The sequence below is a fragment of the Mesorhizobium sp. WSM4809 genome, assembly GCF_055811655.1.
In genome coordinates this window covers 1-55929 of sequence record NZ_JBVVQW010000013.1, presented here as the reverse complement: position 1 = coordinate 55929, position 55929 = coordinate 1, and the positions used below count along the sequence as shown (strand labels likewise).

General features: G+C 64.0%; 54 protein-coding genes and 1 pseudogene (1 of these 55 only partly in view). 31 read left to right on the top strand and 24 right to left on the bottom strand.

Going from position 1 to position 55929, the window contains the following annotated elements; all coding sequences use genetic code 11:
* The 4 genes from uxuA to AC0L24_RS25310 all read left to right on the top strand — a co-directional run.
* Positions 1 to 764, top strand: the 3' portion of a protein-coding gene (gene uxuA, locus AC0L24_RS25325) for a mannonate dehydratase (protein WP_127807791.1). Its footprint begins 421 nt before the window's first position; the window shows 764 of its 1185 coding nt (coding positions 422–1185); its start codon lies off the left edge, out of view; it ends in the stop codon at positions 762 to 764.
* Between the two features lie 316 nt (positions 765 to 1080).
* The gene (locus AC0L24_RS25320) at positions 1081 to 2100 is read left to right on the top strand and encodes an isopenicillin N synthase family dioxygenase (RefSeq protein WP_127807790.1); all 1020 of its coding nucleotides are present in this window, start codon (positions 1081 to 1083) and stop codon (positions 2098 to 2100) included.
* 342 nt (positions 2101 to 2442) lie between these two features.
* A complete protein-coding gene (locus tag AC0L24_RS25315; RefSeq protein ID WP_127807789.1) occupies positions 2443 to 3765 on the top strand; it encodes an LLM class flavin-dependent oxidoreductase in 1323 nt (440 codons plus the stop codon).
* Between the two features lie 25 nt (positions 3766 to 3790).
* Positions 3791 to 4810, top strand: a complete 1020-nt coding sequence (locus tag AC0L24_RS25310; protein WP_127807788.1) for an NADP-dependent oxidoreductase — start codon at positions 3791 to 3793, stop codon at positions 4808 to 4810.
* A 70-nt stretch (positions 4811 to 4880) separates the two neighbouring features.
* Here the strand turns inward: AC0L24_RS25310 and AC0L24_RS25305 are convergent, their stop codons facing one another.
* Genes AC0L24_RS25305 through AC0L24_RS25285 form a run of 5 tightly spaced genes read right to left on the bottom strand, consistent with a single transcriptional unit; the run spans position 4881 to position 9862 of the window.
* A complete protein-coding gene (locus AC0L24_RS25305; RefSeq protein WP_127807787.1) occupies positions 4881 to 6197 on the bottom strand; it encodes an aspartate aminotransferase family protein in 1317 nt (438 codons plus the stop codon).
* The gene (locus AC0L24_RS25300) at positions 6194 to 6961 is read right to left on the bottom strand and encodes an N-formylglutamate amidohydrolase (RefSeq protein ID WP_127807786.1); all 768 of its coding nucleotides are present in this window, start codon (positions 6959 to 6961) and stop codon (positions 6194 to 6196) included. Before AC0L24_RS25300 ends, AC0L24_RS25305 begins: the two co-directional genes overlap by 4 nt.
* The gene (locus tag AC0L24_RS25295) at positions 6961 to 8283 is read right to left on the bottom strand and encodes a type I glutamate--ammonia ligase (protein ID WP_127807785.1); all 1323 of its coding nucleotides are present in this window, start codon (positions 8281 to 8283) and stop codon (positions 6961 to 6963) included. The genes AC0L24_RS25300 and AC0L24_RS25295 overlap by 1 nt, the downstream gene beginning before the upstream one ends.
* Entirely contained in the window at positions 8280 to 8927 is a 648-nt protein-coding gene (locus AC0L24_RS25290) for a cysteine hydrolase family protein (protein ID WP_127398956.1), read from the bottom strand. The genes AC0L24_RS25295 and AC0L24_RS25290 overlap by 4 nt, the downstream gene beginning before the upstream one ends.
* Positions 8924 to 9862, bottom strand: coding sequence for a MurR/RpiR family transcriptional regulator (locus tag AC0L24_RS25285; protein ID WP_127807784.1), 939 nt, complete (start codon positions 9860 to 9862; stop codon positions 8924 to 8926). Before AC0L24_RS25285 ends, AC0L24_RS25290 begins: the two co-directional genes overlap by 4 nt.
* A 145-nt stretch (positions 9863 to 10007) precedes the next feature.
* Here AC0L24_RS25285 and AC0L24_RS25280 point away from each other — a divergent pair, with 145 nt between their 5' ends.
* From AC0L24_RS25280 to AC0L24_RS25250, 7 genes are read left to right on the top strand one after another with little or no spacing between them, the layout of a single operon-like run.
* Positions 10008 to 11174: an NAD(P)/FAD-dependent oxidoreductase gene (locus AC0L24_RS25280; protein WP_128362875.1), complete on the top strand. Its 1167-nt coding sequence runs from the start codon at positions 10008 to 10010 to the stop codon at positions 11172 to 11174.
* Between the two features lie 14 nt (positions 11175 to 11188).
* The gene (locus AC0L24_RS25275) at positions 11189 to 13030 is read left to right on the top strand and encodes a branched-chain amino acid ABC transporter ATP-binding protein/permease (protein WP_245481781.1); all 1842 of its coding nucleotides are present in this window, start codon (positions 11189 to 11191) and stop codon (positions 13028 to 13030) included.
* A gap of 45 nt (positions 13031 to 13075) precedes the next feature.
* Complete coding sequence (locus tag AC0L24_RS25270; RefSeq protein WP_127397965.1) at positions 13076 to 14242, top strand: ABC transporter substrate-binding protein; 1167 nt, start codon at positions 13076 to 13078, stop codon at positions 14240 to 14242.
* 4 nt (positions 14243 to 14246) lie between these two features.
* The gene (locus AC0L24_RS25265) at positions 14247 to 14951 is read left to right on the top strand and encodes an ABC transporter ATP-binding protein (protein WP_473564251.1); all 705 of its coding nucleotides are present in this window, start codon (positions 14247 to 14249) and stop codon (positions 14949 to 14951) included.
* Positions 14952 to 14956: 5 nt separating this feature from the next.
* A complete protein-coding gene (locus AC0L24_RS25260; RefSeq protein ID WP_127807781.1) occupies positions 14957 to 15838 on the top strand; it encodes a branched-chain amino acid ABC transporter permease in 882 nt (293 codons plus the stop codon).
* Positions 15839 to 15841: 3 nt separating this feature from the next.
* A complete protein-coding gene (locus AC0L24_RS25255) occupies positions 15842 to 16471 on the top strand; it encodes an FMN-binding negative transcriptional regulator (RefSeq protein WP_127807780.1) in 630 nt (209 codons plus the stop codon).
* A 29-nt stretch (positions 16472 to 16500) separates the two neighbouring features.
* Entirely contained in the window at positions 16501 to 17547 is a 1047-nt protein-coding gene (locus AC0L24_RS25250) for an ornithine cyclodeaminase (protein WP_127398933.1), read from the top strand.
* A 12-nt stretch (positions 17548 to 17559) separates the two neighbouring features.
* Here AC0L24_RS25250 and AC0L24_RS25245 read toward each other — a convergent pair whose 3' ends face one another.
* The 4 genes from AC0L24_RS25245 to AC0L24_RS25230 all read right to left on the bottom strand — a co-directional run bounded on the left by AC0L24_RS25245 (position 17560) and on the right by AC0L24_RS25230 (position 22205).
* Entirely contained in the window at positions 17560 to 18663 is a 1104-nt protein-coding gene (locus AC0L24_RS25245; RefSeq protein ID WP_128289919.1) for an alcohol dehydrogenase family protein, read from the bottom strand.
* Positions 18664 to 18671: 8 nt separating this feature from the next.
* Positions 18672 to 20051: an aspartate aminotransferase family protein gene (locus AC0L24_RS25240; protein ID WP_128363882.1), complete on the bottom strand. Its 1380-nt coding sequence runs from the start codon at positions 20049 to 20051 to the stop codon at positions 18672 to 18674.
* 38 nt (positions 20052 to 20089) lie between these two features.
* Positions 20090 to 21583, bottom strand: a complete 1494-nt coding sequence (locus AC0L24_RS25235) for an NAD-dependent succinate-semialdehyde dehydrogenase (protein WP_473564249.1) — start codon at positions 21581 to 21583, stop codon at positions 20090 to 20092.
* A 130-nt stretch (positions 21584 to 21713) separates the two neighbouring features.
* Positions 21714 to 22205, bottom strand: a complete 492-nt coding sequence (locus tag AC0L24_RS25230) for an Lrp/AsnC family transcriptional regulator (protein ID WP_127807776.1) — start codon at positions 22203 to 22205, stop codon at positions 21714 to 21716.
* An 81-nt stretch (positions 22206 to 22286) separates the two neighbouring features.
* Between AC0L24_RS25230 and ehuR the strand changes: the two genes are divergently transcribed.
* From ehuR to AC0L24_RS25175, 11 genes are all read left to right on the top strand, one after another.
* Complete coding sequence (gene ehuR / locus AC0L24_RS25225; protein WP_127272428.1) at positions 22287 to 23672, top strand: MocR-like ectoine utilization transcription factor EhuR; 1386 nt, start codon at positions 22287 to 22289, stop codon at positions 23670 to 23672.
* 272 nt (positions 23673 to 23944) lie between these two features.
* On the top strand, positions 23945 to 24736 hold the full coding sequence (gene ehuA / locus AC0L24_RS25220) for an ectoine/hydroxyectoine ABC transporter ATP-binding protein EhuA (protein ID WP_127807775.1): 792 nt from the start codon (positions 23945 to 23947) through the stop codon (positions 24734 to 24736).
* Positions 24737 to 24823: 87 nt separating this feature from the next.
* Positions 24824 to 25675 (top strand): ectoine/hydroxyectoine ABC transporter substrate-binding protein EhuB, encoded by an 852-nt coding sequence (gene ehuB, locus AC0L24_RS25215; RefSeq protein WP_127272429.1) that lies wholly within the window; start codon positions 24824 to 24826, stop codon positions 25673 to 25675.
* Between the two features lie 157 nt (positions 25676 to 25832).
* Entirely contained in the window at positions 25833 to 26492 is a 660-nt protein-coding gene (ehuC, locus tag AC0L24_RS25210) for an ectoine/hydroxyectoine ABC transporter permease subunit EhuC (RefSeq protein ID WP_473564248.1), read from the top strand.
* Positions 26492 to 27151, top strand: coding sequence for an ectoine/hydroxyectoine ABC transporter permease subunit EhuD (ehuD, locus tag AC0L24_RS25205; protein WP_473564247.1), 660 nt, complete (start codon positions 26492 to 26494; stop codon positions 27149 to 27151). Before ehuC ends, ehuD begins: the two co-directional genes overlap by 1 nt.
* Before the next feature lie 3 nt (positions 27152 to 27154).
* Positions 27155 to 27931 (top strand): ectoine utilization protein EutA, encoded by a 777-nt coding sequence (eutA, locus tag AC0L24_RS25200; protein ID WP_473564246.1) that lies wholly within the window; start codon positions 27155 to 27157, stop codon positions 27929 to 27931.
* 186 nt (positions 27932 to 28117) lie between these two features.
* Positions 28118 to 29110, top strand: a complete 993-nt coding sequence (eutB, locus tag AC0L24_RS25195) for a hydroxyectoine utilization dehydratase EutB (protein ID WP_292659884.1) — start codon at positions 28118 to 28120, stop codon at positions 29108 to 29110.
* Positions 29107 to 30099 (top strand): ectoine utilization protein EutC, encoded by a 993-nt coding sequence (gene eutC, locus AC0L24_RS25190; protein WP_127396497.1) that lies wholly within the window; start codon positions 29107 to 29109, stop codon positions 30097 to 30099. The genes eutB and eutC overlap by 4 nt, the downstream gene beginning before the upstream one ends.
* A 151-nt stretch (positions 30100 to 30250) precedes the next feature.
* Positions 30251 to 31429, top strand: a complete 1179-nt coding sequence (gene doeA / locus AC0L24_RS25185; protein ID WP_127396496.1) for an ectoine hydrolase DoeA — start codon at positions 30251 to 30253, stop codon at positions 31427 to 31429.
* A complete protein-coding gene (gene doeB, locus AC0L24_RS25180; RefSeq protein WP_473564245.1) occupies positions 31429 to 32433 on the top strand; it encodes a N(2)-acetyl-L-2,4-diaminobutanoate deacetylase DoeB in 1005 nt (334 codons plus the stop codon). The genes doeA and doeB overlap by 1 nt, the downstream gene beginning before the upstream one ends.
* Before the next feature lie 470 nt (positions 32434 to 32903).
* Positions 32904 to 33158, top strand: coding sequence for a DUF768 domain-containing protein (locus AC0L24_RS25175; RefSeq protein ID WP_127271474.1), 255 nt, complete (start codon positions 32904 to 32906; stop codon positions 33156 to 33158).
* A gap of 70 nt (positions 33159 to 33228) precedes the next feature.
* On the opposite strand, the gene AC0L24_RS25170 is transcribed toward AC0L24_RS25175, so the two are convergent.
* The 3 genes from AC0L24_RS25170 to AC0L24_RS25160 all read right to left on the bottom strand — a co-directional run bounded on the left by AC0L24_RS25170 (position 33229) and on the right by AC0L24_RS25160 (position 37023).
* Positions 33229 to 34347 (bottom strand): DmpA family aminopeptidase, encoded by a 1119-nt coding sequence (locus AC0L24_RS25170; protein ID WP_127396494.1) that lies wholly within the window; start codon positions 34345 to 34347, stop codon positions 33229 to 33231.
* 4 nt (positions 34348 to 34351) lie between these two features.
* On the bottom strand, positions 34352 to 35983 hold the full coding sequence (gene xseA / locus AC0L24_RS25165; protein ID WP_473564244.1) for an exodeoxyribonuclease VII large subunit: 1632 nt from the start codon (positions 35981 to 35983) through the stop codon (positions 34352 to 34354).
* An 83-nt stretch (positions 35984 to 36066) separates the two neighbouring features.
* Entirely contained in the window at positions 36067 to 37023 is a 957-nt protein-coding gene (locus tag AC0L24_RS25160; RefSeq protein ID WP_063170125.1) for a LysR substrate-binding domain-containing protein, read from the bottom strand.
* Between the two features lie 177 nt (positions 37024 to 37200).
* Between AC0L24_RS25160 and AC0L24_RS25155 the strand changes: the two genes are divergently transcribed.
* Complete coding sequence (locus AC0L24_RS25155; protein WP_127382518.1) at positions 37201 to 37491, top strand: DUF1127 domain-containing protein; 291 nt, start codon at positions 37201 to 37203, stop codon at positions 37489 to 37491.
* Between the two features lie 145 nt (positions 37492 to 37636).
* On the opposite strand, the gene AC0L24_RS25150 is transcribed toward AC0L24_RS25155, so the two are convergent.
* From AC0L24_RS25150 to AC0L24_RS25125, 6 genes and pseudogenes are all read right to left on the bottom strand, one after another.
* On the bottom strand, positions 37637 to 37858 hold the full coding sequence (locus tag AC0L24_RS25150; protein ID WP_050589468.1) for a type II toxin-antitoxin system HicB family antitoxin: 222 nt from the start codon (positions 37856 to 37858) through the stop codon (positions 37637 to 37639).
* Positions 37845 to 38075 carry a type II toxin-antitoxin system HicA family toxin gene (locus AC0L24_RS25145; RefSeq protein ID WP_127807769.1) on the bottom strand — a complete coding sequence of 77 codons (231 nt, stop codon included), beginning with the start codon at positions 38073 to 38075 and terminating at the stop codon, positions 37845 to 37847. Before AC0L24_RS25145 ends, AC0L24_RS25150 begins: the two co-directional genes overlap by 14 nt.
* A gap of 29 nt (positions 38076 to 38104) precedes the next feature.
* Positions 38105 to 39148: a DUF937 domain-containing protein gene (locus AC0L24_RS25140; RefSeq protein WP_127807768.1), complete on the bottom strand. Its 1044-nt coding sequence runs from the start codon at positions 39146 to 39148 to the stop codon at positions 38105 to 38107.
* Between the two features lie 100 nt (positions 39149 to 39248).
* Positions 39249 to 40622 carry a glutamate--cysteine ligase gene (locus tag AC0L24_RS25135; protein WP_127330045.1) on the bottom strand — a complete coding sequence of 458 codons (1374 nt, stop codon included), beginning with the start codon at positions 40620 to 40622 and terminating at the stop codon, positions 39249 to 39251.
* Between the two features lie 144 nt (positions 40623 to 40766).
* Entirely contained in the window at positions 40767 to 41501 is a 735-nt protein-coding gene (locus AC0L24_RS25130; protein WP_127382521.1) for a 16S rRNA (uracil(1498)-N(3))-methyltransferase, read from the bottom strand.
* A gap of 37 nt (positions 41502 to 41538) precedes the next feature.
* Positions 41539 to 42179: pseudogene (locus tag AC0L24_RS25125) on the bottom strand (hypothetical protein).
* A gap of 88 nt (positions 42180 to 42267) precedes the next feature.
* On the opposite strand from AC0L24_RS25125, the gene AC0L24_RS25120 reads away from it, so the two are divergent.
* Both AC0L24_RS25120 and AC0L24_RS25115 read left to right on the top strand, forming a co-directional pair.
* A complete protein-coding gene (locus tag AC0L24_RS25120) occupies positions 42268 to 42966 on the top strand; it encodes a type 1 glutamine amidotransferase (RefSeq protein WP_127807766.1) in 699 nt (232 codons plus the stop codon).
* Between the two features lie 292 nt (positions 42967 to 43258).
* The gene (locus tag AC0L24_RS25115; protein ID WP_013893872.1) at positions 43259 to 43390 is read left to right on the top strand and encodes a hypothetical protein; all 132 of its coding nucleotides are present in this window, start codon (positions 43259 to 43261) and stop codon (positions 43388 to 43390) included.
* Positions 43391 to 43429: 39 nt separating this feature from the next.
* Here the strand turns inward: AC0L24_RS25115 and AC0L24_RS25110 are convergent, their stop codons facing one another.
* From AC0L24_RS25110 to AC0L24_RS25100, 3 genes are read right to left on the bottom strand one after another with little or no spacing between them, the layout of a single operon-like run.
* On the bottom strand, positions 43430 to 44203 hold the full coding sequence (locus AC0L24_RS25110; protein WP_127807765.1) for a metallophosphoesterase: 774 nt from the start codon (positions 44201 to 44203) through the stop codon (positions 43430 to 43432).
* Between the two features lie 35 nt (positions 44204 to 44238).
* Positions 44239 to 45375 carry an alpha-hydroxy acid oxidase gene (locus AC0L24_RS25105; protein WP_127397228.1) on the bottom strand — a complete coding sequence of 379 codons (1137 nt, stop codon included), beginning with the start codon at positions 45373 to 45375 and terminating at the stop codon, positions 44239 to 44241.
* Positions 45376 to 45394: 19 nt separating this feature from the next.
* Positions 45395 to 46198 (bottom strand): FadR/GntR family transcriptional regulator, encoded by an 804-nt coding sequence (locus tag AC0L24_RS25100; RefSeq protein ID WP_127397229.1) that lies wholly within the window; start codon positions 46196 to 46198, stop codon positions 45395 to 45397.
* 202 nt (positions 46199 to 46400) lie between these two features.
* Between AC0L24_RS25100 and AC0L24_RS25095 the strand changes: the two genes are divergently transcribed.
* The 5 genes from AC0L24_RS25095 (at position 46401) to glcF (ending at position 52482) form a co-directional block, all read left to right on the top strand.
* Positions 46401 to 47723, top strand: coding sequence for a DUF3422 family protein (locus tag AC0L24_RS25095; protein WP_127807764.1), 1323 nt, complete (start codon positions 46401 to 46403; stop codon positions 47721 to 47723).
* Between the two features lie 127 nt (positions 47724 to 47850).
* The gene (locus AC0L24_RS25090; RefSeq protein WP_023809027.1) at positions 47851 to 49347 is read left to right on the top strand and encodes an FAD-linked oxidase C-terminal domain-containing protein; all 1497 of its coding nucleotides are present in this window, start codon (positions 47851 to 47853) and stop codon (positions 49345 to 49347) included.
* 52 nt (positions 49348 to 49399) lie between these two features.
* Positions 49400 to 49864, top strand: coding sequence for an endonuclease domain-containing protein (locus AC0L24_RS25085; protein WP_245481780.1), 465 nt, complete (start codon positions 49400 to 49402; stop codon positions 49862 to 49864).
* Between the two features lie 76 nt (positions 49865 to 49940).
* Positions 49941 to 51146, top strand: coding sequence for a glycolate oxidase subunit GlcE (gene glcE, locus AC0L24_RS25080; protein WP_127807762.1), 1206 nt, complete (start codon positions 49941 to 49943; stop codon positions 51144 to 51146).
* Positions 51147 to 51156: 10 nt separating this feature from the next.
* The gene (gene glcF / locus AC0L24_RS25075; protein WP_127807761.1) at positions 51157 to 52482 is read left to right on the top strand and encodes a glycolate oxidase subunit GlcF; all 1326 of its coding nucleotides are present in this window, start codon (positions 51157 to 51159) and stop codon (positions 52480 to 52482) included.
* Between the two features lie 176 nt (positions 52483 to 52658).
* Here glcF and AC0L24_RS25070 read toward each other — a convergent pair whose 3' ends face one another.
* The gene (locus AC0L24_RS25070; protein WP_127807760.1) at positions 52659 to 53579 is read right to left on the bottom strand and encodes a bifunctional 5,10-methylenetetrahydrofolate dehydrogenase/5,10-methenyltetrahydrofolate cyclohydrolase; all 921 of its coding nucleotides are present in this window, start codon (positions 53577 to 53579) and stop codon (positions 52659 to 52661) included.
* A 257-nt stretch (positions 53580 to 53836) separates the two neighbouring features.
* Positions 53837 to 54586, bottom strand: a complete 750-nt coding sequence (locus AC0L24_RS25065; protein ID WP_127807759.1) for a L,D-transpeptidase — start codon at positions 54584 to 54586, stop codon at positions 53837 to 53839.
* Positions 54587 to 54801: 215 nt separating this feature from the next.
* Here AC0L24_RS25065 and AC0L24_RS25060 point away from each other — a divergent pair, with 215 nt between their 5' ends.
* Positions 54802 to 55440, top strand: a complete 639-nt coding sequence (locus tag AC0L24_RS25060; RefSeq protein ID WP_127268832.1) for a DNA-3-methyladenine glycosylase I — start codon at positions 54802 to 54804, stop codon at positions 55438 to 55440.
* A 2-nt stretch (positions 55441 to 55442) separates the two neighbouring features.
* Here the strand turns inward: AC0L24_RS25060 and AC0L24_RS25055 are convergent, their stop codons facing one another.
* On the bottom strand, positions 55443 to 55694 hold the full coding sequence (locus AC0L24_RS25055; protein ID WP_127268833.1) for a hypothetical protein: 252 nt from the start codon (positions 55692 to 55694) through the stop codon (positions 55443 to 55445).
* Positions 55695 to 55929: the final 235 nt, after the last annotated feature.

The following is a 55929-nucleotide window of genomic DNA, read 5'->3' as shown; positions in this document are numbered from 1 at the left end:
TGAAGCGCGTCAATGCCGAGGCCGGCTATACCCCCGCCCGCATTGCCGAGGCGGAAGCGCGGCTGAAGGAATTGAGCAGCGAAGCGATCGACAGGATCGAGCGCAACCTGATCGCCGGCCTGCCTGCGACCGAGCGCAGCTATGACAGGGACAGTTTTCGCGAGGCCCTGGCGGACTATGATGCGATCGGACCGAAGGAGCTGCGCGACAACCTTGCCTGGTTCCTGCGCGAGATCATTCCGGTGGCCGAAGAGGAGGGGGTGCGCATGTGCATCCATCCCGACGACCCGCCCTTCTCGCTCTATGGCCTGCCGCGCATCGTTTCGACCGCCGAGGATGCGCGTTTCATCCTCAACGCCGTCGACAGCCCCGCCAACGGCCTGACGTTCTGCACCGGCTCCTATGGCACGCGCGCCGACAACGACATCGTCGCCATGATCAAGGAGTTCGCCGACCGCATCCATTTCGCCCATCTGCGCAACATCACCATCGAGGATGACGGCTCGTTCCACGAGGCCGAGCATCTCGAGGGCGGCACCGACATGGCGCATGTTATCCTGGCTCTGATGCAGGAAGAGGCGCGCCGCCGTCGGGAAGGCCGCGCCGACTGGCGCATTCCTATGCGGCCCGACCATGGCCATCTGCTCGCCGACGATATCGGCAAGACCAGGCTCAATCCTGGCTATTCGCTGATCGGCCGGCTGAAAGGCCTCGCCGAGCTGCGTGGCATCATGCGCGCCATCGAGCGGTTCGAGCTGGCTTGAATGCGCTCCGGCCGGTCGGCTGGCGGATTTACAGGCGATCACGCGCGGTTGCGCTTCCGCTGTGACTTATACGATGTCGCACTGGAAAGTGCGGCCTACGAGAGGCATGGCGGGTAAAGCACGTGTCGGGAAATTATTTGCCGGCAGTTCACAATATGCAGCGCTGACGTTCTTCCATTCGGGCCAGATTGGACTTCTTGTTGCTTTGATCGGCACGCCTTGCGTGTCACTTTGAGATGCATTCATTCTCGAAGCTCTTGCCGGTGGTCGCTTCTACTTCTCCTAAGCCAAGGCAGAGAAAAGAAGGAACCTGACCATGCCCAGAATTGTGCCGGTGCTCGATCTGAGCCGTCTCGAACAAGGTGCGTCCGAATATCGTACCTTTCTCCTGGACCTGCGCACGGCGGCGCGGGACGTCGGCTTCTTCTACCTCAGCGGCCACGGAATTTCGACCTCGGAGATCAACGACGTGCTCGATGCCTCACGCCGGTTCTTCGCGCTGCCTCAGTCCGACAAGCTGGCGATCGAAATGGTCAAATCCCAGCAGTTCCGCGGCTACACCCGCGCTGGTGGCGAACTGACAAAGGGCGCGGCCGACTGGCGTGAGCAACTCGACATTGGTGTCGAGCGCCAGCCCATAGCGCAAGGGCCTGGAATTGCACCGTGGACACGGCTGCAAGGGCCGAACCAGTGGCCGTCTGCACTGCCTGAACTCAAGCCGGCGTTGCTTGCATGGCAGACCAAGGCGACAGCGGTGGCGATCCGGCTGCTGAAGGCCTTCGCGCTGTCGCTCGATCAACCCGAGGATGCCTTCGACGCGATCTACCGCGACTCGCCCAACCATCGCATGAAGATCGTGCGTTATCCCGGCCGTGACGCGACCGAAGGCGACCAGGGCGTCGGCGCGCACAAGGATGGCGGTTTCCTGACCCTGCTGCTGCAGGACGACAACAAGGGGCTGCAGGTCGAATATGACGGAAGCTGGGTGAATGTGGATCCGCTGCCTGGAACGCTGGTCGTCAACATCGGCGAACTGCTCGAACTGGCATCGAATGGATATCTGCGCGCCACCGTGCACCGCGTCGTGACGCCGCCTGCCGGCGTTGAGCGGATTTCCGTTCCCTTCTTCTTCAGCGCCCGGCTCGATGCGACCATTCCGCTTCTCGGCCTTTCCGAGGAACTGGCGGCGCAGGCACGGGGACCGGCAAGCGATCCCGACAACCCATTGTTCCGCGATGTCGGCACCAATGTGCTCAAAAGTCGGCTGCGTTCCCATCCCGACGTGGCACGCCGCCACTACGCCGATCTTCTCGAGACCGGAGCCGCGGGCTCGTAAGGATTCTACAATATGGCGCACGAATTTTTGCCGTTTTGGGTGTTTTTTGGAATGCCATTCGTCGCCAAGGCTTCGAAATAAGCCCAAACAGGTAAAATCGTTCGGTGGTTTCCTCCCATTCCGCCGAGCGGTGTTCCCCTCTGAAGGTTTTAACCTTCTTTTGGCCGGGCCGTATTCGAGCCCGGCCATTTTTTATCTCGGGTCTCGGGCACAAAACTGAAATGCTGCAAAAGCCCGGCATTGCGGAACAGAATACCTTCCCGAGTTGGGCGGACCGTCCGATCCTGAGGTAAGGATTCGAGCACTGCTGCTCGACTGTATCGATCGCTCGGAACGACTTTCATGACACGGAAACAATTGCGCCTCGGCGCCTTCATGCGCCCCGTCAGCCTGCACACCGGCGCCTGGCGTTACCCGGGCGCTTATCTCGATGCCAATTTCAATTTCGCGCATCTGAAGCGCTTCGCTCAGACCCTGGAGGCGGCGAAGTTCGACGCCTTCTTCATGGCCGACCATCTGGCCGTCCTCAACATGCCGATCGAGGCGCTGCGGCGCAGTCACACGGTCACCTCGTTCGAGCCGTTCACGCTTTTGTCGGCGCTCGCCGCCGTCACCGACCACATCGGTCTGGTCGCCACCGCATCGACCACCTTCGATGCGCCCTATCATATCGCCCGCCGCTTCGCCTCGCTCGATCATATCAGCGGCGGGCGCGCCGGCTGGAACATCGTCACCACGTCCAATCCGGATGCCGCGCTCAACTTCGGCCTCGACGAGCATGTCGAACATGACGAGCGCTACCGGCGGGCGCGGGAATTCTACGATGTCGTCACCGGCTTGTGGGACAGCTTTGCCGACGATGCCTTCATCCGCGATGCCGAAAGCGGGCTCTATTTCGATCCGGCCAGGCTGCATGTGCTCGATCACAAGGGCGAGCATCTCTCGGTGCGCGGTCCTCTCAACATCGCGCGCCCGGTGCAGGGTTGGCCGGTCATCGTCCAGGCCGGCGCCTCGGAGGCAGGCCGCCAGCTGGCGGCCGAAACAGCTGAGGTCATTTTTGCCGCCCATGCCGATCTCGCCTCGGGGCAGCGCTTCTTCCCCGACGTCAAAGGCCGTGCGGAGAGACTTGGCCGGTCACGCGACGACATCAAGATCCTGCCGGGCGCCTTTGTCGTTGTCGGCGACAGCGTCGAGGACGCGCAGGCCAGGCGGGCGAAGCTCGACAGCCTCGTCTATTACGAGAGCGGCATTGCCTCGCTGTCGATCACGATCGGGCATGACGCATCCGGTTTTGACCTGGATGCGCCCTTGCCGGAAATCCCCGAGACCAATGCGAGCAAGAGCAGCCGCGAGCGCGTCATCGAATTGGCGCGCCAAGAAAACCTGACGGTTAGGCAGCTCGCGCAAAGGCTGGGCGGCTATTCCGGCCTTGCCTTTGTCGGCACACCTGAAACAATCGCCGACGAGATGGAGGAATGGCTGGTCGGCGAGGGTTCCGACGGGTTCAACATCATGTTTCCCTATCTGCCCGCCGGGCTCGATGATTTTGCCGAGAAAGTCGTGCCCGAACTGCAGCGGCGAGGGATCTTCCGGCGACAGTATGAGGGATCGACGCTGCGCGAGAATCTCGGCCTGAAGCGGCCGCCCAACCGGTTTTTCGATTAGAGCGTTCTTCGCAGAGAGGTCTCCAATGTCGACCCAGACCAACACCCGCATCGTGCTCGCGGCGCGACCGCAAGGCCGGCCGAAGCCAAGCGATTTCCGCATCGAAACAGTGGACCTTGTCCAGCCGGGAGAGGGCGAACTGCTGTTGCAGATCCTTTATCTGTCGCTCGATCCCTATATGCGCGGTCGTATGAACGCCACCAAATCCTATGCCAAGCCGGTCGATGTCGACGGCGTGATGGAAGGCGGCACCGTCGCGCGTGTGATGATCTCTCGCCATCCGGAATTTGCTGAAGGCGACATCGTCCTGTCCCACTCCGGATGGCAGAGTTTCGCCCTGTCCGACGGTGCCGGGCTGCGCAAGCTCGATCCCGCGGCTGCACCCATAACAACCGCGCTCGGCGTGCTCGGCATGCCGGGCTTCACGGCCTATGCCGGTCTGCTCACCATCGGGCAGCCGAAGCCTGGCGAGACGGTCGTCGTCGCGGCCGCCAGCGGCGCGGTCGGGTCGGCCGTTGGCCAGATCGCGCGCATCAAGGGTGCGCGTGCCGTCGGCATTGCCGGCGGTGCCGAAAAGTGCGCCTTCGTGCGAGAAGAGCTCGGTTTTGACGCGGTCGTCGATCACCGGGCCGACGATTTTGCAGAGCAGTTGAAGGCAGCTTGCCCCGGCGGCATCGACATCTATTTCGAAAATGTCGGCGGTCCTGTCTGGGACGCGGTGTTTCCGCTGCTGAACGAATTTGCGCGTGTGCCGGTCTGCGGGCTGATCGCGCAGTACAACGTCATCGCGGATGCCGGCACCGACCGGTTGCCGACATTGATGCAGCAAGTGCTGCACCGCAGCCTGACGATCAGGGGTTTTATCCAGCGCGAATTTGTCGACCAGCGCCCGGCCTTCTATCGTGAGATGGCCGAATGGATAGCGTCCGGCCGCGTCCGCTACAGGGAAGATATCGTGGATGGCATCGAAAATGCGCCTCAGGCCTTTCTCGGCCTTCTCGAAGGCAGGAATTTCGGCAAGCTGATCGTGCGTATCGCGGAATAATTGTTGCACAACGATGAGCCGGGGCTGCCGAGACAATCGCTGTCGCAGCCCGGCGCGGCGCCTTTTTTGTTCACCACATCATGAAGGAGGCGACGTCCGCATCCGAGACCTTGCCGGCATTCACGTCAGCGATTGCCTGGTCGACGATCGCGACGCCCTCGGTCATCTCGTCTTCCGTCAGCGTCAGCGATGGCATGAACTCCAGCACATTGGCCTTCAACCCGACATAGGTGAAGGCTGCACCCAACTCATAGCCGCGATAGATGATCTTGGCCGTGGTCGCCGCCGCAACCGGCTCACGTGTCGTGCGGTCCTTGACCAGGTCGACGCCGATGGCAAGGCCGCGCCCGCGCACGTCGCCGATGATCTCGTGTCTGGCGGCAAGGGCTCGCAGCGCGTCGGAAAACAGCATGCCGATTCGCGCCGAGCGCTCGACCAGGCCGTCCGTCTCGATCGTCTTCAGCACCGCGTTGCCGGCCGATGTCGCCACCGGATTGCCCGCGGTTGTCTGCAGCGCGAAGGCCGGCGCATGGTCCATGATCTCCTTAGGGCCGATCACGGCCGACAACGGCAAGCCACCGCCGATGCCTTTGCCAAAGACGACGAGGTCGGGCGTCAGTCCTTCATGCTGGAAGCAGTGCATCATGCCGCTGCGGGCGAGCCCGACCTTGACCTCGTCAACGACAATCTTGATGCCGTGCTTGCGGCAACGCTGCTGCAATGCCTTGAGAAAGCCGGGCGGCGGCACGATCAGCCCGCCATCCGACATCAACGGCTCGATGAACACCGCCGCGACCTGATGGGGCGGGCAGGTGGTCTCGAACTGGTAGTCGAGCAGGGCCAGCACGTCCTCGCTGCTGAAATTCGGTCGGAACGGATCGGGATAGGGCAGCAGAAGCACGCCCGGCCGGGGCAGCGTGTGGGTCATGGCGGTATGGCCGCTGATGCCCATCGAGCCGGAGAGATTGCCGTGATAGGAACCGATGAACGAGATGAAGCGCGAGCGGCCAGTGGCTGCCTGCAGCACGCGCACCGCGCAGTCGTTGGCATCCGACCCGGAATGGCCGAACCAGACGCGCCGTTCGCCTTCTCCGGGCGTAATCGCCAGCAGCCGCTCCGCCAGCGATACAGCCGGCTCGTTCGGGTAGAGCAGCAGGCTGGCGCCCGCCATGTCGCGGATCGACGTCTCGACCGCTTCGACGATTGCCGGATGGCCGTAGCCGAGCACCGCCGGACCGGCCGATCCCGACAGGTCGAGCAAGGAGCGGCCGCCTTCCTCGATCAGCCGGTTGCCCCGGCCGCCGATGACGCTGAGCGGGGAGAAACGCAGCTTGCCGATCTGGGCGATGGTCGCGGCATCACGTTCGCGCAGGCTGAGATTGCTCACGACACGGGTTCCGTTTCGAGCGCCGGCAGTGCCGCCGCCAGCCGGTCCGCCCATTCTTCGATGCCGGACCGCGTCGACAGCAAATCCTGCCGGATCTCGACGAGGACGGCGGGGATGCCGCGATCGTCGCCATGAATGGGCACGGCGTAATCGGCGTCGCGGCTGATCACATAGGGCACGTTGGCCGCGACATTGAGCCCGGCGTCGGTGCGCAGGCCCGAAAGGATCGTTTCGGCGAGATCTCTCGCTTGGTCGTGCAACACGCCGGCATGCCAGGGTCTGCTGACACCGAGGAAGACCGGCGTGAAGGAATGGATCGTCACGATCCGCGTCTGCCGGCCTGCTTGCGCCCGGTGGTCAAGATACGCGGTCACCCGGTCATGAAACGGCGAAAAGATGATCTCGGCGCGTCGGGTCCGCTCCGTCGCATCGATGCCGACATTGCCGGGAATGTCGGTATCTTCCGACAGCACCGGAATGCTGCCTGACGTGCCCAGTGGCCGGTTGAGGTCGATCAGCAGCCGCGAGTAACCGCTGAGGAAGGCCGGTGCATCGAGCTTCGACGACAGCAGGCGGGTCACTTCGGCGGCGCCGATATCCCAGGCGATGTGGCGCTGCAGATGGCTGGCATCGAGGCCGAGCTGTCGATACTCGGCCGGCATGTGGTTGGACGCATGCTCGCACAACAGCACGATATCGGAGCGGCCGTGCTCGTTGAGGACCTCGACGGCCTCGGGCCAATCTTTTCCGGCCTGCGCGGTCATCAATAGAGCGTCCGGTAGAGATCGCAGATGGAGGCCGGATCGAGACCGGCAAGACGCTCGGCTTCATGTCGCTTGAGGCCGACGAAGGTTTCGATGAAGACAGGCGCGAACCATCCCGTCACGATGCCGTCGGCCAGCAACGCGTCCAGTGCCGCCGGCAGGGTTTCGGGCAGGCGCACCAGACCGAGACTCGCCCGCTCAGCCTCGCTCATCAGTGTCGGGTCGCCGGTGACCAAAGGCGGCGACGGCAGGCCCGCCTTCAGCCCTTCCAGCCCGGCGCGGATGATCGCCGCCAGCGACAGATAGGGATTGCCGGTGGCGTCAGCGGCCCGGTATTCGATGTTGTATTGCCGCGCCGGATCGCGTCCGCCGATCGTCACAGTCGGGCAGATGCGCAGCGACGCCTCGCGGTCGCGGTCGGCAAGCCAGGTATAGGACGAACTCCAGCTGTGCGGCTTCAGCCGGTAGAAGGACGACACGCTCGACGCCGTCATCGCGGTCATTCCAGGCAGATGGCGCAGCACGCCGGCACAGAAGGCGCCGGCTTTGGCGGAAAGACCTCCGGGCTGCGTTGGATCGTATGTCACCGGCTTGCCGGCCTCGTCGACGAAGCTGAAATGGATGTGGACGCCGTTGCCGACGGCAGTTGGCGCGGTTTTGGGCGCGAAGCTCGCACGCCAGCCGGCATTGCGCGCCAATTCGCGCGTGATTTCGCGGATGGCGACGGCGCGGTCCGCCGCCCTCAGCGCGTCCGCCGGCTCGTGTGTCACCTCGAACTGCTCGTCGCCGAATTCGGCGATGATCACTTCGGGTGCAACGCCGGCCTCCTCCAGCGCCGCCATCAGGTTGGGCGCGAAGGGGTCCGTGCGGCGCAATGCGGCGAAAGACATCGAATGCGCCGGCGCGAAGCCGCCGTCGGCGACATTGAATTCATGCTCGAAGGCGGCGATGACCGACAGGCCGGTTGCGGCTTTCAAATCGGCCAACGCCTCTTTCAGCATCGTGCGGGTGCAGCCGAGCCATGGGCTGCCATCGAGCTCGACGATGTCGCCGGCGACCATGTCGAACGGCGTCGCCGATCCGGTACGTGTCGTGCGAAAGCGCGCCTTGAGATCGGGGATCAGCCGCAGGTCGCCCGACGAGCCCCAGGGGTTGGGATCGACGATCGAGTTGAACGGCGTCAGCGACAGATTGGCCTGCAGCCAACCGACGCCGGTCGTGGCGGTCTTCTGCAACTTGCTTTCGGCAACGAAGCGGCCCCGCGTGACGGCGGAGAGATCCGTGGTGACGACGGCAACCAGAGGCTCGACAGTCGATGTCATGCCGGTTTTCCCAAAGCGTTGAAGCGGCCGACGACCGTGTCGGTATCGGCCACCCAGCAGTAGCCGCCGAAGGCCTTGAGCGCGATGTCGTGGCGTTCCTGCGTAATGGTGGCGCAGGCATCCGATACGCAGGTGACAAGATAGCCGCGGTCGGCGCCGTCGCGCACCGTCATGTCGACGCATTGATCGGTCAGCACGCCGACCACGACGAGATAGCGGATGCCGAGGTTCTTGAGGAGATAGTCGACATTGGTCGAGTTGAAGATGCCCGACGACGTCTTCGGCAGCATGATCTCGTCGCCGACCGGCGCCAGCGCCGGCACCGGCAGACCCTCCGGGAGGCTGGGTGCGACATGGATCGGCGTCAGCTTGTGGTCGAGCGAGCGGTCACGGCCGTCTTCGGTCAGGCTCTGGATGATGGTGTGCAGCACCTCGACGCCATTGGCCCGCGCAGCGGCCAGCAGGCGCTCCTGGTTGGGGATCGTCTGTGACGTTGTCTGCCGGTAGAAATAGTGATCGGGCCCACGCTCCGGATGCGACGGATCTGCGCCCGGCTCCAGCCAGATGCGCTGCATGTCGACGAGCAGCAGGGCCGTTTCGCCGGCACGGAAGGCGTCGTCTCGTTTGGGTAGGGCCTGGGTCATGCTTTGTCGTCCTGCTTTGCTGATTTGGGTCCCGGCGTCTTGCGGGGTCCGGGTATCTTGCGCGCGCCGTTCTCTTGCGGGTCGCTGTCGAGTGTCACGGCATTGGCATGTCGCACCCTTTCGAGCCGCTCGATGCGGGCGCGCGCGTCGTCGCCCAGCGTCGAAACGATATGGGCGACCAGCGCCTCCATCTGGGCGATCGCCGGCGCCAGCGTGTCGTAGGGCGAGGCGACTTCGAGCGGGCTGACGATGGTGACTTCGGCGAGATCTGATATCGGCGACAGCCATTGGTCGGTGAACAGCACGATGCGCACATCGAGCGCTGCCGCTTGGCTCGCATAGGCCATCACATCGAGCTGATAGCGGCGATAGTCGAACACGACGAGCACGTCGCGGCGGTCGAGGTCGGCGAGCGTGTCGAAGGTCTGCGGAGAAAGCACGCCGAGATCGCGAACCCCGGAGCGAAACTGTACGAGATAGCCGGCCAGCATGCCGGCGATGTGACGGCTGAAACGGCCGCCTACCATGACAATCTCGCCCTTGACCTCCATCAGCAGGCGGGCCGCCCGCTCGTATGTCTGGACAGGTGTCGCGGCGGTGGCTTTCTGCAAGGCCGTGGTGACGCTGTCGAGATAGGCCAGCACGGCGCTGTCGTTGGAGCCGCTCTGCCGCTTGGCCTCCATCATCAGCAGCGGCGAGTGCAGTCTTGCCTCGACTTCGGCCAGAAGCTTCGCCTGGAAATCCGGAAACCCTTCATAGCCGAGCTTGACGACCAGTCTCACCACGGTCGGATCGCTGACGCCAGCGCGCCGGGCGAGCGATGAGGCGGTGCCGAGGCCGGAGGTCGGATAGTCCGTCAACAGCAGTCGGACGATCTTCTCTTCCGACGGCGTCAGCGCAAGATCCCCGCGCATCAGAACATCGCGTATCGCCATGGGCCTCCCCGAAATCCGTGTTCTCTTGTTTTGTCGAGTTTATTACAGAGATTTAAATCTTGGTCAACAATGAAGAGATGTTGACATTGCGTGATCGCTGGCCCTACCTTGTCGGAAAGCAGCCAAGAGACTGTGGGGAACAGCCATGCGAAACGGAAGCGACGTCATCGTCGTCGGTGCCGGCATTGTCGGATCGAGCGCCGCCTATCATCTGGCCAAGGCCGGTGTGAAGGTCACATTGGTCGAGCAGACCCATCCCGCCGGCGGCCCGTCGGGAAAATCGTCGGCGCTGCTGCACGCCTTCTACCTGATGCCGGAATTGTCGCAGCTTTCCATACGTGGCCGCGAGATCCTGGTGTCGCTGCCGGAAATCGCGGGCGAAGGCTCTTTCGTCACCGAAATCGGCATGATGTGGGTCTGCGGCAACGACAACAAGGTGAGTTGGACGGCGGCAGCCGAACGCATCCGCGGCGAGGGCGCGCGCATCGAGACATTGTCACCGCAGGCCTTTGCCGACGCGGCACCCGGCTTTGCCTTGGACAATGTCGCAATGGCGCTGTGGGAGCCGGAATATGGCTACGCCGATGCCTTCGGCGCCACCAACGCTATCGCCCGTGCCGCCCGCGCCAACGGTGCCAGGATCATGCAGAACACGTTGGTCGAGAGCCTCCAGCGGCAGGGCGACCGCATCACCGGCGTCACTCTGACTGATGGAACGGTGCTGGAAGCCGGTACCGTCGTCCTGGCCGCCGGGCCGTGGACGCGCCGCCTGCTGGCGACGGTCGGCCTCGATCTGCCGCTGCATGTCGAGCGCCATCCGATGGCCGTGCTCGACGCTGCCGGCAAGGCAAGGCAGGTCATGCCGTTCGCCTGGTGCGACGACATTTACTGCAACTATGCTCGGCCCGACAATGACGGTGTCATCCTGGCCGGCACGTGGGCCGGCGGTGGCACCGGCCTGCGCCACGAACATGCGGGCCGCCCGCGTTTTGTCGAAAATCCCGACAACTACATGGAAGGTGTCGAGGAGCAGGAATCGGTCGAGATTCTGGAGACCTTCGTTGACAGAGTCCCTGCCATGGCCGAGCTTGGCATCCGGCCCGGCTATGCCGGACTCTACGACATGAGCCCCGACGATCTGCCGGTCATCGGCGCCATGCCTGACGTCGAAGGGCTGGTCGTTTCGGCGGGATCCTCCGGCCACGGCTTCAAGACCGGGCCGGCAGTCGGCGAGGCGGTGGCCAGGCTGGTCACCGAAGGCGCGCAACCGATCCTGGCGCCGTTTTCACCCGATCGCTTCAGGGCCGCGTAATGGCGTCGGTGACGATGAGCGAGAGCAAGCCCAGTGGCTTCATGCCGGCCGCGTTTCGCAACGCCACTGCCGATGCCCTGTGCATGGTCGCGGTGCTGCTGCTGGTGGCGCTTGCCGCCTTCATCTTTGGCAGCGCCGCCATGCAACGTGTGGTCACCTATGCCGCGATCATGCTGACGGCGGTGCTCGGCCTGCAGATATTCTCTGGCAACAGCGGCATCGTCTCGTTCGGTCAGGCCGCCTTTGTCGGCCTTGGCGCCTACGCCACCGGCATCCTCACCATGCCGACCGCATTGCAGCGAACGGCGCTGCGCGACCTGCCGCAATTCCTCGCCGGGTATCAACTCTCCTTCTTCGCGGCGCTGGCCGTCGTCCTTGCTCTCGCGGTCATCGTCGGCCTGTTGACCGGCACGCCGCTGCTCAGGCTTTCCGGATCGAGCGCTTCGATCGCAACGCTTGCCATGCTGATCATCGTCTACACGCTGCTGGTGGCCGGGCGCGAGATCACGCGCGGCAGTCAGCCATTCTATGGCGTGCCGCGCGAGGTAGGGCTGTGGACGGCTGCCGCTGTCGCTTCGATGGCGCTGGTGGCGGCGAGGCTGTTTCGCGAAACCTCCTTCGGCCTTGCCGCCCGCGCCGCCGCCAATGACGAGCGCGGTGCCGCCGCCGTCGGCGTCGACCAGCGCACGGCGCGTTTGGCCGCTTGGGTGGCGGGTGTCGTCGCCGCCATGGCCGCCGGCGCCATGATGGCGCAGTTTCTGGGTGCGTTCTCGCCACGCGATTTCTATTTCGACCTCGGCTTCACCATGCTCGCCATGCTGATCGTCGGCGGCATGACCTCGTCGCTCGGCGCTTTCGCCGGCGTCATCGTCACCATCGTTTTGGTCGAAGTGGTGCGCCGCTTCGAAGGCGGCGGCGAGGTGCTCGGCCTGCATCTGCCCGTCCTGTTCGGCCTGACCCAGGGCGTGCTTGCCATCGCCATGATCCTGGTTATCTGGCGGCGGCCGACCGGTCTGTTCGGCGAGCGTGAACTGAACCTGCTGCGCCGACCCGGACGCCAGGCCGTGATGGCTTCAACGGCGCCACCGCGGCATGTCGAGAGTGACCGGCTCACCGCCGTCCATCTGTCGCGCCGCTATGCCGGCGTCGTCGCCGTCGACGACGTCAGCCTGGATTTCGAGACCGACAGCATCACCGGCATCATCGGCCCCAATGGCGCCGGCAAGACGACGCTGCTCAACATGCTGGCTGGTGATATCAAGCCGAGTGCCGGCACCGTGTCGGTGGGTGGCGTGGTCCGGCAGGCTTCGGCCTTCCGCTTCGCCCGCTCCGGCGTTGCCCGCACCTTCCAGAACATCCGCGTCTTCCCGCACATGACCGTGCTCGAAAATGTCGTCGTCGCCGCCCGCCAGGTGGAGCCGGATCTTGGCCATGCCGAGGCGGCGGCAATGGGTGAACTTGCGCGCATGGGGCTGGAGAGATTTGCCGATCAACCGGCCGCCAGGCTTGCCTACGGCCAGCGCCGTCGGCTCGAAGTGGCACGTGCACTGGCGTTGAAGCCGCGCTTCCTGCTGCTCGACGAGCCGGCCGCCGGCATGAACGCCGTCGAGACCGCCGAACTGGTTTCGATCCTCTCGACAGTCCGCACCGAGCGCCGCATCGGCGTCGTCCTGATCGAACACGACATGCGGCTGGTGATGAACCTGTGCGAGCGCATCGTCGTCATCGATCATGGCCGCGTCATCGCCGACGGCACGCCGGGCGATGTCCAGAAGAACCCCGCCGTGATCGCAGCCTATCTCGGCAGCCGCACGTCGCGCGCCAAGACCGCAACGCCTGAAAACCAGACCGCATGACCCGCAACGACAGCCAACCATAAGAAATCCAGAAGGAGAACCGACATGCCAAGCCTCTATCGCCTCCATCGCGCCGCCCTGTGCGCGGCCGTGTTCGGCATCGCCGCCATTTCGACGGCCAGCGCCGAGGAGATCATCATCGGTGCCGCGACCGCGCAGACCGGTGGCCTCGCTCCCTACGACCAGCCGGCACTTGCCGGCTTGCGCATGTCGCTCGACGAGCTCAACGCCAAGGGTGGCCTCGCTGGCAAATACACCGTCAAGCTGCTGATCAAGGACACCCGCTCCGACACCGCGCAGACCGCAACCGTCGCCCAGGAGTTGATCGACGCCGGCGCCAAGATCATGATCACGCCGTGCGATGCCGATCCCTCGATTTCCGCCGGCCAGCTGACCCAGCCGCTTGGTATTCCGACCCTGACGCTGTGCGGCTCCGCCCCCGTGCTCACCGGCGCGGTCGGCGACGTCATGTTCGGCACCTATCCGGCCGACAATGTGCAGGCGACGGCGGTCGCCGACTTCGCCGTCTCGGAAGGCAAGAAGAAGGTGTTCCTGCTGACTTCGCCGGACTCCACCTACACCGCCAATCTGCCGGAATATTTCGGCAAGGTGTTCGAGAAGAAGGGCGGCGCCATTGTCGGCCGCGGCACCTTCAGCATGGGCCAGCCCGACTTTTCCGCCGAGATCACCAACATCAAGGGCCTGGCCGACAAGCCCGACCTGATCATGACGGCGGCCTACGAGCCGGATTTCCCGGCCTTCATCCAGCAATTGCGCGGCGCCGGCGTCACCATCCCGGTCTATGGCGCCGATGCCATCGGCACGCCGACCATCAAGGCGCTCGGCAAATTGGTCGATGGCGTCGTCTACACCGCGGCCGGCTATGCCGAGCCGGGCAGCAAGCTCGAGGCCTTCAACGCAGCCTTCACCAAATATGCCGGCCACGCACCGGAATCGACCTATGAAGTCAATGGCTACGAGATCGGCCTGATCCTCGACCAGGCGGTCAAGACGGCGGGCTCCGACGACCCTAAGGCGATCCGCGACGCCATCGCCGGCCTCAAGGATTTCGAAGGCATCACCGGCAAGATCACCTATGCCGGCACGGACCGCATGCCGCTGCGGCCGGTGGCGCTGATGCGCTACGAGGGCGGCGAGGGCAAGCATGTCCAGACCCTGATCCCCGACGCTGCCGACGTTCCCGCGCCGTGATGTCATGCTGAGCGTCGAAGCCCTGAAAATCCGGTACGGCGAGGTCGAGGCGGTACGCCGCGTTGACCTCACCGTCGGCAGCGGCGAGATCATCGCGCTGGTCGGCGCCAACGGCGCCGGCAAGAGTTCGACGCTCGGCGCCGTCGCCGGGCTGGTGCCGGCGGCATCGGGCAAGGTGGTCTTCGACGGTGTCGACATCACCGGCCTGGCGCCGGAGGCGATTGCCCGCAAGGGCGTCGCGCTGGTTCCCGAAGGCCGCCGTATCTTCGCCAGCCTGACGGTGGCCGATAATCTGCGTCTCGGCGGCGCAGTGCATCAGCCGGCGGCCGAGGCAAGGCTGCGCGAAGAGGAGATGCTGGAGCTGTTCCCGATCCTGCGCCGCTACCACCGCGTCAAGGGCGGCAATCTGTCGGGCGGCGAACAGCAGATGCTGGCCATCGCCCGCGCGCTGATGGGCAAGCCGCGCATGATCCTGCTCGACGAACCTTCGCTCGGCCTTGCCCCGCAACTGATCGACACCGTCTTCGACCTGATCGCCGACCTGCGCCGCAAGGGCCTGACCATCCTGCTGGTCGAACAGAATGTGGCGCTGGCGCTCGAAATCGCCGACCGCGCCGTTGTGCTCGCCAATGGCGAGGTGGTGCTGTCGGGCACGGCAAAAGAACTCGCTTCATCGGACCTCGTCCGCCAAGCCTATCTGGGAGCTTAAGAAGCATGATCGCGCAGCAGATCATCAATGCGGTGAGCCTCGGCGGCGTCTATGCGCTGCTGGCGCTCGGGCTGGCGATCGTCTTTTCCATCGTCGGCCTCATCAACTTCGCCCATGGCGAGCTGATGACGCTGTCGGGCTATGCGCTTCTGGCCTCGCTGGTGCTGGGTTTTCCCTTCCCGGTGGCGGTGCTTGTCGCCGTCTCCTGCGGCGCGCTCGCCGCGGTCATCATGGAGCGTATCGCGTTCAGGCCGATGCGCGGCGCCAGCGTCACCAGCCTGCTGTTGACCAGCTTTGCCGTCTCCAGCCTGTTGAAAGTCGTCTTCCAGAACGGCATTTCGGCGCGGCCGCAAGCTGTCGCAATGCCCGGTTGGATGACCGGCGCCTTCTCCTTCGGCGATTTCACCATAGGCGTCGGTCCCAGCATCTCCATCGTCGTCTCCGCACTGGCGCTGATTGCGCTGGAAGTCTTCCTGCGCCGCTCGGTGACCGGCACGGCGATGCGCGCCGCGGCGGAAGATTTCGACGTCGTGCGCCTGATGGGCATTCCGGCCAGCCGCATCATCGCCACCGCCTTCCTGCTCTCCGGCCTGCTGGCCGGGCTGGCGGCTATGCTGTGGGTGGCGCAGCGCGCCTCGGTCGATCCGCTGATGGGCTTTACGCCGGTGTTGAAGGCGTTCATCGCCGCCGTCGTCGGCGGGCTCGGCAGCTTGCCAGGTGCTGTCGCCGGCGGTTTTCTGCTCGGCATCATCGAGGTGCTGTTGCAGGCGACATTGCCGGGAGCGATCGCCCCCTATCGCGACGCCATCGTGCTGTCGGGCGTCATCGCCGTGCTGCTGGTTCGCCCGCAAGGCCTGATCCCGGCGGTCCGCGCCCAGCGAAGCTGATCTATGTACAGCAAGCCTGAATTTGCGCCGCTGTCGCACGACGAGGTGTTCGGCCTGATCGAGGCCGCGGCCTTCGCCGCGGTGGTGACAGCGGGACCGCAAGGGCTCGTCGTCTCGCATCTTCCCTTCGTGCTCGATCGCGCGCGGGGTGAAAACGGAACTCTGGTCTCGCATCTCGCCAGGGCCAATCCGCACAGCACCTTGATCAGCGAAGGCAGGGAGACCGTCGCCATCTTCCACGGCCCGCATGGCTATATCTCGCCGTCCTGGTATCCGCGCAATCCGGTGCGCGACAGCGCGCCGACCTGGAATTTTGCTGTCGTGCATTGTCATGGGCATCCGGTGCCGCTCGACGAGCACGCCACCGCCCGGCATCTCCTGCAGCTTGTCGAGGTGCTGGAAAAAGATCGCGATGACCGCTGGCGCATGCGCGAGCTGGGACCTGGCGGCATGGAGCGGCGTATACCTGGTATCATGGGGTTTGACCTGCCGATCGGGCGGCTCGAAGCCAAGTTCAAGATGGGGCAGGATGAGCGCCTCTATGACACAGGCGGAGCCATCAGGGCGCTGGAGCAAAACGATCCGGCGCTGGCGGCGATGATGAAGGCGCACAACGCGTATCGCCAGGACTGACCGCCTGCATGCGGCAAGGATAAGAAAAAATGATCCCCAATCTCAACATCGTGCCCTTCGTCAGCGTCGATCATATGATGAAGCTGGTGCTGAAGATCGGCGTCGAGCGCTTCCTCGTCGAACTCGCCAGCTACATCGAGGATGATTTCCGCCGCTGGGAGCTGTTCGACAAGACCCCGCGCGTGGCCTCGCACAGCGCCGAAGGTGTCATCGAACTGATGCCGACCAGCGACGGCGAGGTCTACGGCTTCAAATACGTCAACGGCCATCCCAAGAACATGCGCGAGGGGCGCCAGACGGTGACGGCTTTCGGCATGCTCGCCGATGTCCACAATGGCTATCCTGTCTTGCTATCCGAAATGACCATCCTGACCGCGCTGCGCACGGCGGCGATGTCGGCTCTGGCCGCCAAATACCTGGCGCCGGCCGGCTCCAGCTGCATGGCGCTGATCGGCAACGGCGCCCAGGCCGAATTCCAGGCGGTGGCCTTCAAGGCGCTGCTCGGCGTCGACAGGCTGAGGCTTTACGACATCGACCGCACTGCCACCGAAAAATGCATCCGCAATCTCGCCGGTCTCGGCTTCGACATGATCGCCTGCGGCACCGCGCAGGAGGCTGTCGAGGGAGCCGACATCATCACCACCGTCACCGCCGACAAGCAGTACGCCACCATCCTCACCGACAACATGGTCGGCTCCGGCGTGCACATCAACGCGGTCGGCGGCGACTGCCCCGGTAAGACCGAACTGCACCGCGATATCCTGCTGCGCTCCGACATCTTCGTCGAATATCCGCCGCAGACCCGCATCGAGGGCGAGATCCAGCAGCTTGCACCGGATCATGGGGTGACCGAGCTGTGGCAGGTGATGTCAGGCGCCGTGCAAGGCCGGCGCGATGCCACCCAGATCACGCTGTTCGATTCGGTCGGCTTCGCCATCGAGGACTTTTCGGCACTGCGCTATGTCAGGGACCAGCTGCGCTCGACTGGCCTCTACCAGGAACTCGACATGCTGGCCGACCCCGACGAGCCGCGCGACCTGTTCGGCATGCTGTTGAGGGCGGCCCAGCATGGTTGAGATGAGCGTTGTTCAGCCAGCCGAGCCCCACATGGCATCCGGCACCACCACCAGCTTGCCGACGAAAGCCTTGGCGATGAAATCCGCCTGCGCATGGTGGAAATCGGAGAGCTTGTAGACGCCGCCAACCAGCGGCCGGATTTTCTTCGCCTCGATGTACCCAACGATGCGGCGGAAATCCGCACGCGTGCCCTGGCTCGAGCCGTGCAGCTGCAATTGCTTCAGGTACATGGTCCTGAGATCGAGCTGCACGACCGGGCCGGCAATCGCGCCTGCGGTAGTGTAACGGCCCTCGGGCCTGAGAATACGCAACAGGTCGTTGAAGATGGCGCCGCCGACGAGGTCGGCCACCACGTCGATCGGCTGGCCTCCGGTCGCCTCGTTCACGGCTTGCGGCAGGTCGGCAACACCACGGGTGATGACGGCCTCGGCGCCGATGTCGAGCACCGCCTGTTCCTTGCCCTTGCCGACGACGGCATAGGGAATGGCACCGCGCGCCCGTGCCAACTGCACGATGCCGGAACCGACACCGCCCGAAGCGCCGGTGACCAGCACGCGCTCGCCGGCCTTGAGCGCCGCGCGCTCCAGCATCTGTTCACCGGTCAGGTAGGCGCAGCAGAAGGTGGCGAGTTCGATATCGCTCATGTCGGTGTCGATGACATGAGCGTTCTCGGCCGGCACGGCCTGGTATTCGGCGTAACCGCCATCGCGGCCATGGCCCATATAATCGATGTCGGCGAGTGAATCGTCGTCGCGGTTGTAGATCGAGAAATCGACCATCACCCGTTCGCCGATACGGTCCGGCGATACGCCTTCGCCGACGGCGGCGACGATACCGACGGTGTCCGTGCCCTGGATGCGCGGGAAAACAAGCGTGTTGCCCTGGCGGCGCCATGTCGACACGGCGGCAGCGTCCTCCTCCGTGCCATAGGCGCCCTGGCGCACCCAGACATCGGTGTTGTTCATCCCGCAAGCGCTGACCTTGACCAGCACTTCACCGGGAGCGGGCCCGGGCACTTTCACATCGCTGCGGTAGACGAGTTTTTCCGGTCCGCCGTGCCCGGTGAGCAGCACGGCGGCCATGGTGGCGGGGAGGGTTCTGATCATGGCATTCATAGTCGATCTCAGAGATTGGCAAACACGCTCTTCACGGCATCGGCGGTCTTCGACACGACGATGTCGGCTTCCTCGCGGGTCAGGCAGAGCGGCGGCGCGAAGCCGAGAATATCGCCCTGCGGCATGGCGCGGCCGATGACGCCGCTTGCGGCAAGTGCCGTCGCCACCTGCGGCCCGATCTTGAGCGAGGCGTCGAAGAACACCCGGTCGTCCTTGTCGGCAACGAATTCCACCGCCGCCAGCATGCCGTCGCCGCGGACGTCCCCGACATTCGTGTGGCCGCCGACTGCCTTGGCCAACTCGGCGCGGAAATAGGCGCCGGTCTCCTTGGCATTTGTCACCAGGTCCATCTCGTCGATCAGTTCGAGATTGGCGACGCCGGCGGCGACGCAGATCGGATGCGCCGAATAGGTCCAGCCATGACCGAGCGAACCGAGCTTGTCGGAACCCTCAACCAGCACCTGCCACATCTTGTCGGCGACGATGACGCCCGACAGCGGGGCATAGGCCGAGGTCAGGCCCTTGGCGATGGTGATCAGGTCGGGCTTGATGCCGTAATGGTCGGAGCCGAACATGGTGCCCAGACGGCCGAAGCCCGTCACCACCTCGTCGGCGACCAGAAGCACGTCGTACTTCTTCAACACCGCCTGGATCTTTTCCCAGTAGAAGGCCGGCGGCGGCACGATGCCGCCGGTGCCGAGGATCGGCTCGCCGATGAAGGCCGCGACGGTTTCCGGACCCTCAGCCAGGATCATCTCCTCGAGCTTGTCGGCGCAATGCTGAGAAAATTGCTCCTCGCTCATCGAGCGGTCGGCACGGCGGAAGTAGTAGGGTGCCTCGGTGTGCAGGATCGGCGCGCGCGGCAGGTCGAAGGCGTTGTGGAACAGGTCGAGCCCGGTCAGCGATCCAGTCATCACGCCCGAGCCGTGATAGCCGCGCCAGCGCGAAATGATCTTCTTCTTCTCCGGCCGGCCGAGCACGTTGTTGTAGTACCAGATCAGCTTGATGTTGGTTTCGTTGGCATCGGAACCGGAGAGGCCGAAATAGACCCGCGACATGCCCTGCGGCGCGCGGTCGATGATCATCTTGGCCAGCGTGATCGAGGCCTCGGTGCCGTGGCCGACATAGGCGTGGTAGTAAGCGAGGTTCTTCGCCTGGTTGGCGATGGCGTCAGCGATCTTCTGGCGGCCGTAGCCGACATTGACGCAATAGAGCCCGGCAAAGGCATCGAGGCTCTTCCTGCCATTGTTGTCCCAGACGGTGACGCCTTCACCGCCGGCCATGATGCGCGTCGGGCTCTCGCCCCGTGCATGCGTGCCCATATGGGTCGAGGGGTGGAAGAAGTGGTCGCGATCCCAGGCGGCGAGTTCGTTGGACTGGTCGAGCATTCTTTTGACTCCTGACAAAACGGTGATTCCGGCGCAGCTTAAGCTACATCGAGGCAGAGATATTTGAGATCGGTGAAAGCCTCGAGTCCGTGGCGCGAGCCTTCGCGCCCGATGCCCGATTGCTTGACGCCGCCGAACGGAATCGGCGCGCCGGTGATCTTGACGCGGTTGATGGCGACCATACCGTAATCGAGGGCGCGGCCCATACGCTGCTGCCGGCCACCATTCTCGGTCACGACATAGGCAACGAGGCCATATTCGGTAGCGTTGGCGCGGGCGATCACCTCGTCCTCGCTGTCGAAAGCCGTCACGGCGGCGACCGGACCGAAAGTCTCCTCGCGCATGATCAGCGCTTCATCGGTGACATCGGCCAGCAGCGTCGGCTGATAGAACAGGGGGCCAGCCTGGTGCCGCTTGCCGCCGGTGAGGCAGCGCGCGCCATGGGTCAGCGCATCGGTGACCTGCTCTTCGACCTTCTTGATCGCGCGCTCATGCATCAGCGGGCCGATGTCGGTGCCATCTGCAAGGCCATTGCCGGTTCGCAGCGCCTCGATGCGCGCGGTGAACGCGGCGCAGAAGCGATCGTAGATCGGACGCTGAACATAGATACGGTTGGCGGCGAGGCAGTCCTGGCCCGACGTGGCGAATTTGGCGTCGATGGCGATATCAACCGCCTTGTCCAGATCGGCATCCGCAAAGACGATCAGCGGGGCATGGCCGCCAAGCTCCATCACCAGCCGTTTCATGGTCGGCGCGCTTTGCGCGGCGATCAGCCGGCCGATCTCGGTCGAGCCGGTAAAGCTCATGGCGCGAACGCGCGGGTCTTCGCACATCCGCCCGACGATGGTCGAAGCCTTGCCGGTGATGACGTTGAAGACGCCAGCGGGCAAGCCGGCGCGTTCGCCGAGCTCGGCCAGCGCCAGCGCCGACAGCGGCGTTTCCGACGACGGATGCGCAACGATGGTGCAGCCGGCGGCAAGGGCTGCCGCCGCCTTGCGGGTCAGCATCGCCGACGGAAAATTCCACGGCGTGACGACGCCGACGACACCGAGCGCCTCGCGCCGCACCATCATTTCGGCGTTCGGCAGATGGCTGGTGACGCTCTCGGCGTTCAGGCGTTTTGCTTCCTCGGCATACCATTCGATGAAGGAGGCGGCATAATCGATTTCGCCGAGCGATTCCTGCAGCGGCTTGCCCTGTTCCAGCGTCATCAGCAGAGCGAGGTCTTGCTTTGCAGCGATGATCAGCTCGAACCATTTTCTTAAGGTTTTCGAACGCTCCTGCGGCAACAGCGCCCGCCAAGCCGGAAAGGCGCTTGCGGCAGCATCGATTGCCTTCGTCGTCTGCCGGCCGTCGAGCGCGGCGACGAAAGCGACGGTGGTGCCGGTGGCCGGGTCGGTGACCTCGAAGCTCTCGGCGGCCTCGCTTGCGGTCCAGTGGCCGTCGACATAGGCGAGTTCGCGCAGCAGCCGGCGGTCGGCGAGGCGGTCGAGCGCTTCATGGCGATGCGAGCGGGCGAAATGCGCGGACATGGTCGAGACCTCCCGGTTCGGACTGATACGGGAAGACTATCCGCCCGATGCAGATAGAGAGGCTGTTTGGATGCCTTGAAGTAGAGAGACTCTCTCTATTGCGTCGCCTCGGCAGACGATCTCTCCGGCCTTAAGCCGACGCCGGCAGCAGGTCGGCTATAGGCAGCGCGATCTCGTCCTTCACCGTCTTGATGACGATGTAGGTGAAGTACCGATCGATGCCGATTTCGCGGTCGAGCAAGCCGTCGACCAGCCGCTGATAGGCGTCGATGTCGCGCGCCATCACCTTCAGCACATAGTCGACGCCGCCGCCCACCGACCAGCAGGCGACGATCTCTGGGATGTCTCGGATGACGCGCTCGAAGCGGTCGAAATCGGCCTGGCGGTGGTTGGCCAGCGTCACCTCCATCAGCACGGTGGCGACGGGTGCGACGACGCGCATGGCGATCCTGGCATGATAGCCCGAGACGATGCCGGCCTTTTCCAGCTTGCGCAGCCGCATCCAGCACGGCGTCGGCGACAGCCCGACCTGATCGGCCAGCGCCAGCTTGGTGATGCGTCCGTCGCGCTGGATGGCGTCGAGGATTTTCAGGTCGATCGGGTCGAGTTTCGCTGATGTCATCAGAGCTCACTTTTCGTCCGAGTACCATGACGGCGCATTATTTCGATTGTCAATTGCACTGATTTCGATCTCTAATAAGTCATGACATTGTGGCAACCCGATCCCGCACTCATCAGGCGGCCGGCATATCAATCGCTGGCCGACCAGTTCGCGCGCGCCATCCATGACGGGCGCCTTGCCAATGGCGCGCGGCTGCCGACCCATCGCAGGCTGGCCGACGATCTGAAACTTTCGGTGCAGACGGTCAGTCGCGCCTATGAAGAGCTAATCCGTCGCGGCCTGATTTCGGGCGAGATCGGCCGCGGCAGCTTCGTCCAGACGCAGCGCCGCGAGCCGGAGCCGCCCTACCTGCCGGAGCGGCTCGGCGAAGTCATCGACCTGTCGATCCTGAAACCGGTTTGTGAGCCGATGCATCTGGAGCGGCTAAAACAGGCACTGGGCTGGCTGGCTGAGAACCTGCCGTCGAGTTCAGCACTTTCGTTCCGGCCCAACATGGTGTTTCCCCGCCACCGCGCGGTGGCGGTCGAATGGCTGAGGCTTTGTGGCCTCGATGCATCGCCGCAGAACGTCAGCCTGACCAACGGCGCCACCGCCGGCATGACCGTGGCGCTGATGAGCGTCGCGCCGCCGGGCTCGACGGTTGCCACCGAGGCGATCGGCCACCACACGCTGGTGCCGCTGGCGCGCTATCTCGGCTTCAATCTGGAAGGCCTGCCGATCGACGATAACGGCCTGATCCCGGAAGCGCTGGACGAGGCCTGCCGGCTTTCCGACATCCGCGCGGTCTTCGTGCAGCCCTCGGTGATCAACCCGACGGCGACCCTGATGGATGCGCGGCGGCGAGAAGAGATCGCCGCGGTCGCGCGCAAGCACGACATCGCCATCATCGAGAACGATGTGCTCGGTCCGCTGGTCGAAGACCGGCCGCCGCCGGTTGCCGCGTTCGCGCCGGAGCGCACGCTCTACGTCACCTCCTTCACCAAGATCACCGTGCCCGGTCTGCGCATCGGCTATCTGGCCGCGCCCGACCGCTACGTCGCCGCCGTCGCCAACCGGCATCTGGTCTCGAACTGGATGGCGACGCCGCTGGTGGCCGAGATCGCCACCAAATGGGTGACCGACGGCACGGCGATGGAGCTTGTCCACTGGCAGCGCGCGGCTTTGCGGCGCCGGCAGGATATTGCAGCGCAAGTGCTGGCGGGGGTGGACTATCGCGCCCGGCGCGACGGGTTGCATGTCTGGCTGCAACTGCCGGCCGACCGGGCCGAGGAAAGCTTTGTCGCCCAGGCTCGCCTGCAGGGCGTGGCGATTGCACCCGGCACGTCCTTCCGTATTTCGGCTGCGCCCTGGCATCCGGCGGTACGTATCTCGCTGGGTTCGACCACCGAGGGGGAACTGCGCGCCGGCCTCGGCGTTGTCACCAAGCTTTTGCTCGGCGATCCCGAGCACCTGCTGCTCGCTATCTAGCGAGTGCGCCGCTATCCGGGTGATGCCGGCCTGCGAAAGGCAGCCTCCTGCGCTTCCGGTACTCACGTACGAAAAGTACGCTCCGTTCCGGTTCTCGGAGGCTCCCATTCTCGGCTCGGCCTGACCCGAATCCCGGCGCACTCTTCGGCACTGGTTGCTCAAGAATTGTGCGGAATGGGAAATATTGTCATGATATTATTTTCCCGATTGACATGATTTGGCGCGTTCCGCATCGTTAAGGGGCACAGGCTTCTCCAGCACGGGGAATTTATTTGTCCGCATCAGCGCCCATCATCAAGATCGACGACATCTCGAAGAGCTTCGGCAGCTTCAAGGTGCTGGACGGCCTGTCGATGCAGGTCATGCCCGGCGAGAAGCTGGCGCTGATCGGCCCGTCGGGCTCGGGCAAGACGACGATCCTGCGCATCCTGATGACGCTTGAGCGCATCGATGGCGGTCATATCCAGATCGACGGCGAGCAGCTCTACCACATGGAGCGCAATGGCCAGCTGCTGGCCGCCGATGAGCGGCATCTGACAAGGATGCGTCAGAAGATCGGCATGGTCTTCCAGCTGTTCAACCTGTTTCCGCACAAATGCGTCATGGACAATGTCACGCTGGCTCCGATGCTGACCAAGGGCACGCCACGTGCGGCCGCCGAAAAGCGGGCGATGGAACTGCTCGAAATGGTCGGCATGGCCGACAAGGCCATGTCCATGCCGGCGCAGCTGTCCGGTGGTCAGAAGCAGCGCGTGGCGATCGCCCGGGCGCTGGCGCTGTCGCCGAAGATCATGCTGTTCGACGAGGTGACGTCGGCGCTCGATCCGGAGCTGGTCGAGGAGGTGATGAACGTCATGCGCAAACTCGCCGCCGAGACCGACATGACCATGCTGCTGGTCACCCACGAGATGGGTTTCGCCCACGATTTCGCCGACCGGGTGCTGTTCTTCGATCGTGGCAGGATCGTCGAGGAAGGCAAGCCGGACGAGATTTTCCGCAATCCCAAGCAGGAGCGCACGCAAGGCTTCCTGAAGAAGATCATCGCAGCCGGACATCGCGTCTGACCGCAATGCCCAGGGCGACGAAGTCGTCCCGAGGTGGCGAGGGCCGCCTCGCAACAAAGCAAGACAAGAAACAAGGAGTTGGGAACAATGAACAAACTTGGCATTCTGGCCGGCGTTGCCGGTCTAGCACTGACGGCGGTGCTGGCCGCCTCGATCCCCGGTTCGGCCGACGACAGCAAGCTCGAACAGCTCAAGGCGCAAGGTTTCGCCCGCCTCGCCATCGCCAACGAGCCGCCCTATACGGCGGTCGCCGCCGACGGCAAGGTTTCGGGTGCCGCGCCTGATGTGGCCCGCGAGATATTCAAGCGGCTCGGCGTCGCCGACGTCGCCGCTTCGATCTCCGAATATGGCGCCATGATCCCCGGCCTGCAGGCCGGTCGCTTCGATGTCGTCACCGCCGGCCTGTTCATGAAGCCGGAACGCTGCGCCGCCGTCGTCTATTCCGAGCCGGTGCTTTGCGATGCAGAGGCGATGCTGGTGAAGAAGGGCAATCCGAAGGGCTTCAAGAGCTATGAGGATGTCGCCAAGGATACGACTGCGACCATCGGCGCGCCGGGCGGCGGCACCGAAGAGAAGCTCGCGCTCAATGCCGGCGTGCCGCGCGATCGCGTCATCGTCGTGCCGGATGGCCAGAGTGGCGTGAAGATGCTCCAGGATGGCCGCATCGACGCTTATTCGCTGCCCGTCCTGTCGATCAATGATCTGGTCAAGAAGGCCAACGATCCGAACCTCGAAGTCATCGCTCCGGTGCAGGGCGCACCGGTCTATTGCGACGGCGCCGCCTTCAAGAAGGGCGATGAGGCACTGCGCGACGCCTTCGACGTCGAACTGGCCAAGATGAAGAAATCGGGCGAGTTCGCCAAGATTATCGAACCCTACGGCTTCTCGGCGGCGGCGGCGATGTCGACCAGCCGCGACAAGCTCTGCGCGGCGAAGTGATTTTTCCTTCTCCCCGTTCAACGGGGAGAAGGTGTCACGAAGTGACGGATGAGGGGCGGCGCCAAGTTCTGAGACTCTAGTGCCGCCCCTCATCTGCCTGCCGGCATCTTCTCCCCGTAAATGGGGAGAAGGAGCTAAACCCAACGTTGGAACGTAAATGACCCAGTGGTCCGGCTATTTCGGCCTGATATTGCAGGGAGCGATTGTCACCATCGAGCTGACGCTGATGGGGTCGGTGCTTGCGCTGTTCATGGCCTTTCTTGCCGGAATGGGGCGGCTGTCGCGTTTCTTCGTGCTGCGCGCGCTGGCCACCGCCTACATCGAATTCTTCCGCGGCACCTCGATCTTCGTGCAGTTGTTCTGGGCCTATTTCGTGCTGCCCTTCATCGGCATTTCGTTGACCCCGTTGCAGGCCGGCGTGCTGGCGCTCGGCCTCAATGTCGGCGCCTACGCCGCCGAAGTCGTGCGCGGTGCCATCCAGTCGATCGGCCGCGAACAGTATGAGGCCTGCACCGCGCTCAATCTCGGGCGGTGGCAAGGCATGCGCCACATCATCCTGCCGCAGGCGCTGCTGGTGATGCTGCCGACTTTCGGCAACAACGCCATCGAATTGCTCAAGGCGACCGCCGTGGTGTCGCTGATCTCGCTCACCGACCTGACCTTCCAGGCGCAGGTGGTGCGTGCCCAGACCGGCAACACCATGGTGCCGTTCGCCACCATCCTGTTCATCTATTTCATCCTCGCCCTGCTCATCTCGTGGGGCGTGCGTTCGCTGGAACACCGCATGGCGCGCGGCCTCGATGGGGTGCGTGCCTGATGGAATGGGATTGGAATTTCGTCTGGGAAATCATGCCGACGCTGATCCAGGGGGTGAAGATCACCATCCTGGCAACGCTGCTCGGCTCGGTGCTGGCGGCGATCGTCGGGTTGGGCATCGCGCTGGCGCGCCGCTCGCCCAACAAGGCGTTGTCGCGCACGGTCGGCTTCCTCGCCGAGTTCGTTCGCGGCACGCCGCTGCTGGTGCAGCTCTATTTCATCTTCTACGTGCTGCCCGACATCGGCATCCTGTTGCCGCCGCTGGTCGCCGGTGTCATCGGGCTCGGGCTGCACTACGGCACCTACACCGCCGAGGTTTATCGCGCCGGCATCGACAATGTGCCGCGCGGCCAATGGGAGGCCGCCAAGGCCTGCAATCTAAGCGCCAGGCAGACCTGGACACACATCATCATTCCGCAGGCCATTCCGCCGATGATCCCGGCGCTGGCCAATTATTTCATCGCCATGTTCAAGGAGACGCCACTGCTGTCGGCAATCACCGTGCTGGAGCTGATGAACCAGGCGAAAAGCGTCGCCAACACCTATTATCGTTACATCGAGCCGATTACGCTGGTCGGCGCTTTCTTCCTCGTCATCAGTCTGTTTTCGGTCGTGCTGCTGCGCTGGCTGGAACGTCGCTACGGCAAGATCGAGAGGTAGCCGATGAAACCCTTGCCCGAGATCAAGGTCTATCCGAAGCGGCCGCAGTTGGAGGCGCGCCCGCTTGAACGGCGCGTCGGCCTGATCATCCTGGCCACCGACCACACCAGCGAGCCGGATTTCCGCCGCATGGTGGCGAGCGAGCGGGTCGGCGTCTATGTCGCGCGCATTCCCTATGCCAACCCGACGACGCCTGAAAACCTGCGCAAGATGCAGCCGGCGCTGACGGCGGGCGCGGCCCTGATCCTGCCGGACGAGAAGCTCGATGCCATCTGCTATTCCTGCACCTCGGCGTCGGTGGTGATCGGCGATGCCGAGATCGAGGCGGCGATCCAGGCCGCCAAGCCCGGTATTTCAGTCGTTACCCCGCCGATGGCGGGCGTGCGCGGGCTGCGCGCGCTGGGCGCAAGCAAGATCAGCATCCTCACTCCCTACACGGTCGAGACATCCAGGCCGATGGCCGCCTATTTCGCCGCGCGAGGCTTCGACATCGTCAGCTTCACCTGTCTCGGCTTCGAGGACGACCGCGAGATGGCGCGAATCGCACCTGCAACGCTTGTCGATCTGGCGCGTGAGGCGACCGACGCGAGCGCCGATGCGCTGTTCGTCTCCTGCACGGCGCTGCGCGGTGCACTCGCGGTCACCGGCATGGAAAAGGCGATCGGCCGTCCCGTGGTGACCAGCAACCAGGCCAGCGCCTGGAACTGCCTGAGATTGTGCGGGGATGAGGCGCCGCATCCTGAGTTCGGGCGGCTGATGACGTTGCCGTTGGTTCAGTAAGATTATGTCCCACATTCACGAGCGACCCCCTCTGGCCTGCCCGCCATCTCCCCCTCGAGGGGGGAGATTAGCTGCTGCCCGGCTTTCGCCAATCACCGACGTGACAGGAAGAACGGCAGCGTCGAAGCTGCCAATCTCCCCCCTTGAGGGGGAGATGGCCGGCAGGCCAGAGGGGGGCGTTTCGTGATGCCCGCCGTCATCCTCACCGACATCCGTACCGCCCGTGAGCGTATCGCTGGTAAAGTCGAGCGCACGCCAACCGTCTTGTCCCACAGCCTCTCGGAACAGTTCGGCGTCCCCGTTCACCTCAAGCTCGAGCATCGCCAGACCACCGGCAGCTTCAAGCTGCGTGGCGCCTCGAACGCCGTCGCCTCGTTGAACGCCGAACAGAAGGCGCGGGGCGTGGTCGCGGCCTCGACCGGCAATCATGGCCGCGCGCTGGCGCATGCGGCGAAGCTTGAAGGCATGCGCGCCGTAATCTGCATGTCGCGCCTGGTGCCCGGCAACAAGCTCGACGAGATCCGCCGGCTTGGCGCGGAGGTCCGCATCGTCGGCGACAGCCAGGACGATGCCCAGCAGGAGGTCGATCGGCTGGTGGCGCAAGAGGGGCTGGTGATGCTGCCGCCCTTCGACCATCCCGACATTATCGCCGGGCAAGGCACGGTCGGGCTTGAGATGATCGAGCAGGTCCCGGATGCCGCCCTCGTTCTGGTCCAGCTCTCCGGCGGTGGGCTCGCCTCAGGGGTTGCTACGGCCATCAAAGGCGTCAGCCCCGGCACAAAAATCATCGGTGTCTCGATGGCGCGTGGCGCGGCGATGAAGGCCAGCCTCGATGCGGGCCAGCCGGTGCTGGTGGAAGAATTGCCGACGCTGGCGGATTCGCTCGGTGGCGGCATCGGCCTCGACAATCGGCTGACCTTCGCCATGTGCCGCGACCTGCTCGATGATGTCATCCTGCTCAGCGAAGACGAGATCGCCGCCGGAATCCGTCACGCCTATGCGCAGGAGCGCGAAATCGTCGAGGGCGCGGGTGCTGTCGGCATCGCCGCACTGCTGGCCGGCAAGGTCAGGTCGGACGGGCCGATGGTTGTTCTGCTGTCCGGTCGCAACATCGATATGGACGCGCACCGCACAATCGTTTGCGGCGTAGCGCCATCGCTCAAGGAGCGTGCCGCATGAGCCGGATGACCATCCTTACAGAGAAAGAGTTGCGGGCGATCGTGACACTCGATCTCGATGCCGTCGCCTGCGTCGAAAACGCCTTCCGTGCGCTTGCCACTCTGCCGGTGGCGATGCCGCCGATCCTGCGGCTAGACATTCCCGAGCATCGCGGCGAGGTCGACGTTAAGACCGCCTATGTGCCCGGCATTGACGGTTTCGCCATCAAGATCAGCCCCGGCTTCTTCGACAATCCGAAGCTCGGCCTGCCCAGCGTCAACGGCATGATGGTGCTGCTGTCAGCCAAGACCGGCCTGGTCGAAGCGCTGCTGCTCGACAACGGCTATCTCACGGATATCCGAACCGCTGCTGCCGGCGCCGTCGCCGCCAAACATCTGTCGCGGCAGGACTCGTCCGTTGCCGCGATCTTCGGTGCTGGCGTCCAGGCCGGGCTGCAATTGGAAGCACTCATGCTGGTGCGGCCGATTGCCGAGGCGCGCATCTGGGCACGCGATGCGGCAAAGGCCGAGGCAACCGCCGGAGCCCTGCGCGAAAAGCTCGGCATTCTCGTGCATGCCGAGCCCGACGCGGCAAACGCGGTCGCCGGCGCCGACATCATCGTCACCACGACGCCTTCGACCGAGCCGCTGATCAAGGCCGGCTTCGTTTCCGCAGGGCAGCACATCACCGCGATGGGATCGGACGCCGAGCACAAGAACGAGATCGCGCCGGCAATCCTGCGCATGGCCGATCTCTATGCCGCTGACAGTGGCCGCCAGACAAAGCGGCTGGGTGAGCTGCATCATGCAATCGCGGCGGGCGTGATGGCCGCCGAGGGAGAGGTGACCGAACTCGGCCAGATCATCGCCGGCGCGAAACACGGACGGCGCTCGGCCAGCGACATCACCATCGCCGATCTCACCGGCACTGGCGTCCAGGACACGGCGATCGCCACGCTCGCTCGAGACCGTGCGCGGGTGGCCGGTTCCGGGGCCATCTTCGAAAGCTGATGCTGGCCGCAGGAGCATCCGGAAAAGTGGGAACCGGTTTTCTCGGACAAACGGTTTTCCGTTTGTCCAGAGATCACGCTCAAACAAGAACGACGAGTTGGATTCAAAGCTGATACCGGCCGCAGGGCCCAACAAACGAGGACCAAGAACAATGCAACCGAACCTGAGATTCTCGCGCGGCGAATATGCGGATCGCCTCGCCAAGACACGCAAGGCCATGGAGGCCAAGGGCGTCGATCTTCTTGTTGTCAGCGATCCTTCCAACATGGCCTGGTTGACCGGCTATGACGGCTGGTCGTTCTATGTGCATCAGGCGGTTATCGTGCCGCCTTCGGGCGAGCCGGTCTGGTACGGCCGCGGCCAGGACGCCAACGGCGCCAAGCGCACCGCCTATCTCGCGCACGACAATATCGTCGGCTATGCCGATCACTATGTGCAGTCGACCGAGCGCCACCCGATGGATTTTTTGGCCAGCGTGCTTGCGGAGCGCGGCTGGGGCAAGCTGACAGTCGGCGTCGAAATGGACAATTACTGGTTCTCGGCGGCCGCCTTTGCGTCGCTGCAGAAGCATTTGCCCAATGCCCGCTTTGTCGATGCCACCGCGCTGGTCAACTGGCAGCGTGCGGTGAAGAGCCCGACCGAGATCGATTATATGCGCAAGGCGGCCCGCATCGTCGAGGCCATGCATCAGCGCATCTTCGACAAGATCGAGGTCGGCATGCGCAAATGCGATCTCGTCGCCGAAATCTATGACGCCGGCACGCGCGGCGTCGACGGTATTGGCGGCGACTATCCGGCGATCGTGCCGCTGCTGCCGTCGGGTGCCGATGCCTCGGCGCCGCATCTGACCTGGGATGACAGAGCGATGAAGCGGGGCGAGGGCACCTTCTTCGAGATTGCTGGCTGCTACAACCGCTATCACTGCCCGCTGTCGCGCACCGTCTTCCTAGGCAAGCCGACGCAGGAATTCCTCGATGCCGAGAAGGCGACGCTGGAAGGTATGGAAGCCGGGCTGGCTGCCGCGAAACCCGGCAACGCCTGCGAGGACATCGCCAACGCCTTCTTCGGTGTCCTCAAGCGATACGGCATCGTCAAGGACAACCGCACCGGCTATTCGATCGGGCTGTCCTATCCGCCGGACTGGGGCGAGCGCACGATGAGCCTGCGTCCCGGCGACCGCACCGAGCTCAAGCCCGGCATGACCTTCCATTTCATGACCGGCCTGTGGCTGGAAACGATGGGACTGGAGATCACCGAGTCCATCCTGATCACCGAAACCGGTGTGGAGTGCCTGGCCAATGTGCCGCGCAAGCTGGTGGTGAAGGATTGATGCCGATGTTGAATCTACGTCCATCACCGGTCGCGCCGACCGTCGATTTCGACTGCGACGGCATCCAGCACGGTTTCCTGCGCTTGCCCTACAGCCGCGACGATTCGGCGTGGGGCTCGGTGATGATCCCGATCTGCGTCATCCGCAGCGGCAACGGGCCGGCAGCGCTGCTGACCGGGGGCAACCATGGCGACGAGTATGAGGGGCCGCTGGCCCTCTACGATCTCGCCAGGACCCTAGATCCCAAGCAAGTCAGCGGCACGGTGATCATCGTGCCGGCCATGAACTATCCGGCCTTTCGCGCTGGCACGCGCACCTCGCCGATCGACAAGGGCAACATGAACCGCAGCTTTCCCGGCCGGCCGGACGGAACGGTGACCGAGAAGATCGCTGATTATTTCCAGCGTGAGCTGCTCCCCCGCGCCGACATCGTGTTCGACTTCCATTCCGGCGGCAAGACGCTGGACTTCGTGCCGTTCTGCGCCGCGCATACTTTGCCCGACAAGGCGCTGGAACAGAAAGCCTTCGACGCGGTCGCGGCCTTTGCCGCCCCGTTTTCGATGCGCATGATCGAAATCGACGCCGTCGGCATGTATGACACGGCAGCCGAGGAGATGGGCAAGGTCTTCGTCAGCACCGAGCTTGGCGGCGGCGGCACGTCGCGCGCGCAAACCGTGCGGATCGCGCGGCACGGCATCCTCAATGTGTTGCGCCATACGGGCATTGTAGATGGTGCGGTCGAGAAGACCTCGACCCAGTGGCTCGACATGCCGTCGGGCGATTGTTTCTCCTTCGCCGAAGATGACGGCATGATCGAAACCATGGTCGATCTCGGTGAACCCGTCGAAAAGGGCGCGGTGCTGGCGCGCATCCATTCCACCGGCCGCACCGGCATCGCCCCGCAGGAAATCCGGGCAAAAATGTCGGGCATGCTGGCGGCGCGGCATTTCCCCGGGCTGGTCAAGGCCGGCGACTGCGCGGCGGTGGTGGCTGTGCACGTCTGAGCGATTCCGCCGAGGCTTGCTCCACCCGGTTCGCGTCCATCGTCACTTGCTCTTGATCCGTTGCGGAGCCTTCGGCGCGGCGGAAAGAAGCAGCATGGCGAGCGGAGTCGACATTGCAGGAGGATGTCACTATATAGCGGCGGCTTCGACCTGCGTGCCCGAGGGCAGCACCTCGAAGCAACTGTGAATGTGTAGTGTGTTGCGCCATCTATTGTGACGGAAATCGGCTCGGAAACCGGAAAAAAGCAAATAGAAACAGTGGCGCAGCGCTGGGCGTGACCCAGCCAACGGTACCGACCCCTCCAGAATCAGAAAATGCTCTTGACCCCTCGATTTCCTATGGCTCTGTGGACCTTGGACAGCATTGGCTTGCCGGACGACCGCGACTCGGCTGGAATGGGGACATGCATCCTTTGCGGGATGTCGACGTTTATGATTACCAACCGGCTTTGCCGCCAGGGAACAGCAGTATGAGTGAACACGCCATCGAATTCTTGCGGGGATGGATCGGCGAAAAGGTCCATTGCCAGTCCTCCCAGGCAAGGATCGACAAGCAGGCCGAAACCCTGGCCAAGGAGTGCGCCGCCGAGGCGGCCGAGGTCGGCATCCCGCTGGAGGACATCCAGGAAGAAGTCGGCGATATCCAGGAACTTATCGCATCCCGGCTTGAGGAAGCGGCCGAGGCCGAGGAAAGCCAGCAGGCCCCCGGAAAAGCCGCGGAATGATCAAAGCCGCGGAATGATCGCATAGCGGCGACGTTGTTTCAGCGCGGGCTTCTGGCCCGCGTTTTTGTCTTCAGCCAAACTTCTCCTTGAGCCACGCCTTCGGCAGCGCCGGCACGAAATTTCCGTCGCGTCCGGTCATATCGTCATTGGCAACCAGCGCGTTGAGGATTGCTTCCTCCACGGTCTGGATCACCGCTTCGAAAAACGGATCGATATCGGTGTCCGGAATAAAATCGGCGCTGGCGGTGCGGCCGGAGGGCGCCAGCGCCGCGCTCGCATTGGCGGTCGAGAAGGCGATAAAAATGTCGCCTGAACTGTGATAGCCGAAGCCGCCGGTCATGGCGACGCCGAGCGGTACCCGGCGGGCCAGCCGCTTCATCTGATGCGGCAGGAACGGTGCGTCGGTGGCGACGACGGCAATGATCGAGCCCTTTTCAGCACGCGGTGTGCCTTCGCGGACCGCCGGTTCGAGAAGCTCCGGCCCGGCGCACAGGCCGCGAATGGTGATATTGCGCCGTTTTCCAAAATTAGACTGCACGAAGGCGCCGACGGTGTAGGCACGGCCTTGCCATTCGACGATGCGCGACGCCGTGCCGGAGCCGGCCTTGAAGCCGAAGGTGATCATGCCGGTGCCGCCGCCGACGCTGCCTTCCTCGATAGGCCCGCCGCCGGCACCGTCGAGAGCCTGCGCAACATGCTCTGACGTCAAATGGTGGCCGTTGATGTCGTTGAGGAAGCCGTCATAGGTCTCCGCCGCCACCGGCAGCCCCCAGCCGCTGTCGAGCGCTGCCGGCAGCACGCTTTGCATCCAGCGCAGCGTGCCGTCGCGTGAGACACCGCAGGAATGGGTGTTGGTGATGGTGATCGGGAAGTTGAAAGCGCCGGTTTCCTCGACGATGTGCGAGCCGGTCAGTTCGCCGTTTCCGTTCTGGCTGAAAATGCCGGCGAAGACCGGCGTGGCGAGGTCGGCGAGCGGCCTGGGCAGGATCGCGGTCACGCCGGTGCGCACCGGCCCCTGGCCGACGACGAGCGCGCCATCGCCCGAAATCAGCGTCGCGTAGCCGACCGTCACGCCGTGCACATCGGTGATCGCGTTAAACGGTCCGGGCCGCCCATCGAAGCCGATGCCGAAATTTCGCGCGCGCGGTTTGCCTGAGGGCGTTGTCAGATGATGCGGATTGTCGGTCATGGTCTCAGAACAGGGATCCCTGATTGCCGGGCTCTTTGGCCTTGGCCGCCGGCTTGGCCACGGCTTTCGGTTTTGCCGTGCCGGTGATCGCCACCGCATCGGCGATGCCGTCGGCGAACTCGAGCGAAAGCGCCATTCCCGACGCCACCTCGGCAGCCTGCTTGATCACCACGCCATCCGCATCCCTCACCAGCGCAAAGCCGCGCGCCAGGACGGCCTTGTGCGACAGCGACGCCATCAACCTGTCGGCCTGGACGACACGGCCGCGCAGGCGCTCCAGCCTGAGCACCACTGCTTGCGTGCCGCGTCTTGTCAAAGCTGTCAGCAAATCCCTCTGTACGCGTTGCCGCCGTGCCGTCGGCTCGATCGTGATGCGGCCTTGCAGCAGAGCCAGTTGCTGCTTGTGCCGCTGCAGCGATGCCCTGGCACATTTTGGCAATTGATCCGCCGCTCGGTTAAGCTCCGCACGCCGGGCTCTTGCCAACGCGCGTAGCGCGCCTTGTGCTCGCATAAGATTGCGCTCGTTGGTTCGCCGCGCCTCGGCAATGCGCTGTGACAGCATTGCCGGTGTCAGCTTTACGGCAAAAAACCTTGCACGCTTGCGTTCGGTGGAGACCAACAGGCCCCGGCCAAGCCTGGATGTCGCCTCATCGAGGCGTCGCCGCGGCAGCGCCAGCAATTGATCGGGCGAGGGCAGAGCCCGGGCGGCGGCACGGGCGGCCTGCCGCTTGCGTTCGAAATTGCGCAGGACCGCCGCTTTCAGCCGCGCACCGAGACTGGCAAGCGTTGCTTCGAGATCGGCCTTCACCGGCACGGCGATTTCGGCCGCACCCGTCGGCGTCGGGGCCCGCACATCCGCGACGAGGTCGATCAGCGTCCAGTCGGTCTCGTGGCCGACAGCCGAGATCACCGGAATGCCGGAGGCGGCAACCGCGCGGGCGAGCGCCTCGTCGTTGAACCCCCAGAGGTCTTCGAGGCTGCCGCCGCCACGCGCCACGATCAACAGATCGGGACGCTGGACGGCGCCATCCCATGCCAGCGCGTTGAAGCCGTTGACTGCGGCGGCGACTTCCGCGCCTGACGTCTCGCCCTGAACACGCACCGGCCAGACCAGGATGTGCAGCGGAAAGCGGTCCTTGATGCGGTGGATGATGTCTCGGATGACGGACCCCGTCGGCGAGGTGACGACGCCGATGACGAGCGGCATGAAGGGCAGCAACCGCTTGCGGCCGGCATCGAACAGCCCGTCGGCCTGTAGCCGCCGCTTGCGCTCCTCCAGCAGCGCCATCAGGGCGCCGGCGCCGGCAGGCTCCAGATTGTCGATGACGATCTGGTAGTTGGACTTGCCGGGATAGGTGGTGAGCTTGCCGGTGGCGATCACCTCCATCCCCTCTTCGGGACGGAATTTCAGCCGGCTCATCGTGCCTTTCCAGACCACGGCGTCGAGGCGGGCACGGTCGTCCTTCAGCGCGAAATAAGCATGACCGGACGAATGCGGTCCTCGGTAGCCTGATATTTCGCCACGCACCCGCACATTGCCGAAAACGTCCTCGACCGTGCGCTTAAGCGCGCCGGAAATCTCGCTCACCGTATATTCGGCGGCGTTGGTGCGTGATTCGGATGCTGCTTCGCTCATCGGTCGATTGGGGAACGGTTGGGCGCCCGCGTCAAGGCGGTTGCGTCGGGCCAGCCGTTCATAACCCGCATACCTGACCCCGCCTACCAGCCGGGCAGAATCTGGTTCGGCTTGGTTCGCCGCAGCTTGGTGAAGGCGAGTGCCGCGAAATCGAATGTCCCGGGATCTTCACCGACCGGCACGGAGATGTTGTCCAGGCTTTCCGAAATATGGCGGGCGAGCGCATCGACGATCTCCGGCCGCGACGTCTGGCCGCGCATGATGCCGATGCGGCAATCGGGCAGGGCGCCGAAGCCGTCGGCTTCGCCCAGCACCCGCATGCCGGGCCGCAGCGCGCATTCCGGCAGCACCGAGATCGCCAGCCCGGAAAGCACCGCGGCGGTGATGACGGTGGCCGAGAAACTGGTGAACAGGATACGATAGTCGCGGTTCTGCTGGTCGAGCACATCGACGGCGGCGCGCCGCCAGATGCAGTTCGGCCGGCCGAAGGCCATAGGCAGCGTTTCCTGCTCATGCGTCGCATGGTTGGCCGAGGTGACCCACAGCAGCGGTTCGCGCCGCACCACCTCCGACTGGCCGCGTACGTCGTTGTGCGTCACCAGCGCGAGGTCGAGATTGCCGCGCTTGATATGCTCGACCAGCCCCGGCGTCGGCTCGCAGATGACGGTCAGTTCGACGCGCGGATTGGAGCGCGTGAACCGCGCCATGATCTCGGGCAGGAAACGGTCGGCATAGTCGTCGGGCGTGCCGATGCGGATCGTGCCTTCGAGCCGCCGGTCGTCGAAGGCAGCCAGCGTCTCACGGTTGAGATAGAGCAGCCGCCGCGCATAGGAAAGCAGCTTGTCGCCTTCCTCGGTCAATCTGTTGGTGCGCCCGTCTTTTTCGAACAGCGGCTTGCCGAGCCGCTCCTCCAGCCGACGCATCTGCATCGAAACCGCCGACTGGGTCCGGTGCACCTCTTCGGCCGCCCTGGTGAAGCTGCCGGTATCGGCGATCGAGATGAAGGTCTGCAACTGATCGAGATCGAGCGGCGATTTCATCGACATGATCCATCACTGGTGTTGATGGTAAAGATTAGAAACATTCGTTGGATTAATCAATCGGCCGATGGCAAATTGGCATTGTCCACATGAAGGCATGTGAATCGAAGCCGGAACGGCCGCTGTCGCCAGCGCCGATCGCCTGGTTTTGCCCGTTCGAGTCTGAAGGAGACCGACATGACCACGTTCGATTTCGCCACCGAGACCTCGCGCATCACCTCGCGTCCGGCCGTTGCGACGCGCGTGGCCAACACCGTCTCCAACGTCTACCGCGCCTGGAAAAACCGCCGCGCCTTCTACCGTCTTGGCGAGATGTCGGACGCCGAACTCGCCGATATCGGCCTGACGCGCGGCGACCTGCACGTCGCCATCGACGTGCCGTTTGGCCGCGACCCGACGGCGATGCTGCGCGAAATCGCCAGCGATCGCATCGAAACGATCGAGGACATCGCTCGCAAGGTGGCCTGATCTGATGCTTGTTGTTTAGGTTGCCGCGAACCTTTTCGGGGTTCGACGCGACTGACGAGTATGCAGGCTCCCACTCCCTGCCGGATCCCCCCGGCCCGCCTGCACTCTGCCCGGTCCTCCCAGGACCGGGCTTTTCCTTTGGCTGTCAGGCGAATGCCAGCTTTCGCGATGGCCTTGGTATCGATCTGCCGAGCTCATGCGCGGCCTCTATCCAAGATGCTATGGCGTCTTGGACATTAGCGATGGCCTCTTCAGGAGTGTCGCCATCACTCACGCAACCTGGCAGATCAGGCACCAAAGCCGAAAAACCGCCTCCATCCTCTGCAGAAAGTGGCGCAATGACGACCGGATATTCAAGTCTGTCCATCATGTCTCTTTGCCTCGTCGATAAATGCCACGAGCTTTCGGATATATACGGGTTTGATCGGCCGTTTGAAAGGCACAGTCAAAATATCGGTCATTGCCGAATGATAGACCTTGTAGTGTGAACCGCCTGACCTTGGCGGCACGCATTGGACACCAGCTTCGTCACAAACCGCCTTCACATCGGCTATCGACCAGTCGCCGCGCGGATTGCGGCGCATTGCTCCAGTCTCTTACCCACGGATGTCGCCTACCGTCGGTCCATATCCCGCTTGAACTGGTCGAAGATCGTCTCGACTCCCTTCTGGTAGTCGTCACGCTGCTGGGCGCCGGTCTCGAACATCTTGCCGAACAGGTCGTCGAACGGATTTTTCGGCCTGCCGCTCGGATCGGCCTGTGGCTGCGGTGCCTGACGCTGCTGTGGGGGCGCTTGAGGCTGTTGCGGCGCCGGCTGTCCGCCAGGGATGCCGCCTAAGCCACCGCCACCTTGCCGCAGCATCTCCTCGAAGATTTTCCCCAGCGGATTGTCTCCGTAGGGGCTTTGTGTCTGCTGCGGCTGCGCCCGCCCTTGCGGCTGCGGCTGAGGCGCGCCACCGCCGAACATGTCCTGCAGCACCTTGCCAAGTGGATTTTCGCCGTAGGGATTGGGCTGCGGCTGCGGCTGGCTTTGCGGCTGTGGCTGAGGCGCACCGCCGCCGAACATGTCCTGCAATACCTTGCCGAGCGGGTTGTCCATCGGGTTCTGGGGTGCCGGCGCCTGGCGCGGCTGCGGCGCCGGGGCCTGCATGCCGCCGCCTTGCCGCATCATCTGCTCGATGATCTCGCCCAGCGGATTGTTGCCGCCGCCGCCAAAACCGCTGGCGGCCTGCATCTGATTTGTCGTCTGCTTGAACAGCCCGCCCATGACCATCGAGGCGATCGCCGGCAGCATCTGCTGCAGGATCTGCTGATTGACGCCGCTGGCTTGCGCCGCCTGGCTGGCCACGGCGCGCGACAGGTCTTTCGAGCCGAACAGGTGCCCGAGAATGCCGTTGCCCTCATCGACGCCTTGCGGTGAGAAGGCCCGGGTTGCGTCCTCGAAATACTTGGCGTGCTGGCCGCTGGCCATCGCCGTCATGAAGGCGCCGAGCCCGTAAGGGTCGGCTGTGTTGCGCTGCAGCCCCTGCGAAAAGGCCGGCAGCAATGCGGCAACCGCGGCTTGCGTCTGCTGCATCGAAAGCCCGTATTGCTGGGCAAGCGCCTGCATGCCGTTGCCGTTCTGGGCCTGTGTCAGCATGTCGAACAAGGAAGGCATTGGTCTCTCCTCCGGAAATCCTCGCCGAAGAAGCCTAGTTTGTTTCCACTTCCGATTGAAGCGACTTTTGCCGGTCAATCGGCTGCGTCAAATCCGAGGGTTAATAGGCGTATTCCATGAACACCGGCTCGATCGAACCGCCCCAGCGCGTGTGATAGGCCGACAGCATCTCCTCGGCGCTGGTGGTGCCGCGCGCCACCACTTCGTCGAGCGTGTTGAGGAACGAGGTCTCGTCGTAGCCGTCGCGGTTCTTCTTGCCACGGTTCTTCAGGCCCATGCGGGAAATGACCATCACGTCTCGCGCGATCTCGCGCAGCGTGGTGTTGCGGAACGGTGCGGAAATGCCTTGTTCCGGCACGGCGTTGCGCATCGCCAGCGTTTCTTCATACGTCCAGCTCGACGTCAACGCCTCGGCGGCATCGAGTGCGGCTTCATCATAGAGCAGCCCGACCCAGAACGCAGGCAGCGCGCAGATGCGCCGCCATGGCCCGCCATCGGCGCCGCGCATCTCAAGGAAGCGCTTCAGCCGCACGTCCGGGAACAGCGTCGACAGATGGTTCGCCCAGTCGCCCATTGTCGGCAGCCCGTCCGGCACCTGATTGCGCGCGGCACCGGCCATGAACTGACGGAAGGTGATGTGCGTCATGTCGTGATAGTGGCCGTCGCGGATGACGAAATACATCGGCACGTCGAGCGCCCATTCGACATAGTCGGCGAAACCGAAATCGGGCGAGAAGCAGAATTCGAGCAGGCCCGAGCGCTGGTTGTCGGTGTCGCGCCAGATATCGCCGCGCCAGCTCTGCAAGCCGTTCGGGTGGCTTTCGGTGAAAGGCGAATTGGCGAACAATGCCGTCGACAGCGGCTGCAGCTTCAACGACACCTGCATCTTGCGGCGCATGTCGGCCTCGCTCTCGAAGTCGAGATTCACCTGGATCGTGCACGTGCGGTACATCATGTCGAGGCCCTTGGTGCCGACCTTGGGCATGTAGCGCGTCATGATCTCATAGCGCGATTTCGGCATTTTCGGCGTCTCGGCCAGCGACCATTTCGGGCTGCCGCCGAGGCCGAGGAAGCGGATGCCCATCGGCTCGGCGATCTCGCGCACCTGCGCCAGATGGGCGTTGCCCTCCCGGCAGGTCTGGTGGATCGTCTCCAGCGGTGCGCCGGAAAGCTCGAACTGGCCGCCGGGTTCCAGCGAAATCGCACCCTGACCGGTCGGCTCGACCAGGCCGATGATGCGGCCGTCATCGACGATCGGATCCCAGCCGAGCTTTGACTGCATGCCTTCGAGAATGGCGCGGATGCCGCGCTCGCCGCCATAGGGGACCGGTGCATTGCCGTCGACATAGAAGGGGAATTTCTCGTGCTCGGTGCCGATGCGCCATTTGTCGCGCGGCTTGTTGCCTTCGGCCAGATGCTCGACGAGTTCGTCGACACCTTCGATCGGGCGGAAATCGGTCGTATCGCGCGCCATGATGGTACCCTCAGAGGCGGCCGGATGACCGCCGGCGGTAAATGGACGAAATGTCAGCAGACGATCAAGCGAAAAATCCTGAGCCACAGGTCAACAGGAATTGAACGTTGCTGGAACTCTGCATCCCTTGCAAGGGATGACGTCTCACCAGTCTCCGACAGTTGCCTGCATCACCGCGAGCGCGGCCACCGCCGCGGTGTCGGCGCGCAGGATACGCGGGCCGAGCGGAATGGCGGTGACGAAGGGCAGGGCGCGCAGCATCTTGCGCTCGTCGTCGGAAAAACCGCCCTCCGGCCCGACCAGCAGCCCAAGCTTCTTTTCCTTGACCGCCTGCAGCGCGGCCAGCGGATTGTTGGTCGAAGCATCCTCATCGCAGAAGATCAGCCGTCGCTCTGTGTCCCAACCGGTCAGCAGGCGGTCGAATTTTTCGGCTTCGCGCACCTGAGGTACCGCCAGGATGCCGCATTGTTCGGCGGCTTCGACGACATTGGCGCGCAGGCGATCGATCGACGGCTTGGCCACTTGCGTGTGCTGGGTGATGACCGGCTGCAGGATGCCGGCGCCCATCTCGACCGCCTTCTGCACGAGATAGTCGAGCCGGCCCTGCTTCAGTGGCGCAAAGCAGTAGACGAGATCAGGCAGCGGCGGCTGCGGCCGCTGCAGCGCTGACACCTTCAGCCGCACCGCCCTTTTCGTCTTCGCTGATATGGCCGCTGACCACTCCCCGTCGCGGCCATTGAACACCAGGATTTCGGCGCCTTCGCCAAGCCGCAGCACATGCAGGAGATAGTGGCTCTGCTGTTGGCCAGCGTCGAACTCGACATCCGGCGCGAGATCGTCGGGCACGAACAGACGTTGCATCTTGTAATTGGCGCGCATCGCCGAGGAATGAGCGAGCCGGCCGCCGGCGTCAAGCCTAGGCGGTAGGATGCCACACCGGCCGAAAGCCATGCCGCAGCACGGCGAGCGTCGTGGCCGGCGTCAGCAGCGACAGCGTCCTGCCTTTGAGCAGGCCGTAATCTGCGGGTGGGCCATATCCCGCAAACGACCAGCGCAGCGTCTTGCCCCTACGCAGGGCATAAACAGTGCGACCATCCGCAAACATGGCGCCGTCCGGCAGGCCGGCAAGGTCTTCAACAGCAATCCTGGCGGCCTGCCGCCCGAGGCCAGCCGCTCCTTGTGCAGCCGCTTGTCGACCATCGGCGCGCGCGGTTCGGCAATGCCGAAAGCTTCGCCGAAGCGGCCGACGAAATCCCTGGCCCGTTCGCGCTGGCAAAAGAAGCAGGGGCGATGCCCGCCAGCCAGTGCCGTCACCTCGTCGAGGAAGAACAGCTCGGTCCAGCCCGCTTTGCCGCCCTTCCGGTTGCGGCCCATCGGTTCGCGCCGCACATCGCGGAATTGGCGGACGCAGATGATCCAGGCCGGAAGCGCCCAGCGCTTTTTCAGCAGCGTCTTGGTCTCGGGATCGTGGATGATGCCGCGATTGCCGGTGAACAGGCCGCGATCGGGCACGGCGTGGATGGTACCGAACGGATCGACCCGGTTCTGCAGTGGCATAGTTTTCTCTCCGGACACGCATCTTGGCTGCAATGCGAGCGGCATGATATCGCTCGTCGCATCTTTTTCATGTCAGCAGGGTTTTGTGATGCGGGTGCTGGTGGTGCAGAACTACGATAATACCGGCCTCGGCCAGGTCGGCGCAGCACTTGCGGAAGCGGGTGCCGATCTCGACCTGCGTCTCCCTTACAGGGGCGATCCCCTGCCGGATGACGCGGCCGGGCATGATGCCATGATCGTGCTCGGCGGCGGCCAGAACGCGCTGGCCGACGATGAGTACCCCTATTTCCCGGCACTGCTCGAACTGACCCGCGACTTTGCCGACAAGGATCGCGCCGTGCTCGGCATCTGCCTGGGCAGCCAACTCGTCGCCCGTGCCTTCGGCGGCGAAAACCGCATCGGCGGCGCCAATGAGTTCGGCTGGCACGGCGTATCGCTGACGGCGGACGCCAAGGGCGATCCGGTGCTGGGCGCGCTGCCGGAGAAATTCCCGATCTTCCAGTGGCATGACGACACCTTCGTGCTGCCCGAGGCCGCCGTGCGGCTTGCCGGCAACGATGTCGCCGAGAACCAGGCATTTCGCGTCGGACGCGCCGTCTACGGTTTCCAGTTCCATTTCGAGGCCGACCGGCCGATGGTCGAGGACTGGAGCACGTCCTTTGCCCCGACCATCGCCGCTCGCCATCCCGACTGGGCCGGCAAGCTCGATGGCGAAATGGCCCGCAACGGGCCCGATGCGGATGCCGCTGGCCTCGCCATTGCCCGTGCCTGGGTAGCGACCATCTGAGTGTTGGCCTCTCCGTACCCTCCAGCGTGACATAATTGGCACGCAGCGGTGAAACCGCCTGGGGAAAACCGTTTCATTCTTGGCTTGTGTCCGCCCGCCATCCTAGAAGGCGCGCGCTCTGCATCTTCTGTGCAACGGCTATGAACCTTTGTGTGACCCGCGCGACACACCGTTGATACAGAACATGCCTAGAAGCGCAAAATCGTCGAAACTTTGAAGCGAATTCTCCGTTTCAACGCATTGGTAACCGCCTGGTGCACAGATGCAGAAAGCTCAACAAGAGATGACCTCCGTGAAAGCAGCGCTTCTGTCCTTTGCCATGTTGTCCGCCATCGTGCTGTGCGGTCTCGGCATCTATGCCGCCGACGCAGCCAACAACCACAACGCCGTCGACGGTTACGGCGTCACCGCCTCGCTGCGCTAAAGGCGGAAAGCGCCTTTCGCGTCCTCCGACGCGCGACGCTCAAGCTTCCTTGATCGTCATTGTCAGGATGCGTTTGTCCGCGCCGTCGACGACGAGCGCGCTCAGCATGCCTGATTGCCAGGCAAGCGTGTCGACATTGACGCGGTTGGCCATCACTTCCGCCTCCGGCACCGGCGTGTGGCCGTGCACCACGATCTTCGGATAGAGGTCGGGGTGGTTGTGGAAGACGTCGCGGATCCAGATCAGGTCCTGCGGGCTTTGCTTCTCCAGAGGATTGCCCGGCCTGATGCCGGCATGACAGAAGAAGAAGTCCCCGAAAGTCGCGGAGAACGGCAGCGATCGCAGGAAGTCGATGTGGCTTTGCGGCACGGCCTCGACCAGGGCCTGATGTCCTTTGCGCACGGCCGATTCGGCCTTGCCGAACCACACGCTTGTGCCTTCACTGATCGCCACGCCGTAAGACTGTGCCGTCTGGATGCCGCCGAACCGGATGAAAAGCCCTTCCGGGTCAGGGGTCTTGAGAAAGTCGAGAAAACCGATGTCGTGGTTGCCGGCCAGCATCAGGTGACGAGGGTCGCGCTCTTCCGCTTCGATCAGGAAATCGATGACGCCCTTCGAGTCCGGCCCGCGGTCGACATAGTCGCCAAGATGGATGACGCGCCAGTCGGCAGGCGCCTCCTGCTCGATCTCGGTCCTGATGCGCCGATGCATGGCGGCCAGCAGGTCGAGCCGGCCGTGGACATCGCCGATCGCGTAAAGACGCACACCTTCCGGCCCATGCGCGTCGAGAAAATGGATGCCGGGTTCTGCCAATTTTTCGGTGTCTCCGTGGTCGTGCGGTCACGGGCTTAGCGCCGGAGCTGGTCCTTGCCCATGTCGGTGACAAGACGCTTTCCGCACAGGGCCAGCGTGATGTCCATCTCCTTGCGGATGATTTCCAACGCCTTGGTAACCCCTTCCTTGCCAAGCGCACCCAGGCCGTAAAGAAATGGCCGGCCGATATAGGTTCCCTTGGCACCTAGGCAAAGCGCCTTCAGGACATCCTGGCCGGAGCGGATGCCGCCATCCATATGCACTTCGATCGTGTCACCGACCGCGTCGGCAATCTCTTCCAGAACGCCGATCGACGACGACGCACCATCGAGCTGGCGCCCGCCATGGTTGGAAACGATGATCGCGTCGGCGCCGGTCTTGGCCGCCATCAGCGCGTCCTCCTTGTCGAGAATGCCCTTGAGGATCAGCTTGCCGCCCCAGCGCTCCTTGATCCAGGCGACGTCCTTCCACGACAGATGCGGGTCGAACTGCTCCGTCGTCCACGATGCCAGCGAGGCCATGTTGCCGACGCCCTTGGCGTGGCCGACAATGTTGCGGAAGGTCCGCCGCTTCGTGCCGGCCATGGCGGCGCACCAGCGCGGGCGGATGGCCATGTCGACGATGTTCGTCAGCGTCAGCTTGGGTGGCGCCGAAAGCCCGTTGCGGATGTCCTTGTGGCGCTGACCGAGAATCTGCAGGTCGAGCGTCAGCACGAGCGCCGAGCATTTCGCCGCCTTTGCCCTATCGATCAGGTTGAGCACGAACTCCTTGTCACGCAGCACATAGAGCTGAAACCAGAACGGCTTCGTGGTTACCGAGGCGACATCCTCGATGGAGCAGATGCTCATCGTCGACAAGGTGAACGGCACGCCGAATTCCTCCGCCGCCTGAGCCGCCACCATCTCGCCATTGGCGTGCTGCATGCCGGTCATGCCGGTTGGCGCCAATGCCACCGGCATCGACACTTTTTCGCCGATCATCGTCGATGCCAGCGAACGGTTGTCCATGTCGACGAGCACGCGCTGGCGGAACTTGATCTTCTGAAAGTCCTCTTCGTTGGCCCGATACGTGCTTTCGGTCCACGAACCGGAATCGGCATAGTCGAAGAACATCTTCGGCACGCGCCGGCGGGCGAGGTCCTTGAGGTCGGCGATGGTCAGGATCTGGCTCATGGGCTTCCCGTTTCGATAGCTAGGAGCGTTTGCGTGCAGGTTCGGTATCGGTGGCTTCGACCCGCTGCTTCAGCCTCAGTCGCGAAACGCGCTGCCAGTCGCCGCTGCGCTCGGCTTCCGCCATCGACCGTTCGACATAGGTGATGTGGTCCATCGCCGCTTGCCGGGCAGCATCCGGATCGCCGGCCTTCACCGCCGCATGGATCGCGCGGTGCTGCGCCAGCAGGGCGTCGCGCGCGCCGGGCACGCTGAACACCAGCAGCCGGTTCTGGAACACGCCCTCCGACAACAGCCGGTAACAGGAACGCAACGTGTGCAAAAGGATGATGTTGTGCGCGCATTCGCAGATCGCGTGGTGGAACTCGACATCGATCTCGGCCTCGTCGTCGAAGTCGCCGGTCCGGTGCGCATCGTCCATACGTGCCATGATCTTGTCGAGCAGCGCCATGTCGTCCGCAGTGGCGCGCCGTGCCGCGTATTCAGCCGCGACCCCTTCGATCTCGCGGCGATATTCCAGATAATCGGTCACTGCCTTGCGGTGCATCGAGATCAGGTCCGTCACCGGTTTGGTGAAGAGCTGGCCGATGACATCGGCGACATGCGTGCCGCCGCCGGGCCTTGTCGTCAAAAGGCCGCGTCCTTCCAGTGACTTCAGCGCATCACGCAGGATCGGCCGGGATACGTCGAACTGGCGTGCAAGCTCGCGCTCGCCCGGCAGCCGGTCGCCGGTGCGCAGCACGCCTTCGAGGATGAGGCTCTCGATTTGCTGCACCACCTCGTCGGCGGTGCGCGAATGCTCGATCCTGGAAAAAATGTCGCTCAACAGAATGCCTGGAAGGTGAACCGGTGTCGCAGAATAGAGCCTGCCTCGCCAACTGGTCAAATTATTTATCCAATTGACAAAAGCGGGCCGATTTTCCGCCCGATGCCATCATCTTCGGCTCCCTTTGCCGTTTGCGTCATCAGGCCATTGGCACTAGAGGGACGCGGGTGCAAGAGGTTCAAGGAAACTCAGGGAACAAGCCGTGTCAGACGACCCGTCCGATCTCGAATTCCAGCCGCGCGCCAAGGGCAGCGTCATGGGCTTTCCCGCGCATGAGGGCCGGCCCGGCGCACTCGGCGAGGTTCATGCCCGGCCGCACCCGCTGATCGAAAAGCCACGCGTCCTGATGCAACTCGCCTTCATGACGGAGGGTGGCTCGGGCGTCGACCACGCGGTGCTTTCCGAATTGTCGCGGCGCCTCGGCATCGCCGCGCCCGACCGCCAGGCCCGCCATCATGCCATGAAATGGGGCAAGGGCTCGCTGCGCTGGGAGCGTCACACCGAGTTCTCGACCTATTTGTGGGAAGGGCCGCTTTCCGAAAGCGGCAGGACGCAGGAGGACTCCCCCTTCGGCAACGGGTTTTCGCCGCCGGGAACCTGCATCTCCGGCATCAGGCTCGAAATCCGCAAATGGACGCAAGCGAGCGAGCAGCTGATAGCCGGTTTCGATCCGACCAGCTTGTGCTACTCGCTGGTCGAGCGCGGAAACGCGGCCATCATCACCGATTTTCGCCAGGACGGCGATGGTCTGACGCGCATGCTGCTGCTCGATCGCGGCTTGACCCCGGCGCGTACCGGCGCGTTGTCGCAGCGGCTTATCGACATCGAGACCTATCGGACGCTGGCCATGCTCGGCCTGCCGCTGGCGCTGACCTTGTCCGGCCGCGCCCGCCGCATCGAGGACCGGCTGGCGCAGACCACGCTGGAGATGAAGGTCGCCGGGACACGCGACAGCCAGACCTTGCTGGCCGATCTGACCGAACTTGCGGCGGAGCTGGAGGCGGACGCGGCGTCGAGCCTTTACCGTTTCGGCGCCAGCCGCGCCTATGACGGCATCGTCGGCGAACGGCTGGAGGCGCTCGAGGAAGAGGCTGTGCCCGGCTATGATACATGGCGCGGGTTCCTGCAGCGCCGGGTGGCGCCCGCAATGCGCACCTGCCGCTCGGTCGAGGAGCGGCAGGAAAATCTATCGCGAAAACTGACCCGCGCCACGACGTTGCTGCGCACCTGGGTCGATGTCGAGGTCGAGAAGCAGAACCGCGATCTGCTTGCCTCGATGAACAATCGCGCCCGCCTGCAACTGCGCCTGCAGCAGACCGTCGAGGGGCTCTCGGTCGCCGCAGTTTCCTATTATGTGGTCGGCCTTGTCGGCTATGTCGCCAAGGGTGCCTCGATCTTCGGCCATGCCTTCGCGCCGGAGATCATTACCGCTGCTTCGGTGCCTGTCGCCATCCTGCTGGTCTGGTGGGGCGTACGCCGCGTGCGCAAGATGCACTCCGAACCCGGCAAGCCGCCCGGCGAATAGCAGCGGCAGATTGCCGCTGCGTAAGCCTGTCTCTGCTTTGAAGTGGATTCGCCGCTATCACAGGATTTGCACCCAACGCGCTTCACTGGTAAAAGATTTTGACCAGTCAAGCGAAATGAGGCTGCTGATGTCCGGCCTGGCCATGCCGAAACCAGACGACGCCACGATGCGCCGGCGCGACGAGATCGTCGCCGACATGCGCATCATCGTGCCGGGTGAGGGCGTCGTCGACGCCGCCAATTCCATGCGCGCCTTCGAGAGCGACGGCCTGACCGCCTATCGGCAGCTGCCGCTGGTTGTTGTTCTGCCGCAAACCGTGGCGCAGGTGTCGCGCGTGCTGAAATACTGCAACGATCGCAACATCCGCGTCGTGCCGCGCGGCTCCGGCACCTCGCTGTCGGGCGGCGCGCTGCCGCTCGAGGACGCGGTGCTTTTGGTCATGAGCCGCTTCAACCGTATCCTTGGGATCGATTTCCCCAATCGCGTCGTCGTTGCCCAGCCGGGCGTCACCAATCTCGGCATCACCACCGCCGTTGAGCAGGAGGGCTTTTACTACGCCCCCGATCCATCCTCCCAGATCGCCTGCTCGATCGGCGGCAATGTCGCGGAGAATTCCGGCGGCGTGCACTGCCTGAAATACGGCCTCACCGCCAACAATGTGCTCGGCATCGAGATGGTGCTGATGAATGGCGAGGTGGTGCGGCTGGGCGGCAGTCACCTCGATGCGGAAGGCTACGACCTGCTCGGCGTCATGACCGGCTCCGAAGGGCTGCTCGGCGTCGTCACCGAGGTCACCGTGCGCATCCTCAAGAAACCGGAGACGGCACGTGCACTGCTGATCGGCTTCCCGACCAGCGAGCAGGGCGGCCAGTGCGTTGCCGACATCATCGGCGCCGGCATCATCCCGGGCGGCATGGAAATGATGGACCGGCCGGCGATCCACGCGGCGGAAGATTTCGTCCACGCCGGCTATCCCCTGGATGTCGAAGCGCTGCTGATCGTCGAGCTCGACGGGCCGGGCGTCGAGGTCGATCATCTGATCGGCCTTGTCGAGGCCATCGCCTACAAGAACGGCTCGACCACCTGCCGCATTTCGCAGTCCGAACAGGAACGGCTGAGCTTCTGGGCCGGCCGCAAGGCGGCGTTTCCGGCCGTCGGCCGTATCTCGCCCGACTACTACTGCATGGACGGCACCATTCCGCGCAAGGAACTGCCGCGCGTGCTCGCGGGCATGCGCGAGCTGTCGGAAAAATACGGTCTCGGCGTCGCCAATGTCTTTCACGCCGGCGACGGCAATCTGCATCCGCTGATCCTCTACGATGCCAACGTACCGGGCGAACTCGACAAGGCCGAAAGCTTCGGCGCCGACATATTGCGGCTCTGCGTCAAGGTCGGCGGCGTGTTGACCGGCGAACACGGTGTGGGCGTGGAAAAACGCGACCTGATGCCGGAAATGTTCACGCAGATCGATCTCGACCAGCAGATGCGCGTCAAATGCGCCTTCGATCCCAACCATCTGCTCAACCCGGGAAAAGTGTTCCCGCAGCTGCGGCGATGCGCCGAGCTCGGCCGCATGCACATTTCCGGCGGCAAGCTGCCGTTTCCGGACATTCCGAGGTTTTGAGGTGATGGTGTCTCAGAATGGGGGTTCCGCGCCCCCGCGAAGCGGGGGAGAGGTGGCTCGGGCGAAGCCCGAGACGGAGAGAGGGACGCCCGATACGCCGAGCCGACGTTCGCCTGAAAAGATCGCCCGTGCTCGTGCGCTTCGCCATGGCGACAACCAGTCGGAAGCAACCCTCTGGAACGAATTGAAGGCCAAACGGCTAGGCGGCTACAAATTCGTTCGGCAGATGCCGATTGGGCCATACTTCGCTGACTTCGCCTGTCGCGGAGAAAAGTTGGTTGTCGAGTTGGACGGAAGTCAGCATGCCGAGAATTCCTACGACAGACGACGGGATGAGTTCATGCGCGGTGAGGGGTTCTCGGTATTGCGTTTCTGGAATGTCGATGTGCTGAAGAACCGGACAAGTATTTGCGAGACTATCCTTGCGGCATTGGATGGGCGATTAGCCGAAGACGTGGTCGCCTCGGATCTGAGGTTCGTTTTCGCCGCCAAGAAGATCGGAGGCAGCGCCCTATGATGGCCCCCTCTCCGTCTCGGGCTTCGCCCGAGCCACCTCTCCCCCGCTTCGCGGGGGCGAGGAACCAGAGACAGACATGACCACCTTCACCCCGACCACCCCATCCGAAGTTCTCTCCACCGTCGCCTGGGCAGCGGCGGAAGGCTCGCCGCTGGAAATCCTCGGCCACGGCTCCAAGCGCGGCATCGGCCGGCCGCTGCAAACCGAACACACGCTCGACCTGTCGAAACTCTCTGGCGTCACGCTCTATGAACCGGCTGAACTGGTGCTGTCGGCCAAGGCAGGCACACCGCTGGCCGAGATCGAAAAGCTGCTGGCGGAAAACGGCCAGCAGCTTGGCTTCGAGCCGATGGATTACGGTCCGCTGCTTGGCGGCGAGCCTGGCAGAGGCACCATCGGCGGTGTGCTCGCCGCGAACCTCTCCGGGCCGCGCCGGCTCAAGGCAGGGGCTGCGCGCGATCATATCCTGGGCATCAATGTGGTGTCCGGTCGCGGCGAGGCCTTCAAGTCGGGCGGTCGCGTGGTCAAGAATGTCACCGGCTATGACATGTCGAAGCTGATGGCCAACAGCTGGGGCACGCTGGCCGTATTCACCGACGTCACCTTCAAGGTGCTGCCGGCAGCCGAGGCTGAAGTCACGCTCGCCATTCGTGGCCTGCTCGACGATGCGGCAGCAAGCGCCATGGCCCTGGCGCTTGGCTCGAGTGCTGAAGTGTCGAGTGCCGCCCATCTGCCCGAGCGGATCGCCGCGCGTGTCGCCGGCGGCAGTCTCGGCAGTGAGGCCGCGACGCTGCTGCGTGTCGAAGGCTTCGGCCCGTCCGTCGCCTACCGCATCGCCGCGCTGAAAACGCTGCTCGGCAAGGCTGGGCCGCTGCAGGAGATTGCCGGTGACGCTTCACGGCTGATCTGGCGCGATGTACGCGATTGCAGGCCCTTCGCCGACAACAGCGAGAAACCGGTCTGGCGTGTCTCGATGACGCCGGGACAGTGCCACCAGATGGTCCTGACGCTGCGCATGCAGGCCGCCGTCAGCGCCTACTATGACTGGCAGGGCGGGCTGGTGTGGCTGCGCATGGAACAGGGCGATCCGGAAGCCGCCCTGCTGCGCGGACTGTTGAGAAAACATGGCGGCGGCCATGCGACGCTGGTGCGTGCCGCACCTTCGCATCGCGCCGCTCTGCCGGTGTTCGAGCCGCAGCCGCCCGCACTTGCCGCACTCAGCCAGCGGCTGAAGCAAGAATTCGACCCGAAGCACATCCTCAATCCCGGCCGAATGGCCTAGGACATTAGCGATGCAGACCAATTTTTCGCTTGCCCAGCTTGCCGATCCGCATGTCGCGGAATCGGAAAAGATCCTGCGCAAATGCGTGCATTGCGGCTTCTGCACCGCCACCTGCCCGACCTATGTGACGCTTGGCAACGAGCTCGATTCACCGCGCGGGCGCATCTACCTGATCAAGGACATGCTGGAAAATGGCCGTCCCGCCGACAAGGAGATCGTCACCCATATCGATCGGTGCCTGTCGTGCCTCGCCTGCATGACCACCTGCCCGTCGGGCGTCAACTACATGCATCTGGTCGACCATGCCCGCGCCCATATCCAGGAAACCTACAAGAGGCCGCTGCTCGATCGACTGACCCGCGCCATGCTGGCCTTCGTGCTGCCTTATCCCCAGCGGTTTCGCGCCGCGCTCAAGCTGGCGAAGCTGGGCAAGCCGTTTATAGGCTTGTTCGACAAGGTTCCGGCGCTGAAGCCGCTCAGTGCGATGCTCAAGCTCGCGCCGGCCTCGATCCCGGCAGCTTCGCCGATGGGCTCGCCAGGCATCCATGCCGGGCAGGGGAGCAAAAGAGGCCGCGTCGCTATCCTCACTGGCTGCGCGCAATCGGTGCTCGATCCCGCCATCAACGACGCCACGATTTCGCTGCTGACGCGGCTCGGCGTCGAGGTCGTGGTGCCGCCGGGCGAGGGCTGCTGCGGCGCGCTGGTGCATCATATGGGGCGCGAGCAGGCCGCGCTTGCCTCGGCGAGGCAGAATGTCGATGCCTGGACGCGCGCCATCGAACAAGGCGGGCTCGATGCCATCGTCATCACTGCATCCGGCTGCGGCACGACGATCAAGGACTACGGTTTCATGCTGCGGCTGGATCCGGCCTATGCCGACAAGGCCGCGCGCGTTTCGGCGCTGGCCAAGGACATCACCGAATATCTCTCGACCTTCGATCTGCCTGAACCGGTGCGCAAGCCGGGCACGGTTGTCGCCTATCACTCGGCCTGTTCGATGCAGCACGGCCAGAAGATCACCCGCCAGCCGAAGGAACTGCTGGCCAAGGCCGGCTTCATCGTGCGCGAGCCGCGTGAAGGACATCTCTGCTGCGGCTCCGCCGGCACCTACAACATCCTGCAGCCCGAGATCTCGGCCAAGCTGCGCGATCGCAAGGTGAAAAACATCGAGGCGACGGGGGCTTCGATCGTCGCCACCGGCAACATCGGCTGCATCACCCAGATCGCTTCCGCCGCCAAGCTGCCGGTGGTGCACACGATCAAGCTGCTCGACTGGGCTTATGGCGGACCAAGGCCGGAAGGTGCCCCGGAGGAAGGGCTGGTTGCGGCTGAGTAGCGTGGCGCGCTGTCTGAGTTACGGCAAATCCCCCTCATCCGGCCGCTTCGCGGCCACCTTCTCCCCGTTGAGGAGAAGAGATTTGCGCCGGCGGTGACAGCCTCCTCTCCCCTCGGGGAGAGGTCAGCCGAGCGAAGCGGAGGCTGGGTGAGGGGGCCTTTGGCGTCGCCCTGTCCTTACTCCGCCGCGAGCCTGTCAGCCGTGCCGTAGGTCGCCTCATAAAGCGCGCGCTGGCGGCTGAGCGCGACCATCGTGTTGCGCAGCAGGATGGCGACCGTGATCGGGCCGACGCCGCCCGGCACCGGGGTAATCCAGGAGGCGACCTCCCGGACGCTTTCGGTGTCGACGTCGCCGACGATGCGGCTGGAGCCGTCGGGGCCGATTTCGGAATTGATGCCGATGTCGATGACGGCAGCACCCGGCTTGACCATGTCGGCCTTGATCAGCCGCGGCTTGCCGACGGCGACGAACAGCGCATCGGCGCGCCTTGCATGGGCGGCGACCGACCGCGTCATGTGGTGGCAGACCGTCACCGTCGCGCCTTCGCTCATCAGCAGGAAGGCGATCGGCTTGCCGACGATTTCCGAATGGCCGACGATGACGACTTCCAGTCCCTTGAGGTCGAGGCCGGTTTCCTTGAGCAGTTCGACCGAGGCCGCCGCCGTGCAAGGCGCGAGATCGAGCTGGTTGTAGACGATGTTGCCGATCGAGGCCGGATGCATGCCTTCGACATCCTTCAGCGGATGCACCGCCGCCTGCAATGTCCTGATCGGGATATGCACCGGGACCGGCCGCTGGATGATGATGCCGGTGACGCGCGGATCGGCATTCAGGCCGTGAATGGCCGCTTCCAACTCGCCTGCCGTGATGGTGGCGGGAAAGCGCCGCTCCTCGAAATCGATGCCGGCGAGCTCAGCCTTGGCGCGCTGGTTGCGCACATAAACATCCACCGCATCGGTGTCTCCGACGGTGATCGAGATCAGCTTGGGCGGAAAGCCCTCAGCTTTGGCGATCGCTGCGTCCTCGGCAACGGCGGCGATGATGCGCTGGGCGACCGGGCCGCCCTTGAGATAACGGCTGTCTTCGGACAGGGGCATGGGTGAACTCTTTTGTGGAACTAGCCACCGAGATAGCAAAAGAATGCGGTAAAGGGCAGCATGAAAGCGAAACGCTATGCCCGTTGCGCGACGCGTGGGTGACCTTTGCCCTCGATTTCTGCTCAAAAACGGAAAGGGCAGCGCGGTTTCCCGTGCTGCCCTTCCTGACCGGCCGCATCCCCATACGGCCCGTCCCCCGTTATCCCTAAACCGGCCCGAAAAGCGGACTGCTTTGCCGGCCAGGTGATTCGCAAAGGTTAATATATCACCTCGACCGTGGTTCCGACATTGACCCGCTCATAAAGGTCGACGACGTCCTCGTTGCGCATGCGGATGCAGCCCGACGACACCGCGCCGCCGATCGTCCACGGCTGGTTGGTGCCGTGGATGCGGTATTCGGTCGTGCCGAGGTAGAGCGCGCGGGCGCCAAGCGGGTTCTCCGCGCCGCCGGCAAGATAGGTCGGCAAATAGCGGCCCTTGGCGGCTTCGCGCTTGATCATCTGCGCCGGCGGGCGCCAGTCCGGCCACTCGCGCTTGTTGGTGATCTTGTGCGTACCCGACCATTCGAAGCCCGGCTTGCCGGTGCCGACGCCATAGCGCCTTGCCTTGCCGTTCTTCTCGACGAGGTAGAGGAAGTTCTGGGTGGTGTCGATGACGATCGTGCCCGGCTTCTGGCCTCCGTCATAGTCGACTTCCCGCGGCAGGTAGATCGGGTTGATCTGAGGACGCGCGACCATGCGCTTGGCCGGCGGCTGCACCGCCGCAGTCTGCACCCGGTCGGGCTGCGCCGGGCGCAGGAGGCGTCTCTGTTGCTGCTGCTGCACCACCTGGCGGTTCTGGCGCACGACGCCGGGCGCCTGGCCAAGCTGCAGCACCCAGGGTGCGGAAAGGTCGGGGCTAACCATCACCGGCGGCCTGTCGGCATAGCGGTCGCCGGCGATTGACGGTGTGACGCCGGCGGCAAACACAGCCACGGCGCCGAGCACGGGAAACAGAACTGTCTTCATCGTAACGCACCTTGATCGTCTGATACAAAACGGGTGGAAACGTCCTCCCGGTTCGGCGATCATTGGCGCGCAAGCAGCAACCGAAAAATGAATCGGAATGCATAAAATGCGGCTTTGTCAGTAAACCTTTTGGTGTGGTTACCGCCGGGTTCAGGAATCTGGTAAAGCCGCAGTAAATGCCGCGCAAAAGCGCGTTAACGAACGGATTTTGGCTTATGGACAAGGAAAACACCGGCCTGCTCGCCGGTCCCGACGGTGTCGCGCGCTGCTTCTGGCACGGCAATCTGCCCGACTATCTGCACTACCACGATCATGAATGGGGCCGGCCTGTGGCCGACGACCGCAGGCTGTTCGAAAAGATCTGCCTCGAAGGCTTTCAGTCGGGCCTGTCGTGGCTGACCATCCTGCGCAAGCGGGAGAATTTTCGCGAAGCCTTCGCCAATTTCGAGTTCGACAAGGTCGCCGCCTTCACCGACAAGGATGTCGAACGCCTGCTCGGCAATGCCGGCATCATCCGCCATCGCGGCAAGATTGTCTCGACCATCAACAACGCCAAGCGCGCCCGCGAAATGGCCGACGAATTCGGCTCGCTGGCCGCCTGGTTCTGGAAGTTCGAACCCGGTAAGGACGAGCGGCCGCAAATCGTCGACCTCGCCCATCTGCGCGCCAACCCGACAACGGCCGTCTCGGTGCGGATTTCGAAGGAGCTGAAGAAACGCGGCTGGAGCTTTGTCGGCCCGACCACGGTCTACGCCTTCATGCAGGCCATGGGCCTGGTCAACGACCACCTCGAGGGCTGCGTCTGCCGCAAAGAGGTCGAGAAGCAGCGGAAGGCTTTCAGGCGGCCGAAATAGGCTCAGGTGCCGTTGGCGCTGGCCAGCACCAGGCCGGCGACGATCGCCACCACCGTGGCCACGGTCGGATAGATCACCAGCAGGCCGGTCATCAACGCGTCGCGCATGGATGGTCCCTTGCCGGTCTCGCCGGGCACTTCGAACGGGCCGGCAGCCTGGCTGATCATTTTCGGGGCGTTGATGTCGGCCGGGCGCAGGCGTGCGGGCAATTCGGCATCGCTGTCGATGGCGTGGAATCTTGCTGTGCTGGTCATGGCCGCGAACCCCTCATTTCCCGCGTTTATCTCTTGCGATTGTGTCGGCACGATGCCGTACCCGTGGCGGGATTGTTTCATTTTCGCTGCGTTTTGTTTCAGAGCTTGGCTCGGATGGTAGGCCCAAATCTTGGTCGTTCTGCGCCGCCCCTCATCGCCCTGCCGGTGTCCAGCCGATAGATGGGTAACAGTTTGAACCGGATACATAGGTAACAGTTTTCCCCCTTATGATGGG

Excerpts from the sequence above, each read along its gene's own strand:
- AC0L24_RS25320 (WP_127807790.1), top strand. The coding sequence starts at position 1,081 with ATGCCCAGAATTGTGCCGGTGCTCGATCTGAGCCGTCTCGAACAAGGT.
- AC0L24_RS25315 (WP_127807789.1), top strand. The coding sequence starts at position 2,443 with ATGACACGGAAACAATTGCGCCTCGGCGCCTTCATGCGCCCCGTCAGC.
- AC0L24_RS25310 (WP_127807788.1), top strand. The coding sequence starts at position 3,791 with ATGTCGACCCAGACCAACACCCGCATCGTGCTCGCGGCGCGACCGCAA.
- AC0L24_RS25300 (WP_127807786.1), bottom strand. The coding sequence starts at position 6,961 with ATGACCGCGCAGGCCGGAAAAGATTGGCCCGAGGCCGTCGAGGTCCTC.
- AC0L24_RS25295 (WP_127807785.1), bottom strand. The coding sequence starts at position 8,283 with ATGACATCGACTGTCGAGCCTCTGGTTGCCGTCGTCACCACGGATCTC.
- AC0L24_RS25290 (WP_127398956.1), bottom strand. The coding sequence starts at position 8,927 with ATGACCCAGGCCCTACCCAAACGAGACGACGCCTTCCGTGCCGGCGAA.
- AC0L24_RS25285 (WP_127807784.1), bottom strand. The coding sequence starts at position 9,862 with ATGGCGATACGCGATGTTCTGATGCGCGGGGATCTTGCGCTGACGCCG.
- AC0L24_RS25280 (WP_128362875.1), top strand. The coding sequence starts at position 10,008 with ATGCGAAACGGAAGCGACGTCATCGTCGTCGGTGCCGGCATTGTCGGA.
- AC0L24_RS25275 (WP_245481781.1), top strand. The coding sequence starts at position 11,189 with ATGAGCGAGAGCAAGCCCAGTGGCTTCATGCCGGCCGCGTTTCGCAAC.
- AC0L24_RS25270 (WP_127397965.1), top strand. The coding sequence starts at position 13,076 with ATGCCAAGCCTCTATCGCCTCCATCGCGCCGCCCTGTGCGCGGCCGTG.
- AC0L24_RS25265 (WP_473564251.1), top strand. The coding sequence starts at position 14,247 with ATGCTGAGCGTCGAAGCCCTGAAAATCCGGTACGGCGAGGTCGAGGCG.
- AC0L24_RS25260 (WP_127807781.1), top strand. The coding sequence starts at position 14,957 with ATGATCGCGCAGCAGATCATCAATGCGGTGAGCCTCGGCGGCGTCTAT.
- AC0L24_RS25255 (WP_127807780.1), top strand. The coding sequence starts at position 15,842 with ATGTACAGCAAGCCTGAATTTGCGCCGCTGTCGCACGACGAGGTGTTC.
- AC0L24_RS25250 (WP_127398933.1), top strand. The coding sequence starts at position 16,501 with ATGATCCCCAATCTCAACATCGTGCCCTTCGTCAGCGTCGATCATATG.
- AC0L24_RS25245 (WP_128289919.1), bottom strand. The coding sequence starts at position 18,663 with ATGAATGCCATGATCAGAACCCTCCCCGCCACCATGGCCGCCGTGCTG.
- AC0L24_RS25240 (WP_128363882.1), bottom strand. The coding sequence starts at position 20,051 with ATGCTCGACCAGTCCAACGAACTCGCCGCCTGGGATCGCGACCACTTC.
- AC0L24_RS25235 (WP_473564249.1), bottom strand. The coding sequence starts at position 21,583 with ATGTCCGCGCATTTCGCCCGCTCGCATCGCCATGAAGCGCTCGACCGC.
- AC0L24_RS25230 (WP_127807776.1), bottom strand. The coding sequence starts at position 22,205 with ATGACATCAGCGAAACTCGACCCGATCGACCTGAAAATCCTCGACGCC.
- ehuR (WP_127272428.1), top strand. The coding sequence starts at position 22,287 with ATGACATTGTGGCAACCCGATCCCGCACTCATCAGGCGGCCGGCATAT.
- ehuB (WP_127272429.1), top strand. The coding sequence starts at position 24,824 with ATGAACAAACTTGGCATTCTGGCCGGCGTTGCCGGTCTAGCACTGACG.
- ehuC (WP_473564248.1), top strand. The coding sequence starts at position 25,833 with ATGACCCAGTGGTCCGGCTATTTCGGCCTGATATTGCAGGGAGCGATT.
- ehuD (WP_473564247.1), top strand. The coding sequence starts at position 26,492 with ATGGAATGGGATTGGAATTTCGTCTGGGAAATCATGCCGACGCTGATC.
- eutA (WP_473564246.1), top strand. The coding sequence starts at position 27,155 with ATGAAACCCTTGCCCGAGATCAAGGTCTATCCGAAGCGGCCGCAGTTG.
- eutB (WP_292659884.1), top strand. The coding sequence starts at position 28,118 with ATGCCCGCCGTCATCCTCACCGACATCCGTACCGCCCGTGAGCGTATC.
- eutC (WP_127396497.1), top strand. The coding sequence starts at position 29,107 with ATGAGCCGGATGACCATCCTTACAGAGAAAGAGTTGCGGGCGATCGTG.
- doeA (WP_127396496.1), top strand. The coding sequence starts at position 30,251 with ATGCAACCGAACCTGAGATTCTCGCGCGGCGAATATGCGGATCGCCTC.
- doeB (WP_473564245.1), top strand. The coding sequence starts at position 31,429 with ATGCCGATGTTGAATCTACGTCCATCACCGGTCGCGCCGACCGTCGAT.
- AC0L24_RS25175 (WP_127271474.1), top strand. The coding sequence starts at position 32,904 with ATGAGTGAACACGCCATCGAATTCTTGCGGGGATGGATCGGCGAAAAG.
- AC0L24_RS25170 (WP_127396494.1), bottom strand. The coding sequence starts at position 34,347 with ATGACCGACAATCCGCATCATCTGACAACGCCCTCAGGCAAACCGCGC.
- xseA (WP_473564244.1), bottom strand. The coding sequence starts at position 35,983 with ATGAGCGAAGCAGCATCCGAATCACGCACCAACGCCGCCGAATATACG.
- AC0L24_RS25160 (WP_063170125.1), bottom strand. The coding sequence starts at position 37,023 with ATGAAATCGCCGCTCGATCTCGATCAGTTGCAGACCTTCATCTCGATC.
- AC0L24_RS25155 (WP_127382518.1), top strand. The coding sequence starts at position 37,201 with ATGACCACGTTCGATTTCGCCACCGAGACCTCGCGCATCACCTCGCGT.
- AC0L24_RS25150 (WP_050589468.1), bottom strand. The coding sequence starts at position 37,858 with ATGGACAGACTTGAATATCCGGTCGTCATTGCGCCACTTTCTGCAGAG.
- AC0L24_RS25145 (WP_127807769.1), bottom strand. The coding sequence starts at position 38,075 with ATGCGCCGCAATCCGCGCGGCGACTGGTCGATAGCCGATGTGAAGGCG.
- AC0L24_RS25140 (WP_127807768.1), bottom strand. The coding sequence starts at position 39,148 with ATGCCTTCCTTGTTCGACATGCTGACACAGGCCCAGAACGGCAACGGC.
- AC0L24_RS25135 (WP_127330045.1), bottom strand. The coding sequence starts at position 40,622 with ATGGCGCGCGATACGACCGATTTCCGCCCGATCGAAGGTGTCGACGAA.
- AC0L24_RS25130 (WP_127382521.1), bottom strand. The coding sequence starts at position 41,501 with ATGCGCGCCAATTACAAGATGCAACGTCTGTTCGTGCCCGACGATCTC.
- AC0L24_RS25120 (WP_127807766.1), top strand. The coding sequence starts at position 42,268 with ATGCGGGTGCTGGTGGTGCAGAACTACGATAATACCGGCCTCGGCCAG.
- AC0L24_RS25105 (WP_127397228.1), bottom strand. The coding sequence starts at position 45,375 with ATGAGCCAGATCCTGACCATCGCCGACCTCAAGGACCTCGCCCGCCGG.
- AC0L24_RS25090 (WP_023809027.1), top strand. The coding sequence starts at position 47,851 with ATGTCCGGCCTGGCCATGCCGAAACCAGACGACGCCACGATGCGCCGG.
- glcE (WP_127807762.1), top strand. The coding sequence starts at position 49,941 with ATGACCACCTTCACCCCGACCACCCCATCCGAAGTTCTCTCCACCGTC.
- glcF (WP_127807761.1), top strand. The coding sequence starts at position 51,157 with ATGCAGACCAATTTTTCGCTTGCCCAGCTTGCCGATCCGCATGTCGCG.
- AC0L24_RS25070 (WP_127807760.1), bottom strand. The coding sequence starts at position 53,579 with ATGCCCCTGTCCGAAGACAGCCGTTATCTCAAGGGCGGCCCGGTCGCC.
- AC0L24_RS25065 (WP_127807759.1), bottom strand. The coding sequence starts at position 54,586 with ATGAAGACAGTTCTGTTTCCCGTGCTCGGCGCCGTGGCTGTGTTTGCC.
- AC0L24_RS25060 (WP_127268832.1), top strand. The coding sequence starts at position 54,802 with ATGGACAAGGAAAACACCGGCCTGCTCGCCGGTCCCGACGGTGTCGCG.
- AC0L24_RS25055 (WP_127268833.1), bottom strand. The coding sequence starts at position 55,694 with ATGACCAGCACAGCAAGATTCCACGCCATCGACAGCGATGCCGAATTG.